This is a genomic window from Acetobacter senegalensis (assembly GCF_001580995.1).
In the GTDB taxonomy this organism is placed as follows: Bacteria; Pseudomonadota; Alphaproteobacteria; order Acetobacterales; family Acetobacteraceae; genus Acetobacter; species Acetobacter senegalensis.
The window spans coordinates 1-57,671 of sequence record NZ_LHZU01000137.1 but is presented as its reverse complement, the minus strand read 5'-3'; the positions used below and the strand labels follow the sequence as shown (position 1 = coordinate 57,671).

Here is a 57,671-nt window from a genome sequence, read left to right as displayed (position 1 = left end):
TCGCAATCGGGAAGCCGCCCCGCCCTGCCCGCAGAAACCGCTTGCGGATACGGGCGTTCAACACAGGCGCTTCATGACGGGGCACTGAGCCCACAATCAGGAGCGCGTCTGCCTCGTCAATTCCGACAATATCACTATTGAACAGATAGCCTTCACGGGCACTGGTATCATACCAGGCCCCATCCTGACGGCAGTCTATGTTGGATGACCCCAGTGCAGACATAAGATCTTTTAAAGCGCACAGGCTTTCTGCGTCACACAGATCACCCGCTACCGCGCCAATCCTGTCTCCAGACACACCATCCAGCCTGCGAGCCAGAGAGACAAAAGCATCCTGCCATGAGGCTGCATGAAGTTTGCCATGCACTCGCACCCACGGCTTATCAAGCCGCCGGCGCTTCAGGCCATCAACTGAAAAACGGGCTTTGTCTGACAGCCATTCTTCATTCACTTCATCATTCACACGGGGCACGATGCGCATCACTTCGCCGCCGCGCGCCTGAACCTGAATGTTGGTACCCAGCGCATCCAGCACATCAATGCTGTCCGTCTTTTTGTATTCCCAGGACCGTGCATGAAACGCCGTGGGTTTGGCTGTCAGCGCACCAACAGGACAGATATCAATCAGATTGCCTGAAAGCTCGGATGTCAGGGCCTTTTCCACATAAGTGGTAATTTCCGCGTTTTCACCGCGTGACACCATGCCAAGTTCAGGAGTGCCCGCCACTTCCGTTGTGAAACGAACGCACCGTGTGCATTGAATGCAGCGCGTCATTACCGTTTTCACCAACGGACCGAGGTTCTTGTCCGTTACCGCACGCTTGTCTTCATGGTAGCGGGAGATACCGGTGCCGTAACCATAAGCTTGGTCCTGCAAATCACATTCACCACCCTGATCACAGATCGGGCAATCAAGCGGATGATTGATCAGCAGGAATTCCATTACGGCCCGACGGGCGCGGCGCACCACATCCGTATCCGTCAGAATTTCCATGCCTTCCGAAACCGGAAAACCACAGGATGCAACTGGCTTTGGCGCACGTACAACCTGCACCAGGCACATACGGCAGTTACCTGCTACGGAAAGGCGTTCATGATAGCAGAAGCGGGGAATTTCCTTCCCTGCGGCTTCACACGCCTGAAGAGCGGAAGAACCGGGAGCAACATCAACCGGCGTTCCATCAACAATAACCCTCACCATGGCTTTTACTCCGCTGCCACTGGCACGCCGTGCGCGGGCACCTGCACCAGACCGGTTCCGCCAAGTGCGGCTTTGTACTGACGAATACGGGCTTCCATTTCAGGGCGGAAATGACGGATCAACCCTTGAATAGGCCATGCCGCCGCATCACCCAGCGCGCAGATGGTGTGCCCTTCAACCTGCCGCGTGACCTGTTCAAGCAGATCAATTTCTTCAAGCTCGGCACGCCCCTGCACCATCCGGTCCATCATGCGCATCATCCACCCGGTACCTTCGCGGCACGGTGTGCACTGTCCGCAGCTTTCATGTTTGAAAAAGCGGGAGAAGCGGGCAATGGCCTCAATAATGTCTGTCGATTTATCCATGACAATCATGCACGCTGTCCCCAAACCAGAGCGCTCAGCGCGTAAACTGTCATAATCCATCAACACTGTTTCGCAGATGGATTTCGGCAGGACCGGAACGGAGCAGCCACCAGGAATAACGGCCAGCAGGTTATCCCAGCCGCCCCGTACGCCACCGCCATGCTTTTCGATAATGTCCTTCAGCGGAACGCCAAGTTCTTCTTCAAACACACAGGGCGTATTCACATGACCGGAAATTGCCATGAGTTTGCTACCCGCATTATTGGGCCGCCCAAGCCCGGCAAACCAGCTTGCCCCACGCCGCATGATCGTAGAGGCAACTGAAATGCTTTCCACGTTGTTCACCGTGGTCGGGCAGCCATACAACCCTACCCCGGCAGGGAAAGGCGGTTTCATACGCGGCTGGCCTTTTTTGCCTTCCAGGCTTTCCAGCAGGGCTGTTTCTTCCCCGCAGATATAAGCCCCTGCGCCACGATGAATGTAGAAATCAAAATCCCATCCGGTCCCGGCTGCATTTTTTCCAAGCAACCCGGCCGCGTAAGCTTCATCGACTGCATACTGGAGATGTTCGGCTTCACGAAAGAACTCGCCGCGAATGTAGATATAAGCAGCATGGGCCCCCATGGCGAACGAAGCGATCAGCGCACTTTCAATCAGCTTATGCGGCTCATGCCGCATGACTTCGCGGTCCTTGCATGTGCCCGGTTCGGATTCATCGCCGTTAATCACCAGATAATGTGGCCGACCATCTGACTGCTTGGGCATGAAGGACCATTTCAGCCCGGTGGGGAAGCCTGCCCCACCGCGCCCGCGCAGACCGGACGCTTTCATTTCCGCCACAACACCATCCCGCCCCTTGGCGAGGATCGCTGCCGTATTATCCCAGTCTCCGCGCTTGCGGGCTCCCTCCAGCTTCCAATCATCCTGACCATAAAGATTGGTGAAGATCCGGTCTTTGTCCTGCAACATGGCCGTCTCTCCTATTGGTTTTCAGACGCCGCTTCCGGCGTTACAAGCAGGGTCTTGCGTCCCCCTTCGGGGGCGGACCCGCACCGGTTTACGGTCGGTCCTGCCGGAGGTCTTTCTCCTGCACGGAGCGCTGCAATCAGGGCTTCCGTGCGTGGACCATCCATATCTTCATAAAAATCATCATCCACCTGCAGAATGGGAGCGTTGGCGCATGCTCCCAGACATTCAACCTGTGTCAAGGTGAACAGACCATCTTCGCTTGTCTCACCAAAGCCACCGACGCCGGCTGCTTTTTTGCAGGCATGCACAACATCATCTGAACCGCGAAGCCAGCAGGATGTCGTCGTGCAAACCTGAAGATGATACCGCCCGATCGGGCGCGTGTTGAACATGGTATAAAAGGATGCGACCTCGTACACACGGATGGGCGCCATGTCCAACCGCCGCGCAATTTCATCCATGGCGGCAACAGGCACCCATGCACTCCCCGTTTCCCGCCCCATCTGCCGCTGGGCAATATAAAGCATGGGCATGACGGCACTGGCCTTACGCGCTTCCGGATATTTGACGAGCACTTTTGCGATTTCCGCTTCAGATGCTGCATCAAATGAAAATTTGTCCGGCTGCTCTGCCGGTTTCCATGGGGTGTTCAACGGTCCACCTCCCCAAACACAAGATCAAGAGAGCCAATGACCGCCACCATATCTGCCAGCATAGCCCGGCGTGACAGTTCATCTATGGCCTGCAAATGGGAAAAACCCGTAGGCCGTATTTTGCAGCGATACGGGCGGTTGCTGCCGTCTGCCACAAGATACACGCCAAATTCACCCTTCGGACTTTCAACGGCTGTATAAGTGGCTCCCGGCGGCACATGATACCCTTCACTGAACAGCTTGAAGTGATGGATCAGTGCTTCCATGGACCGCTTCATGTCTGCACGCCGTGGCGGCGTAAACTTTGGGTCCTGCACTTTCACATCTCCGGGCTGAATCTGCGCCAGGCACTGTTCGATAATCTTCACACTCTCGCGCATTTCTTCCATGCGTACGAGATACCGATCATAACAGTCGCCCTGCCGGGTAACAGGCACCTTGAAGTCAACTTTGTGGTAATTGTCATACGGCTGACTGCGCCGAAGATCCCACGGCACACCGGAAGCCCGAAGGCACGGGCCACTGAACCCCCATGCCAGAGCCTGCTCGGTTGTGAAAATGCCAATGCCAACCGTACGCTGTTTCCAGATACGGTTTTCCGTCAGCAGACCTTCAAGATCATCAATCCACGCCGGAAATTCCTTGGCCCACGCGCCAATCCGATCTTCCAATTCAGCTGGAATATCGCGCGCCACACCGCCAGGGCGAAAATAGTTGGCATGAAACCGCGCGCCAGACGCTGCTTCATAAAATTCCAACAGTTTTTCCCGTTCCTCATATCCCCACAATGCGGGCGTTACCGCTCCGCAGTCCAACCCCATGGCGGTAATATTGAGGATATGATTTAAAATACGGGTAATTTCCGCAAACATAACCCGCAGCCATTTAGCCCGTTCGGGAATGTCTATGCCCAGAAGCTTTTCCGTGGCCAGTGCAAACGCCTGCTCCTCACACATGGGAGAAACATAATCCAGCCGGTCAAAATACGGCAGCGCTTTATGATAGGTTTTGTATTCTATCAGCTTTTCCGTGCCACGATGTAAAAGGCCGATATGTGGCACGGCCCGCGCCACAACCTCGCCTTCCATTTCCAGCACAAGACGCAACACACCATGAGCTGATGGATGCTGAGGCCCGAAATTCAGGGCATGGGAATCAATTTCAACCGTTCGCCGCTCAGTTTCCTGAAGCTTCTGTTCAGGCAAAAGGCTTTCAGGAATATCGTTTTTCAGGAATGTTTCTTCAACATCCACGGCACGGGGCTGTTTCATGTCGGTCATCCGCGGGACCTCTTGATACCTTGCCTGACTTCATGCGCCTTTTCGTCTCCAGGCAAGGTCAACATCCCTTCCCACGGAGAAACAAAATCAAAATCCCGAAAATCCTGTGTCAGGGAAACAGGTTCTTTTACAACCTTGCGCAGCTCAACATCGTATCGGACTTCTTCGTAACCCGTCAGGGGGAAATCCTTGCGCAACGGGAAGCCTTCAAAACCGATGTCAGTCAAAATCCGGCGCAAATCCGGCTGTCCGGAAAAGAGAACGCCAAACAGATCATAGCATTCACGTTCCCACCACGTGGCGCACGGCCAGAGGTGATGCACGGACGGAACCGGCGTTGTCTCATCTGTTGTGACAATCACGCGGATGCGGTGGTTATGGGAGACGGAAAGAAGGTTATAGACGACCTCAAACCGCTCTTCCCTTCCCGGGAAATCAACACCGCACAGATCCATCAATTGTTCAAAACGATACCGAGGATCATCACGAAGCAACGTCATGAGGGGGAGAAGCTGGTCACGCACCGTACGCACCACCAGTTCGCCCTTTTCAACCGCGGCCGAATGAATGCCAGGCAGAGACGTGGCAAGCGTAAACGCCATGGAGCCCACTTGCCCCTGCAGACGGTTCTGCTGTGGATTAACAGGAAGCTCAGCCACGAAGAATGGTCCCCGTGCGGCGAATTTTCTTCTGCAAAAGCATGATGCCGTAAATCAACGCTTCTGCAGTGGGCGGACAGCCGGGCACGTACACATCAACCGGCACAATGCGGTCGCAGCCGCGCACCACGGAATAGGAATAGTGGTAATACCCCCCACCATTGGCGCAGGAGCCCATGGAGATAACCCAGCGGGGTTCTGCCATCTGCTCATACAAACGGCGCAGCACAGGGGCCATCTTGTTGGTCAGCGTGCCTGCAACAATCATGACATCAGACTGACGCGGAGAACCGCGGGGAATAATCCCCATACGGTCCAGATCGTATCGGGGCATGTACGCATGGATCATTTCCACGGCGCAGCATGCCAAGCCGAAAGACATGGGCCATAGACTCCCTGTGCGTCCCCAGTTCACCAACTTGTCCAGATTGGCGACCACAAAGCCTTTCTCGGCAATGGCGCCTGTAATACCGCGCACAACGGCATCCTGCTCCGGCCCCGGCGGCAGAGCCTCTCTGTTCCAGAGAACAGCATCTTCTTGTGAATTCGTAGACATAGGCGCTTTCCCCTTAATCCCAGTCCAGCGCGCCTTTGCGCCACTCATACAGAAAACCGATCCCCAGCACGCTCAGGAACCCCAGCATGGAAAGAAAGCCGAACAACCCTATGCGGGAGAGACTGACTGCCCACGGGAACAGGAATGCGACTTCAAGATCGAAAATAATGAAGAGGATAGCCACCAGATAAAACCGCACATCAAAGCGGCGGCGGGCATCATCAAATGCCTCAAAACCACATTCATATGCTGTTGTTTTTTCAGGATAAGGCTTCTGGTGTCCACTTATCAGCGCCATACCCAGCATCGCAGCGGCAATGACCACGGAGAGGGCACCGAATATAAGAACTGGCGCGTAATCACCAAGGACAGATTGCATCGGGGGGCTCCTGCACGAGAAAGGTCGCGTAAACCAAACATCATGCAGACAACCTACCCCCAAGCGTGGCGAACAACCATGGCTACAGGCAGCCTGCCACGGCCACTTTCACGTGATTACTTGGGACGACCGGTTCTTACAGGAGAAAACCGGTGTTTTTTCTTTTATCAGAAAATCGAGAGCGCTTAGCGCTCTGGGAAACCATTTTACCTGAAAGTATAATGGTTTGGTGGGCGATGAGGGGATCGAACCCCCGACCATCTCGGTGTAAACGAGACGCTCTACCGCTGAGCTAATCGCCCGCCGCTTATGTGTCACAAATAAAAACGGGCGGCAACCCCCTTTTTGGGATTTGCCGCCCGAAAGCCGAAAAACTATTTCCCGCAGGGATTTAGCTTACGGCGTCCTTCAGTGCCTTGCCCGGTTTGAAACGGACAGAGGTAGAAGCCGGAATGTCGATTTCTTCACCCGTGCGCGGGTTACGACCCTTAGCCGCCTTACGTGTTGCGGTTACAAACGTACCGAACCCAACCAGACGAACTTCCTGCTTACGAGACAGAGCCTTCTCGATAGCACCGAATACGGCGTCGACCACTTCTCCAGCCTTAGCCTTGGGCAGAGCAGCCTCGTCGGCCACTGCCGCCACGAGTTCCTGCTTGTTAAGCGGCTTCTCCATATTACGCCTTTCTCAATAATATATAACTTTGGTGGAGCGGCGGGCGGCATTGCGTCCGCCTCTCCGCTTCCCGCTCGCACTATGAAGCCGTTTTTTGCCACGTCAACCGACCAACAGCAAACTTCGGCTTCAGAGCGTTTTTTATATCAGTGCGGCAGCACGGAAACGTGGGCCGCCCCTTCCGCTCCCGGAACGGCTTCCGGCACTTCTTCCCAATGGATTGGCTGCGGCTGCCGCACCAGCGCACGCGCCAGCACTTCATCCACATGCGAAACGGGTACGATTTCCAGATCTTTCTTCACAGATTCAGGAATTTCCGCCAGATCCTTTTCATTATCCTTGGGGATAAAGACCGTGCGAATACCGGCCCGCACTGCTGCCAGCAGCTTCTCTTTCAGGCCACCAATGGGCAGCACACGCCCGCGCAACGTGATCTCGCCTGTCATGGCAACATCCCGCCGGATCGGAATACCAGTCAGCACACTCACCAGAGATGTCGCCATGGCAACGCCCGCAGAAGGCCCATCTTTCGGAGTCGCGCCTTCGGGAACGTGCACGTGGAAGCTCCGCTTATCAAACAGAGTCGGCGCCACACCAAAGGTGGTTGCCCGGCTCCGCACGTAGGAAAACGCAGCAGAGACGCTTTCCTTCATGACGTCACCCAGCTTGCCAGTTTCCACAATGCCGCCTTTACCCGGCACCATGACACTTTCAATGGTCAGAATTTCTCCGCCCACTTCGGTCCATGCCAACCCGGTGACAATGCCCACCATATCTTCCGCTTCGGTCTCGCCGTAACGGAAGCGCTTCACGCCAGCCAGTTTTTCGAGGTTGCGGACGGTAATGGCCACTTTCTTGGCTTTGCCGGTCACAATCTCTTTCACAACCTTACGCGCCAGATTGGCAATCTCGCGCTCAAGACTACGTACGCCCGCTTCACGCGTGTAATAACGGATCAGATCCCGCAGGGCGTCATCACTGATGGACCATTCATCCGGCTTGAGGTTATGGGCCTCACCCTGCTTGGCAATCAGATGACGGCGGCTGATTTCCACCTTCTCATCTTCCGTGTAGCCAGACAGACGGATGATCTCCATCCGGTCCAGCAGCGGCTGCGGCATGTTGAGGCTATTCGCCGTCGTGACAAACATCACATCGGACAGATCATAATCTACTTCCAGATAATGATCAGCGAATGTGCTGTTCTGTTCCGGGTCCAGCACTTCCAACAATGCCGAAGCCGGATCACCACGCCAATCCGCGCCCAGCTTGTCAATTTCATCCAGCAGGAAGAGCGGGTTGGACACCTTCGCCTTCTTCATGCCCTGAATGATCTTGCCTGGCATGGAACCGATATACGTGCGGCGATGCCCGCGAATTTCGGCTTCATCCCGCACGCCACCCAGCGACATCCGCACGTAATGGCGACCTGTTGCCTTGGCAATAGACCGAGCCAGAGACGTTTTACCAACACCCGGCGGCCCCACCAGACACAGGATCGGGCCTTTCAGTTTCTGGGAACGGCTCTGCACCGCCAGATATTCAAGGATACGCTCCTTGACCTTATCCAGCGCGTAGTGATCGGTATCCAGAATTTTTTCCGCTTCTGCCAGATCATGACGGACCTTGGTCCGCTTCTTCCACGGAATACCCAGCAGCCAATCCAGATAATTACGCACCACGGTCGACTCGGCTGACATGGCGCTCATGCCACGCAGCTTTTTGAGTTCCGCTACCGCCTTTTCCCGCGCTTCTTTTGAAAGCTTGGTTTTAGCGATGCGCTCCTCAATCTCGGTGGTTTCGTCCTTACCGTCTTCGCCTTCACCCAGTTCTTTCTGAATGGCTTTCAGTTGCTCGTTCAGATAGTACTCGCGCTGGGTTTTCTCCATCTGGCGCTTTACGCGGTTGCGAATTTTCTTCTCAACCTGCAGCACACCGATTTCCGCCTCAATGTGGGCAAAAACCTTTTCAAGCTGAAGCATGACAGAAGGAGCTTCAAGAATTTCCTGTTTTTCGGAAATCTTGAGGTTCAGGTGACTCGCCACCGTATCCACCAGCTTGGACAGATCCGTAATCTGGTTCAGGGAAACCAGGACTTCAGACGCAATTTTCTTATTGAGTTTTATATACTGCTCAAACTGCGAAATAATGGAACGGCCAAGCGCTTCGGCATCCGGGCCAACCGCAGCAGTTTCCACCACATCTTCAATTTCAGCTTCAAAATGTCCGTCAACATCGTGCAGCGCTTTTACCTTGGCGCGACGGACACCTTCCACCAACACCTTGACGGTGCCATCCGGCAATTTCAGCAACTGCAGAATGGTGGATACCGTGCCAAAACGGTAAACGTCATCAATGCCCGGATCATCCTGTGCGGCATCTTTCTGCGCAATCAGCAGGATCTGCCGGTCATCACGCGTAACGGATTCAAGTGCCTTGACGGATTTTTCACGACCGACAAACAACGGCACGATCATATGCGGGAAGACAACAATATCACGCAGCGGCAGAACGGCCACGCGGTTCTCGCTTTGCGGTTTCTGCTGAACAGCCGTTCCCTCTTCTGCGGGGGAAACGTTCGCTGGCACAACAGATTCAGGAGTTGCCGCCTGCGTTTTGGCTGGTGACTTCCGTTTACGTTTTACTGGTGGTTTTTCATTATCAGCCATAACCATGACCTCCTTCAAGGACGATCCAGGCCGGACACCCGCCCTGCGGCATGCCCCTGGGCCCGTAGAGACACCAAACAGTCCCTGCCTCTACTATGTCGTTACGAATGTCCCATTTCACAATGGGTTAACCAGAAAAGAGAGGCGACAGACCTTTCCGATCCGCCGCCCCTATAATGTCTTACCCCGTTTTTCAGGCTGATTGCTCAGCCGGGATCTCTTTCCGTTTGCCGTAGACGTAAACCGGACTGGTTTTTTCCTCCGCCACATCACGGTTCACAACCACTTCTTCCACATTGTCCAGACCTGGAAGGTCAAACATTGTGGACATCAGGATGCTCTCCATAATGGAGCGTAGCCCACGGGCACCGGTCTTGCGTTTGATGGCGCGGTCCGCAATGGCTTTCAGTGCATCATCCGTAAAGGAAAGCTGCACATCTTCCATCTGGAACAGGCGCTGATACTGCTTAACCAGCGCATTCTTGGGTTCTGTCAGAATACGGATCAACGCCGCTTCATCCAGATCACCCAGAGTAGCCAGCACTGGCAGACGACCAATAAATTCGGGGATCAACCCGAATTTCATCAGATCTTCCGGCTCTACATCGTGCAGGATTTCTCCCATCCGACGATCATCCGGAGAACGAACATCGGCGCCGAAGCCAATCCCCGTACCCTTACCGCGAGCGGCAATAATTTTGTCCAACCCGGCGAAAGCACCACCGCAGATGAACAGCATATTGGTGGTATCCACCTGCAGGAATTCCTGCTGCGGATGCTTACGGCCACCCTGCGGCGGAACAGATGCCACAGTCCCTTCCATCAGTTTCAGCAGAGCCTGCTGAACACCTTCCCCACTTACGTCACGTGTGATGGAAGGATTGTCTGACTTGCGTGAGATTTTATCGATCTCGTCAATGTAAACGATGCCACGCTGCGCCCGTTCCACATTATAATCAGAAGCCTGCAACAGTTTGAGGATGATGTTTTCAACATCTTCCCCCACATATCCGGCTTCTGTCAGCGTGGTGGCGTCCGCCATGGTGAACGGAACATCCAGAATACGCGCCAAAGTCTGCGCCAGCAGGGTCTTACCAGAGCCTGTCGGGCCAATCAGCAGGATGTTGGACTTTGCAATCTCGACATCATTGTTCTTGGCTGACTGGGTCAGACGTTTGTAATGGTTATGCACGGCAACAGAGAGAACCTTCTTGGCCTCAAACTGCCCGATCACATAATCATCAAGAACTTTGCAGATCTCTTTGGGCGTGGGCACGCCTTCACGCGATTTGACAAGCGTGGTCTTGTGCTCTTCACGGATGATATCCATGCAGAGTTCTACGCATTCATCGCAGATGAAAACGGTTGGACCAGCAATAAGCTTCCGCACTTCATGCTGCGATTTGCCGCAGAATGAGCAGTAAAGCGTATTTTTGGAATCACCGGACTTCGCGTTCATGAGCCCACTCCCTCGATCATCCCAGGCCTCAGACTCCCGAGAGCCGTATTCCAGACTTTATCTGCCTTCCTTACGACAGACCACCCCCGCACTGTAACGGGGGTGTTGGTGTTCACCAGATTAAGGATGGTCTTTATCCTTCTTTCCAGTTTCTTCTGCTGCCTTGTGATGACTGATTACCTTGTCAACAATACCGAAAGACTGTGCTTCCTCGGCAGACATATAGCTATCACGTTCCAGCTTCTGCTCGATATCCTCAAGCGTCTGGCCGGTATGTTCGCGATAGATCTCATTCAGGCGCTGACGGATAATAAGGATTTCCTTGGCCTGAATTTCAATATCGCTGGCCTGTCCCTGTGCACCGCCAGAAGGCTGATGCACCATGACGCGAGCATTAGGCAGCGCATAACGGTGCCCCTTCTCGCCCCCAGCCAGCAATAAAGACCCCATGGAAGCTGCCTGACCGATGCACACGGTGCTAACGGGGCTGCGGATGTACTGCATGGTGTCATAAATTGCCAAGCCAGCAGACACAACGCCGCCAGGGCTGTTGATATAGAAGGAGATTTCCTTCGTGGGGTTCACACTTTCAAGATAGAGAAGCTGTGCGGAAATAAGAGAGGCCACCTGATCATAGACAGGGCCTGTCAGAAAAATAATCCGCTCCTGAAGCAGGCGGGAATAGATATCGAATGCCCGCTCCCCCCGTGAGGTCTGCTCGACCACCATGGGCACCAAAGCGTTGCTGAAAATCTCAACGGGATCACGATCCCTCATGTTAGTCATTCCCGTAAAAAACCTGCACCAGCCCTTGCCTCCTTCCATCAAAACCCAGGAAGTCGGTTCAGGCACTCTCACTCAAGATAGAGATAAAGTGGCAAGATGCCACCCCGGAAAAGAAAAACAGTCTGAAAAAGAGTGTCCCGCCAGTTCACACTGGCGGGACAGAAAGGTCTCAGATATCAGCCGGAGGAATGTCCGACAGCTCTTCTGGAGTAACTTCCTTATCCTCCACTTTCGCGAGTTCAATCAGATAATCGACAACCTTGTTCTCGAAAATCGGACCGCGAAGGGATTCTATGGCCTGCGGATTGTTCTGGAAGAACTGGAACACCTGCTGTTCCTGCCCCTGGTAACGCATGGCTTCTGCCCGCATTGCCCGTGCCAGTTCATCCTGCGTGACGGTAATGGCGTTCTTACGGCCAATTTCTGCCAGAAGCAGACCCAGCTTCACCCGGCGTTCCGCAATCTTGCGATAGTCGGAACGAAGGGTTTCTTCGTCCTTATCTTTATCTTCGTCGTCAAGCTCACCGGCCTTGCGGTCTGCATCAACGCGCTGCCAGATCTGGTTGAATTCCGCATCAACCATTCCCTCCGGAGCGGGGAAATCGGTTTTTGCAGCCAGAGCGTCCAGCAGTTCACGTTTGATACGCAGACGGGAAAGCTGATCGTACTCGCCTTCAACCTGCTTACGCACCAGATCACGAAGCTGTTCGAGCGTTTCAAAGCCCAGCTTCTTGGCCAGTTCATCATCAATCGGCGCATCAACAGCTTTTTTCAGCTCACGCACCTTGATGTCGAACGTCGCTTCCTTGCCAGCAAGTTCTTCAGCGCCGTAATTTTCCGGGAAGGTCACGGTGATGACTTTTTCTTCACCGGGCTTCATGCCTTCAATCTGCTCGGCAAAACCGGGGATAAAGCCTTCACCACCGATTTCAACGTTCACATCTTCAGCCGTGCCACCGTCAAAGGGCACACCGTCACGCTTACCAACAAAATCAACGCTGACAACATCACCCTTTACTGCGGGGCGATCTTCCTCAAGCGTTTCAAACGTGCGCTGACGCTTGGCGATGTCTGCCACGATCTTGTCAATGGCTTCATCGCTGGCGGTCGCCTTCAGGCGCGTCAAGCTGAGATCGGAGAGATCCGGAACCGTGATGTCAGGCAGGATCTCGGTTTCCACCTTGAATTCCAGGTCCTTGTCAGCATCTTCCTGACCGGAAACCAGATCAACCTGCGGCTGACCAGCCGGGCGCAGGCCACGCTCATCCAGCGTGGTGCGGAGCGCTTCAGACACAGCCTGTTCAAGCACTTCAGCGCGAACGCCTTCACCATAACGCTGGCGCGCAATGGAGACGGGAACCTTACCCGGACGGAAGCCCGGAAGCTTCAGGCTGGCGGCCACTTCCTTAAGACGAGCATCCTGCTTCGTCTTAAGATCCGCTGCCGGAATCGTAATGGTAAAACCACGCTTCAGCCCTTCGGAAAGGGTCTCGGTAACCTGCATCGGCCAGGCCTTCCTTTCGGTACAAACTTAAACACCCCGCATCGTGCCGAAAGGCTGCTGCGGAAGCTGCTGCGAAACAGGACGGGGGCACCAAATAATTGGTACGGGTGGAGGGACTTGAACCCCCACGGCTTGCGCCACCAGAACCTAAATCTGGCGTGTCTACCAATTCCACCACACCCGCACGGTCAAAACCCCGTCGTGAGTTGCGAGCACTTAGCCCAGAGCGTGGCTCACGGCAAGATGCCCGATGCATATCTCTTGTCCTGAGACTGCAATCTGGTCGCTTTTTCCCGCGCAGGGCCCAGATAACGGTCCAGATCCTCGGCTATGGGCCATGTTCCTGCCTCCAAACCGGCTTCTCCATGCAGCCAGACACCCGCACAGGCAGCGTCCCACGCGGGCATGCCTGCCGCCAGCAAGGCGGCAATCACCCCAGAAAGCGTATCACCGGAGCCCGCCGTTCCCAACGCCGGACTCGCGTGATCATTGATCACCAGACGACCATCCGGGGCAGCCACAAGGGTTGACGCCCCCTTCAGGACAACAACCGCATTAAGCCGCTGCGCGGCCGCTCGCACGGCTGCTGAAGGATTATCTCCGGGGGCGCCAAACAGTTTTGTGAACTCTCCGATATGCGGCGTAATGACTGCAACACCACGCAGCATCTCAGGCTTGCCCGCAAAAGCAGAAAGCGCACCCGCGTCGGCCAGAACAGTTTTTTTCGCCCCGAGCAATACAGGCAGGGCTTTGCTTACTTCCTGCTCTGTCAGCCCCGGCCCACAAACCCAGACAGCGCGCCGCTTATCTTCCAGAAGTTCCGGCAAGGGGCCATCATCCACCACCAGCCCCGGTGCCCCGAGCCTGTAAGCCGGTGCGCCAGGTCCTGCGGCAACCCGCACCAGCCCTGCACCTGCCGCCCGTGCCCCACCCGCACATAAGCGTGCTGCTCCAGGCATGGTCTCACCCGCACAGATACTGACCACCCCGCGGCTATATTTATGGCTTTCCGGCCCCGGAACCGGCAGAGTCCACAAACTTGGAGCGTTCTGCCACGCCTGTGGCGCGACCTGATCAAGCGCGGAAGCAGGCATACCGATGTCAGCCAGCACCAGCCGCCCCATATGGGCACGCCCAGGATACATCAGATGCCCCGGCTTGAAGCGCACGAAGGTAACGGTCATCTGCGCGTAGGGGGCATGGCCTCGCACCTGCCCCGTTTCACCATCAATACCGGAGGGGATATCCACCGCCACCACTTTGCGCGCGGCAGCCAGCACTTCCGCAGGGAGGCCAGTCACATCCCGGCTCAACCCCGCACCAAACACCGCATCTATAACCAGATCTGCGCGCTGCGCTTCCTCTGCGGTAAACGGCACCCGTATCCCGCCAAAAAGCGCGGAAGCCTGACCGGCGGGCGAGTCTGCATGTGGGGACGACATCTCAGCCACAGTTACTGGCCACCCTGCATCATAAAGATAACGAGCGGCCACATAACCATCGCCCCCGTTATTGCCGGGCCCGCACAGCACCAAGACCCTGCACGGCTTAAAAAAACGCCGCACGGCACGCGCAACGGCACGCCCTGCGGCGTCCATCAACACGGCCACCGGCACGGAAGCAGACGCCAGGCGGTCAATCTGTCCCATCTCTTCGGGGGTATAAAGAGCGAGAGAGGAATGAGAAGTGAACGCCATAAAGCCCTCCTGTGCGGCATGAACGGGAAGCCAAAGCCGGAATACTGACTTGCACCTCGGCCACCCCCTTGGCAATCAGGCTCCCAGTTGCACGCCCATGACCATTCGCTGGCCTTGAGGCATAGTGCGTTTTGAAAGCCATCTTTCATTTTCTGTGAGCGGAGTCTGCATGCCTCATTCCATTCTGTGGAGCCTAATTCTCGCACTCCACATCATCAGCATTGTCGTATGGGTTGGCGGTGCTGCTTACGCGACCATCATTCTGCGCCCCAGCCTGAACCTGCTGGACACCACGCAGCGCAATTCCGTGCATCTGCAAACGCTTGGCCGCTTCTTCCGCATGCTGATGCATGTCATCCCTACCGTGCTGATTACGGGGTGGTTGATGATCATTCATGAAGGCGGGTTTGCCAACGCACCATGGACCACCAACGCCATGCAACTGATGGGCCTGATCATGGCTGGCCTGTTTGTTCGGTTGCAGATGGGGCCTTACCAGAAAGTACGCCGGGCCATCCGCCCCCAGCCCGCCACCTTCGACTCGATCCGCAATCAGATTCTGATCATCATGGCGCTTGGGCTTCTGACTATCCTGGTCGCGTCACTGGGCCACCCGTTCCTGTAAAAACAGGTAGAACTTCAGGAAAACTTGATTCTCTTACGGAATCCCTTTATCGGAGCATGCGCCTGACCGGCTTCAGTTTGTAACCGTCCACCACACAGGGGGCGGGCAAGAACCAAGGGCCAGTCGGTCCATGCTAAGTAAACGACTGAAGCATCCCCGAGAGCATATTGACAGCAAAAACACCCGCCCGCCCCCGCAGAACAACGACACGCAGCCGCAAGACGGTGACTGCGGCAGCCTCTGACGTACCCGCAGAAACCGGGGCTGATGTCTCTGAAACCGCCGCGGAAGCGCCCGTGGAGGCTGAACCTGTCAAAAAAACCGTCCGCCGACGCCGCACGACAAAGACCAAGGCAGCAGCGGCAGAGGTGAGCGAAACCGACGCTCTTGGCGCAGCCGAACCCGTTGCCACTGAAGCAGAGGCGACCGGTGAATCGGCGGCTAAACCCGCAGAGCCCAAGCCGCGCCGCACACGCCGCAAAACAACGACAACCCGTTCAACTCGGGCGAAAAAAGCCCCTGCTGCTGAACCAGCTCCAGAAGAGCCCGTTCAGAGTGAATTGTTGGCCGAGCCTGATGTTCCGGTTGTAGCTGCCGAACCTGTGGTAGCTGAGCCCACAATTGTGGCGGAAATAGCGCCATCTGAGGCTGAGGCTGAGGCTGAGGCTGAGGCTGAGGCTGAGGCTGAGGCTGAGGCTGACAAAAAAACGACTTTTGCTGATCTGGAACTCTCCCAGCCTATCCTGCAGGCCATTGCAGATATGGGATACACGCATCCCACCCCCATTCAGGAACAGGCGATCCCCGCCATTCTGATGGCGAGGGACGTACTGGGTGTCGCGCAGACAGGCACCGGGAAAACGGCATCCTTCACGCTGCCGATGCTTGAAATCCTCTCCGACTCGAGAGCCCGCGCCCGCATGCCGCGCTCCCTGATTCTGGAGCCCACCCGCGAACTGGCCCTGCAGGTTGCAGAAAATTTTGTTCAGTACGGCAAATATCTTAAGCTGACCCATGCGCTGCTAATTGGCGGTGAAAGCATGGCGGATCAGAAAGAAGTACTGAACCGTGGCGTGGATGTTCTGATTGCAACGCCGGGCCGCCTGCTTGACCTGTTTGAGCGTGGTGGCCTTCTACTGAACCAGACACGGATTCTGGTGATTGATGAAGCCGACCGCATGCTGGACATGGGCTTCATTCCCGACATTGAGAAAATTGTGGGGCTGCTGCCTGCCAATAGGCAGACGCTGTTCTTCTCCGCCACCATGGCACCGGCCATTCGGCAGTTGGCTGATGCGTTCCTGCATACGCCAAAAGAGATAACGGTTTCCCGCGCCTCTTCTGTTGCCACGACCATTGAAGCTGGTCTGGTGATTGTGGATGAATACAACAAGCGTGAAACCCTGCGCCGCCTGCTGCGTGACCCGGGAATGCAGAACGCTATTGTGTTCTGTAACCGCAAGCGGGATGTGGATGTTCTGACGCGGTCGCTCACCAAACATGGTTTTGCCGTGGGCGCTCTGCATGGGGATCTGCCCCAGTCCGTACGCTTTGCAACGCTGGAAAAATTCAAAAGTGGCGAACTGAAGGTTCTGGTCTGCTCCGATGTTGCGGCACGCGGCATTGACATTGGTGGCCTGTCCCACGTGTTCAACTTTGATCTGCCGTTCCATGCGGAAGATTACGTGCACCGTATTGGCCGCACCGGACGCGCCGGGCGGGAAGGCCACGCCTACAGCTTAGCCACGCCCTATGACAAAGCTCTGGCTGAAGCCATTGAAACCCTGACAGGCAAACCGATTCCGCGCCTTGAACTGGACGGAATTGAACAGTTGGAATGGTCTGAGGAAAAACGTCCTCCCCGCAATAACACCCGGCGGGACAAAGACCGGCAGGGCCGTGAAGGTCGGGCAGAAAGCCAGTCTGGCAACCGGAACCGCAATCGGGCTCCCGCGGCGCGTGACGCCGCTCCGGAACAGGAACGGGCCAGCAACCGGCCAACTCCTCCCGCAGAACAGGCTCCGCGCGCCAATACCCCCAAACCACAGCGGGAACGCCGTGTGCGTGATGAAGCGCCCCCCATGCCTGCCGGTGAAGTGGTCGGCTTTGGTAAGGATGTGCCATCTTTCATGCTTCTGCCACGCCGTACCACCGTGCTGGCTGATCTGCCAGCACCGACGGGTGATGTCTCTGTCACCGAGGAAGAAGCTGTAAAGCTGCATTAACTCGTGACCCAATCAACAGCGGCTCATGATGAGCCTACAACCCTTGATGTCTCCATTCGGTCTCTGGGGGCTCAGGGGGATGGGGTTGCCTCTCTGCCCGATGGCAGCGCGGTGCATGTACCCTATACCCTGCCAGGAGAACTGGTTCGTCTGACGCAGGATAAGGGGGGTCGCTGGACACTCAAAGAAATCCTGACGCAGTCTCCTGACCGTGTTGACCCACCTTGCTCTCTTTTTGGCAATTGTGGAGGGTGTACACTTCAGCATATGGCACTTCCTGCTTTGCTGGCATGGAAGAGTGAGCGTGTTCACGCCGCGCTAAAAAAAGCCGGCTTCCAGACGCTTCCCACAGCAGAACAGCATCAGGTGAAATCCCATTCCCGACGGCGGGCTGATCTGGCCATCCGCCGGAATGGGAAGGATATTCTTCTGGGCCTTCATACGCGCAGTAGCCACGCCGTGGTGGATTTGACCGAGTGCTCCGTGCTGCATCCAACAGTGGTGAGCGCCCTTCCCGCTTTCCGTCAGGTGCTGCGTAGCCTTGAGGGCTTGCGGCAGGCCGGAGATCTGCACATCAATCTTCTGGAATCGGGGATGGACGTGCTTCTCGCCACTGATGGGCCGCTTTCTACAGGCGATCGAACCCGGCTGGCGGCATTTGCCGATTCGCTTTCCATCCCCCGCATCAGTTGGCGGTCCGTATCCAGCAATGCGGAACCTGAAAACGTGGCCCAACGCGGTAGCGTGCGCCACAGCTTTGGCTCAGCAACGGTTGCTCCTCCTGCCGGTGCCTTTCTACAGGCCACCGCAGAGAGTGAGGCATGGATTCAGGAGAGCGTAATAGCGGCTCTCCCCAAAAAATTGGGTAAACGCGATACTCTTATTGAGCTGTATGCAGGGTGTGGAACGCTCAGCTTTCCCTTAGCCAGCCGTGCACGCGTCCTCGCCTATGAAGGGCACGCAGCCGCAGCCTCATGCCTGCAAGCGGCCACAGGCAGCACACGCGTAACTGCGGAATGTCGGGATCTGAACCGGCGGCCCATCATGGGGAAAACGCTCAACACGGCCGCCGCCGTTGTGCTGGACCCACCCCACGCTGGCGCCAAATTGCAAATGACGCAAATTGCCGCAGGCAAGCCCAAATCCGTTGTCTATGTAAGCTGTAACCCGGCCGCACTGGCAAAAGATGCAACAGCGCTATTTTCTGCTGGCTACAGCCTGAGCAGCATCAGTGTGATTGATCAGTTTTTATGGTCAGCCGAGGTGGAGGCCGTATGCGGCTTCACACATGAAAGCTCTCGCCGCAGCCGCAGCGGCCTTTCTCGTTCGGGTTGATAAACACAAACCCTTCTTCAAAGTCCGACTGCTGAAAATCCATTTCCGACCCGATCAGGAACAGGGTCGCCTTGCGATCTACCAGCAGGGTGACGTCCTTGTCCTTGATCACTTCATCCCCAGCAGTTGGCGCATCCACAAATTCCATATCGTAGGCTTTGCCTGAGCACCCTTTGGTGGTGACGGAAATGCGAAGCAACTGGCCCGCATGGGCTGTTTTGTACAGGTGGGTAAGTTGCCGTGCCGCTGCATCGCTCAGACGCATGAGCGGAGGCAGAGCCCTTTTGGCAGGTGACGCAACTGTGGTCTGAGACATCGTTCCGTCCTTTCCTGTTCAGAACATATTCAAGGCGAGACGGGCTTCATCACTCATGCGTGACATGTCCCATGGTGGGTCCCACACCACCTCAACATCGGCTGAGGTCACGCCGGGAACCTTCTCCACCGCTTCCTTTACCTGCACTGGCAGTTCCTGCGCGCTGGGGCAGTTTGGAGCGGTAAGTGTCATTTCAATTTTCACGCGGCCATCGTCATACAGATCAATGGCGTAAATCAGCCCAAGTTCATAAATGTTCACCGGAATTTCCGGATCATGCACCGTGGCGATTGCTTCGATAACGGCGTCTTCAGATGCTGCGCCCTCCGGAGAGCTGGCAGCTTCAGGGGCCACGCCATCCGGGGTCCAGCTTTCTACACGTGGCTTTTCAGCCTCATCCGGCTGCCGGTCTTCATCCAGCACCTCCTGAGAAACTGAATCCACGGCATGATTTGTTTCCAGCACGTCAGGAGCATGCAGCTTTTCAGACGTCGACATGAGAAAGCGCCTCCTTTAAAGCGACCCACGGTAGTTCCGCACACCGGATACGAGCCCGATGCGCACGCAGCGGAGCAAAGGCTTCAAGCTGCTCCAGAGCGGGCGTTTCTGCGGTTGCACTTGTTGCAGGCTGACCATCCTTCTCCACCAGCATGGCGGAAAACTGACGCCCAACCCCTTCAGCCTGAGCAATGTTCAGGCCCGTTATCCGCTCGGCCATCAGATCCGCTGCCGCCAGACAGATGGCGCAACCGCGGGTGTGATGCCGAACCAGACTGATATGGTCCTGATCAAGCTGAAGTTCCACCCGCGTTTTATCTCCGCAGAGCGGATTTTTGCCTTCCCCGATCTTTTCGGGGTTTTCCAGCCGTCCGGCAAAAAGAGGTTTGCGAGCGCGCTGAACAATCAGGCGATCATAGAGCGCGCCGCTATCCACCGGCATGGTCACACAAAAAAGTTCCTGATCCGCACCAGCGTATCCGCCAGCACGTCAATTTCTTCCTGCACGGTATAGATGCCAAAACTGGCCCGTGCGGTGGCGGTCAAACCAAGGCGGCGCATTAACGGCTCCGCACAATGGTGCCCTGCACGCACTGCAACACCGTTCCTGTCGAGCAGGGTGGCGATATCATGCGGGTGAACATCATCCATGGTGAAAGAGATAACGCCGCCACGGTCCTTTGGTGCGCCAATTACTTTTAGGCCCGGTACATCAGCCAGTCGGGTCAGGGCATAGGAGGTCAACGCGGCCTCGTGAGCCGTAATGGCTTCCATGCCGACTTTTTCAACCCAGGAAATAGCCGCCCCAAGGCCAATGGCCTCGATAATGGCAGGCGTACCCGCCTCAAACTTGTGCGGCACATGCGCCCAGGTGGAGCGCTCGAACGTGACCGTGGAGATCATGTCTCCCCCGCCCATGAACGGCGGCATGGCATCCAGCAGGGCCTTGCGTGCCCACAAAATGCCAATACCCGTGGGCCCATAGAGTTTATGGCCGGTGAAGGTATAGAAATCAGCGCCTAGAGCCTGAACGTCCGTTTTGCGATGGACCACAAACTGGCTGCCATCAAAAAGGACCTGCGCCCCGGCGGCATGCGCCATATCGGCGATCTGACGCGCCGGTGTCACGCCGCCCAGTACGTTGGACATATGGGTAATGGCCACAAGAGCGACCTGCCCATCGGACAGAATGTCCTGCAACGCATCAAGATCCAGATCGCCCTCATCCGTAATGGGGGCAATGCGGAGCTCTATGCCAGCGCGGTCCCGCAGCATCTGCCATGGCACCAGATTGGCGTGATGTTCCATTTCGGAAATCACAACAGCCTGACCAGGCTTGAGCAGCGCACCGAAGGAATACGCCACCAGATTGATGGCTTCAGTGCTGTTGCGCGTAAAAACAATTTCTTCACGAGACGGCGCGTTCAAAAATGCCGCCACCTGATCCCGCACGCCTTCATACGCTTCGGTCGTGCGTTCGCTCATCCAATGCAGACCGCGATGGATGTTGGCATACTGGGTCCGCATGGTGTCAGCCATGCAGTCAATAACTGCGTTTGGCTTCTGGGCCGAGGCGGCACTATCAAGAAACACCAGCGGCCGATCATGCACTTTCTGCGCAAGGATAGGAAACTGCTGGCGGATGGCAGCACTATCAAACTGATGCACCGGCCCTTTTTCCAAAATCGCAGACATTGTTATTCCTCTCCCGTTACCGGAAAGCGAATTTCCATAATGTGCGCCGCCAAGGTCTGTGCCACAGCATCCGGAATCAGAGCCAGAGCTTCCGCCAGAAAGGCGTGAATCAGGATCTGCCGAGCTTCTGCTTCGGGCACGCCGCGGCTGCGCAGATAGAACATCTGTTCGTCATCCAGCGCGCCAACGGTGGCCCCATGGCTGCATTTGACATCATCAGCGTAAATTTCCAGCTCCGGCTTGGCATCAATCTCGGCCTGCTCGGAAAGCAGAAGCGCCTGATTCATCTGATAGCCATCGGTCTTCTGGGCAATACGCTCAACCAGCACTTTCCCCTGAAACACACCGCGAGACTGTCCATCCAGCACATTCCGCACCGTCTGACGGGAGCGGCAATCAGGCGCTGCATGGGTAATGACACTCGTCACATCCCCCACCTGACGCCCCAGCAAGCGCTGCGCGCCATTCACATGCACTTCCGCATGGGGGGCGTTCAGCCGGGCATGGACTTCGTGCCGGGAAAGAGCTGCACCCAGCCCCAGAACAAAACTGTCGTAAGAGCCTCGTTCTTCAATCTGGGCATACAACGTTGCCAGACAGGCGGCATCGTCACTTTCGGTCTGGATTGTGACATGATTCAGCGTGGCATTTGCCGCAACCGAAAGTTCCATGACCGGATTGTGCAGATAACGCCCCTGCCCACCCTGAACACAGATAAGAGACAGGCGCGCACCTTCTTCAATTGTCACGCTATGGCGCGGGTGGAAAGAAACGGGCTCATCAGCCAACCCCAGCGAGACCAGAAGCACCCGGCCCGCATCCACCCCCGCCGCGACCGTGATTTCAGCACCATCCGTCGCCAAGGCCGCATTCAGGGCTGTCAGTGCATCCCGATCCGGGCTGGATAAGGTTCCAAACGCTTCCGTCTTGCCGAAGAAAGACAGACCCACATTCTGGGGCGGAACGGACAGATCAGGTGCGTAACGCCCATTCACAAAGACCAGCCGTGGAAGATCAGCACCTTCTCCCGCTGTCAGGCCCAGCCGATCAAGTTCGGCACGGGCCTTTGCCGCATCAAACTCTTCTGACGGAGCAACAAGCGGGGTTTCATTCAGAAAACGCAGGCTGGTGTATTTCCATGCCTCAACACGGCGATCAGGCAGACCGCTCCTGTGCAGAGTGCCCAAAGCAGCTTTCCGTGCCGGATCTGTTATCGCGTCAAGACGCGCCTTGAACGGCACAAGGGTTGCTGAGGGCTGTTTGATAATTGCGTTCACGCCGCCTCCGCAAGAAACCGGGTATAGCCTTCACTATCAATCTGCTTGGCCAGTTCAGGACCACCAGAATGGATAATCCGCCCTTTGGCCATCACGTGAATGCGGTCTGGCACCAGATAATCCAGCAAGCGCTGATGGTGGGTAATAACCAGTGCAGAAAAATCCGGGGAACGCAGGCGGTTCACACCTTCTGCCACGATACGCAGGGCGTCCACGTCCAGCCCGCTATCTGTTTCATCCAGAATGGCGAAAGATGGCTGCAAAAGAGTCATCTGCAAGACTTCATTGCGCTTCTTTTCACCACCGGAGAAGCCGACATTCACGTTCCGCTTCAACATGTCCGGCGCCATGGAAAGAGCCTTTGCCGCCTCACGCGCCGTTTTCAGGAACGCGACGGCATCCAGCTCTTCCTGCCCGCGAGCACGACGCACGGCGTTAACCGCAGTCCGAAGGAAGTTGGCGTTATTCACGCCTGGCAGTTCGATGGGAGACTGAAACGCCAGGAACAGACCGGCTGCAGCCCGCTCTTCGGGCTCCATTTCCAGCAGATCCTTGCCTTGGAAAGTCACGCTGCCCGCAGTCACCTCATAATCTTCACGGCCAGCAAGCACGTAGGAGAGCGTGGACTTGCCGGAGCCATTCGGCCCCATGATGGCATGGACCTCACCCGGCGGGATGCTCAGATCCACACCGCGCAGAATTTCCTTTTCCTGCCCGTCAGCATCAATCCGGGCACACAGACCGGAAATATCCAAAAACTGGGTCATGTCTTGCCCCTCCTTACCCTACGCTGCCTTCAAGGCTGATCTGCAACAATTTCTGAGCTTCAACCGCAAATTCCATGGGCAGCTCTTTCAGCACATCCCGGCAGAACCCGTTCACAATCAGCCCGACTGCATCTTCTTCCGACAAGCCACGCTGACGGCAGTAGAAAAGCTGATCTTCCGAGATCTTGGAGGTTGTTGCTTCGTGTTCGATACGCGCGCCCATGTTGCGGTTTTCAATATAAGGCACGGTGTGCGCACCACAGCGGTCACCAATCAGAAGGCTGTCACACTGCGTGAAATTGCGCGCACCATACGCCTTGGGCAATACCCGCACCAATCCGCGATATGTGCTGTCAGACTGCCCGGCACTGATGGTCTTGGCGATGATGGTCGAGCGCGTATTGCGCCCGATATGGATCATCTTGGTGCCCGTATCAGCCTGCTGATGGTTGTTTGTAACCGCAACTGAATAGAACTCACCCACGGACCCTTCCCCCTGCAGAATGCAGGACGGGTATTTCCATGTGATAGCGGAACCTGTTTCAACCTGTGTCCAGGAAATCTTGGAGCGCGCACCACGGCATGCTCCACGTTTGGTCACAAAGTTATAAATGCCGCCCCGGCCATTTTCATCGCCCGGATACCAGTTCTGCACCGTGGAATATTTGATGGAGGCATCTTCCATGGCCACCAGTTCCACCACGGCTGCGTGAAGCTGGTTCTCGTCACGCATGGGGGCTGTACAGCCTTCCAGGTAAGAGACGGATGCCCCATCTTCCACCACAATCAGCGTGCGTTCAAACTGCCCGGTGTTACGGGCATTGATCCGGAAGTAGGTGGAAAGCTCCATCGGGCACCGCACCCCTTTGGGCACGTACACAAAAGAGCCATCCGTAAACACGGCGGAGTTCAGGGCTGCATAGAAATTGTCCCCGGCGGGAACCACGGTGCCCAGGTATTTACGCACAAGATCCGGGTGCTCTTTCACGGCCTCGGAAATGGGGCAGAAAATCACACCGGCTTCTTCAAGCGTTTTGCGGAAGGTGGTGACCACGGAAACACTGTCAAACACGGCGTCCACCGCCACAGGCGGGCGGGCCGTTTCACCTTCCGGCAATTCCACACCGGCCAGAAGTGCCTGTTCATGCAGCGGAATGCCCAGTTTTTCGTAGGTCCGCAGCAGTTCCGGATCAACTTCTTCTAACGATTTGGGGCCGGGCTTCTTCCGGGGTGCGGCGTAGTAATGCGCATCCTGATAATCAATGGGAGGATACGCGACCTTGGCCCATTTGGGCTCTTCCATCTGCTGCCACGCGCTAAAGGCCGCAAGCCGCCACTCCAGCAACCATTCCGGTTCTTCCTTGCGGGCGGAGATCAGGCGGATGGTGTCTTCATTCAGGCCCTTGGGGGCGAGATCCATATCAATGTCGGTCTCGAACCCCCATTTATAGGAGGACTGCCCCAGTTTTTCGACTGCTTCACGCGTTTCGGTTACTGCTGGCATAACTCAAGCCCCCTCACGTTCTGCATTGGCGCAGGTCTGCACATTCGGTTTCAGGAACGTAGAACCGCACCCGCTTTTCTGACGCATCGTTTCCAACGAAATGGCCTCCAGAGTGTCCCGAATGGCTTGGTTGATGGTGTCCCATGTCCCGCACATCCCGCAGGACACGCCGGTATCACATTCTCCACCATCCACACACGCGGTGAGCGCAATCTTGCCATCCACTGCGGCAATGACACTGGCCACGGAAATCTCGGACAGCGGACGCGCCAGCCGATAACCGCCTTTTGCCCCCCGCTGGGACAAAACAAATTTGTGGGCCGATAAAACCTTGAGCACCTTGGCCACAGTTGGTTCCGGCACGCCGGTTTCAGCCGCCAGCGCAGGAGAGGTTACAACGCCATCCTGCTCACCAAGGTTCACAAGTATAACGACCGCATAGTCAGCCAGCCGGGAAAGTTTCAGCATTATCCTGCATCACCTGATTGGAGACCTGTCAGGTCCTGTTTCAGACACATGGAGCCAAGGACACCAAACGTCAACCCAAAACGAACGCATATATCCAAGGCGCGCGAACGTGATGAGCCATCCATGCCTCTATTGTGCATTCAGCCCGAACAGCAGGCGCAGAACGGCAAACAGCAGCGCTCCCACCCCGAATCCGACCAACGTTCCATTGAAGCGCACGTATTGAAGGTCCTTGCCCACGCGCAGCTCCAGCTTTTCCGCAATCTGCACGGCATCCCAGCCAGCCACCACACGCGCGATGAAGTCTGCCATGCGCTCCCTTACAAAAGGGAGCGTCTTGAAGGTGGCTTTGGCAACGCCATCCATAATACGTTTGCGCAGCACCGGATCATGCCGCGCCTGCGTGGCCATGCGGGACAGAGCCTCCTCAACAATGGAGGCAATACGGCCATTGGGGTCTTCCACATCGGCTTCCACCAGTCTGCGGAACCGCTGCCATATATCAGCCCACCAGACCACTACACTCTCGTGCGACAGAACCCCCAGAACAGCCTGAGAAATTTCCTTCCCGCGCTCCGGGTCTGTTTCAATACGGTCAATCTGCCCACGCACCCAGGTAGTAAAGCCCTCACGCAGCGTAGAGTTCTGGGGGTCTACCCGCTCCAGTTCCTTGCTGGCCGCCATCAGCACACGGGTCGCAATGGAGCCGCCAATGGCCCACCCGAGAATACGTCCTCCCTGCTCCCGCACCCTGTCTTCAATCATGGTGCGCAAAGCGCCTTCCTTTGCCTGCAAACCATCCTTGATCTGCCCCAGCAGATAAGACAGCACTTCCTGATGCCGATCATCATCCACCAGACTGCGCAGAGCCTTGGCCACAATGGGAGCCAGATTGCTGCCGCCCAGCAGACGGGGAAACACCTTGCCAATGGCCCCACTGGCACGGCCATCTTCCAGCCGGTCCAGCATCTGCGGCATGGAAGAAAGCAGTGACCGCGTTATAGTCTCCCTTACCGCCGGATCATCCAGCATGTTCGCCAGAAAGCTGGGCACATCCACCTGCCCCAGCACGTTGGAGACTTCTTTTTCTGTAAAGACCTGCCCGGAGACAAAGCGCCCCAACGCCCGGCCAAGCCGTTCCTTCTGGGCCGGCAGAATCGCGGTATGCGGAATAGGCAGCCCCATGGGGTGCCGAAACAGCGCCACAACGGCAAACCAGTCCGCCAGACCACCAACCACGCCTGCCCGCGCCCCGGCACGCAGCATTTCCAGCCAGACTCCATCCGCCACCCATCCGGCAGCAGGCGCGGCATAACCGACAACTGTGAGCCCACCCATGAAAACCAGCAGCCCTGTTGCGGCACGCTGGTACCGTTTCAGGGTTTTTCGGGCGGCAAGATCGGTATCACTCTCAGGGTATGACGTCATGACAATCTGGATAGCACTCCCTCTCCCACACCCCAAGAGTGTGTGAGGCGGTTGCGGGCAATGAGCAGACATGAAAATGTAAGCAGGTCGGTTGCCTCATAAATAAATTCAAACAGTGGACGGCCTCATGGACTACAGCACTCTTCCGCCTGCCCTTGCCTCTCTCCTGACAACCATACGGAACGACGCGGAGGATGCCTCCAACCCGGTAATGGCCATGGCGCACATGGTGGGAATGGCGCTTGAAGACGGCAGATTGGCCCATGATGACATTGCTGAACTGGTTCGCACCTTGCGGGACGCCGCATTTCTACGCCGGGCAGGCCGCCTGCACCGCTACGTGGGCGGAGCGGGTCAGGAAGCCACACATCAGCGGCTGAAAGACTGTGTGGATACGCTTCTGACAAACCTGCCAGCCAACACCCTGGAAGCCTTTACCCAGGCAGTCTCCCCAACCCGGTTTGCGGCGGTCTTTACCGCCCACCCCACATTCGCCGTCAATAATGATGTGTATGCGGCTTTGGCTCAATGTGCCTCCCAACCCGTTCTGCCAGACAAAGCCCCTTATTTTGAAACACACCGGCGAAGCGCGCCGCCTACTCTTAATGAAGAATTTGACCTGGCGACCCAGGCCATTGCCCGCGCGCGGGATGCCATTGATCTCCTGAGCGCCGAACTTCTTTCCGCTGCACAGCAGCGCTGGCCCGAAAGCTGGCACACACTCGCCCCGCAACCCATTATTGCAACCAGTTGGGTTGGTTACGATACGGATGGCCGCACGGACATTGGCTGGTGGGACACGTTGCGCCTGCGCTTGCGTATGAAATTGTTCCAACTTGAACGGCTGGAACAGCAAATAAATGCAAGCGGAGCCTCTGTGCCGGTTCTTCAGGATCGCCTGAAACACGCTATCAGCACCGTCAAACAGCAGATTGAAGCGACACCAACCTGCCCCGACCCTCAGGCCGTTGCCCGGTTTGCAGATCTGTTGGTCAACCATCACGCAACGGCCCTGCGAAGCGCTTCAGAACTGGCAACAGACCTACAGGACGCCATTGCTGCCGCAGAACCACAGGCTCAATTGCCTCTGGCCGTCGCCCGTGCGGGTTTTCTGGCGCATGGTCTGGCACTGGCGCACACACATGTGCGCCTGAACGCCACGCAGATTCATAATTTTGTGCGCCAGAAACTGAATCTTCGTGATGATCCCGGCAACCCGGCACATCGTAGGGCGCTGTTAAACCGTGTCAATGAAGCCCTGACACAGGTTACGCCAGTGGCAGTGGATTTCGGTGCACTCCTGTCCGACCCGGCCACGGCTGGCCGCCTGATGATGACCATTGCCCAGATCATCAAGCATATCGACGCCGATACCCCAGTGCGTTTTCTGATTGCCGAAACAGAAACGGGTTACACCCTGCTGGCTGCGCTCTGGGCGGCCACGTATTTTGGCGTTGCCGACAAGATTGAAATTTCCCCGCTGTTTGAAACAGAGGATGCGTTAGCCAACGGTGAACGCATTGTAGAGGAAGTGCTGCGTTCTCCCTCCTGGCGAGACTATATACGCCGCACGGGACGCATGTGCTTCCAGTTCGGGTATTCTGATTCTGGCCGTTATATTGGTCAGCTTGCCGCAACCAATCTGATCGAGCGGTTACGCCTGAAGATCCATGAACAGCTTGTTTTATGGGACCTGACAGATATCACTGTTGTTTTCTTTGATACGCACGGGGAAAGCATTGGCCGTGGCGCGCATCCCTTCCGGATGGCGGACAGACTGCATTATCTCTCTCCACCCTTTGTACGGGAGAAATTTTCTGAAACCGGCATTGTCTGCCGAGAAGAAACTGCGTTTCAGGGTGGAGATGGCTACCTGCTGTTCGGCACACCAGAGCTTGCTGGCGCAACTATTGCCTCCATTGCGGAAAATCTTTTCACGCCCTTCAGCTCAGCAAGTGACCCGGTTTACGAACAGCCAGATTTCTCCGCCGATTTCTTTTCCAGCATTTCGGAGGGCATGACCACTCTGGTAGGGGACCCCGGATACGCTGCCCTTCTGGGCGCTTTCGGGCCAGCCCTGATTGATCGCACGGGCTCCCGCCCGCCAGCGCGACAGAGCGCAGAGGCTGCCACGGGCTCCCGCCTTACCCATCCAAGCCAACTGCGCGCCATACCGAACAACGCCATCCTGCAACAGTTGGGGTGGTGCGCGAACACCTTGCAGGGGCTTGGGTCCGCTGCCCGCAGGCACCCCGACACATTTGAAACATTCAATACATCCAGCCCGCGTTTTCATAGAGCGCTTGATTTTGCACAGCACGCGCTTGCCAGTTCTGATGACCGGGTACTGAAATGTGTCATCCAGTTGCTGGACCCCGGTTTCTGGCTGGACCGCGCGACCGCTGAACCTTCAAAAACGCGACGGGCCGCTTTCCTTTCCCTTATGCGGGATCTGGAAAAACTTGATTTTTCAGCAGATCTGCAAGCCATGTTCCGCCGTATCCAGGCTGATCACCTCGCACTGCGTGAAGCGTGGGAAGATGCTCCGCATGGTTCAAACCGCCTGCGGGTTCTTCATGCTGTGCGCATTGCTCTGATTGAACGGATCTGGTTGCTGGCCTGCCGCATTCCCTTCTTCATGCCCCGCAGTGGTTTTAATCGGGATGTGATGATGCAGCAGATCCTGTGTCTGGAAATCCCGGCCGTTCTGAAAGAAATGGACCATATCTTCCCCTCTGGCACGGCAGCGTCAGACCTTGATTTTCATGAACCACGCGGCCCGCGCGAAGAAAGCATCTATATTAACGAACATCGGGATATTTTCATTCCCATGCGTCAGATTTTCGAACTTGTTCGGGAAATCAGTGTTGCCGTCATGCATGATATCGGCGCTTTTGGCTGAACCTGACACGCCCCCGAACCTATTTTCACCTTAACAAAAAAGCCCCTGAAAAATTCAGGGGCTTTTTTCATGCAAGGATGACCTTAAGAGCTTAACGACCGCCCAGAAAACTTTCTACGGATAGAGAGAACAGAAGAGGATTCTGCAACAGTGCAAAGTGGCTGGTAGCGGGCAGGATAGCCAGACCTGCATTTTCAATTGCGGATGCAATCTGTTCGACCTGCATCCGTGCCACCAGTTCATCATGGTCTGCCGCCACGGCCCATAACGGAGCCGTAACCCGCACAAGGTCAGCATTGCTCCACTCAGGAGCCTGCCGATGCAGGTTCCGCATATCGTCACGTAAATCTGAAAAACTGCCAGAACGGGACAAACGCTTATATTCGGTTTTTGCTCGCGTCATGAAGGATTTGATTGTCGGTGCATTCTCGCCAGAAGCCAACAACCCATCGGGCGTTGTGCGGGGGGCAAATGCAAAAACCCGTGAAACTGTGCCAGGATGTCTCATGGCCACATTCATGGCCTGCACCGCACCATCGCCCCACCCCACAAAGGCCGCATTGCGCAGGCGCAAATATGCCATCAAGGTGACCACATCATCTGCAAGAAGATCATAGCTTAACGGCAAGGTTCCCATGGTGCTGCGCCCATGGCCACGTGCGTCCATCACCACAACACGGCATCGCGCCCTCAACAGAGCACGCGCAAGGTCACTCATGTAATCAGAGTTCGCCAAACCATCATGCAGCAGGATAACCGGAACGCCCTGCCCGGCAGAGGCAAAATAGATCTGCGCTCGTCCCTGCCCCGGCACAAACCCCGTATCCACCTGCTGACCACCAGCCTCGCTCTCCAAGGGCGTTGGGGTTGGGGGCAAGGCGTGCCAGTCATACACACCATTGATCGGCGGCAACCTGTCTGGAGAAGAGGATGCCAAAGGGAGAGACATCTGCTGCGCAAAGGCACGCTGCCCAGCCAGCATACCCACCGCCCCAGCGCCTGCGGCCACAAATCGGCACAATGCCTGTCTGCGGTCGAAAAGACGGATGTTTTCCTCGCTCTGGCGTTGCCTGCCTGGCAGAGCAGGGAATGACCTGCTCTTATCCTCTCCTGCCCGATATGCTGACCGGTCTTTTTTTTCCGCCACTTTCTACCTCTCTTGCCGACAGGCTCTTCTGTTCAAGATTAAGCGACCTTCCGCGCTGAGGGCCAGTGTCTTTTCGGGCCCCGTGTCTTTTTTACGAACACTTCCTCCGGCCCCTCGGCATACCAGATGCCTTGACTGCCCTCTGACCGGAACCAGTCAGCCAAACACAGCGTTTGCCTTGTCATATAGATGCAAAACTGGGAGAGACCTCCCTTTTACGGATATATTTCAACTTTTTGTCTTTTTTCCCGGCCGCGCGCCAGCAAGGAGCCCCGACTATGACTGAAACACCCCCTCAGCCACGCAGAAAATCGCATCCCGTGCTGATAGGGTTTGGCTCCTTCTTCCTCGCTATTCTCCTGCTGATACTGTTCTGGTCATGGGACTGGTTCGTGCCACTGGTGAATTCCCGCGCGACAGCAATGCTCCATCGCAAGACCACCATTGAACATCTGCATGTCGCCCTTGGGCGCGTCACAACTGTACGGGTGGAAAACCTCCGCATTGAACAGCCCAAGACCTTTGCAGACGAGAAAAACCCGTTTGCGGAAGCTAAAGAGCTTGCCGTTTCAGTCGATGTCTGGTCCTACCTGTGGCATCGTGCGCTCCATATTCCGCTCATAGCGCTGACTGAACCGAAAGCGGACATTCAAGCCCGCAAGAACGGTGAGAATAACTACACATTCACTGAAGACGGCAAACCCGCGCCACAGGATGAGAAAAGTTCTGACAAAACCAGCACTCTTCCTGACATCACTGAACTGCGCATCTCAGATGGGGCGGCACATGTGCGGCATGATCCCCTTCAGGCAGACATGCAGATGGGGGTCGAGACCACTCCGCCGGACGAGAAAAGCCGGGGCACTCTTCGCATTTCAGGCAAGGGGCGTTATGCCCAACAACCCATTACAGCACGCTTTGTAGGTGGGGCTGTTCTCTCCTTTGTTGCCGATAAAGAACCCTACCCGGTTGATCTGTTTGTCCAGAACGGTCCCACCACGGCGACGCTGAAAGGGAATGTTGTCCACCCGCTTACATTGGCCGGTGCGCAGCTTAAGCTGCATTTTGCAGGCCCCGATATGTCTTTGCTTTATCCGCTGACGGGCGTTCCCATTCCCCGCACGCCGCCTTACACCATTTCAGGCATGCTGGATTACGCACGCGAACACATTGTGTTCAAAGACTTTGAAGGCAAGATGGGCACCAGTGACATTGGCGGCACCATTGAGGTCAACCCTCATGAAAAACCTTTGTCTGTTCAGGCTAATCTCCACTCCAAACAGGTAAACCTTGTTGATCTGGGCGGCTTTATTGGAGCCAAACCGAACAAGACAAAAGCCGAAGAAAAAGCGGAGGCCAAAAGCAATACGGTATTGCCCGACACGCCCATCAACATTCCCAAGCTGAATGCCGTGAACGCGCATGTTACGTATCGTGGCGCCCATATTGAAAACCAGAGGCTGCCCCTTGATAATATTGATGCCGAATTTTTTGTCACGGATGGCGCAATTGATCTCAAACGCCTGAATTTTGCCGTCGGACAAGGTACGCTCGCCAGTTCCGCCACACTGAAACCGGACGGCAAATTGTTTGATACCACTGCGCGGATTGATTTTGCCCGGATTGACCTGTCCCGCATCATGCAGGCCACCGCAGATTCAAAAGCACAAGGTATTATTGGTGGCCACATGACCCTTAAGGCCAAAGGTAATTCCATTGCTTCCCTTATGGCGGCAGGGAATGGTGGCCTGACACTGGTTCTGGATCAGGGGGGCGATATTACCGCCATTTTGCCAAATGTCCTGGGTCTGCAACTGGCCAATGCTGTGCTCAGTGCGCTGGGTCTGCCTTCCCATACGGATATCCGCTGCTTTATTGCGGATATGCCGCTTAAAAACGGCATTGTTTCAACCAACACCCTACTGCTTGAAACGGGTGAAGCCCGTACGCTCGGTAAAGGCACCATCAATTTCCGCACAAACAAGCTGGATTATGCGCTGACTACGCGCTCCCAGGGGCCGACAGTTGCCTCCCTTCCCGGCGCATTTCACATTACAGGGCCGATCAAATCCCCGACCGTTCTTCCCGGTGCTGAAATTCTGGGCCGGGCGGCCGCGGCGACCGGACTGGGGTTTGTCTTCCCCCCGCTCGCACTGCTCCCGACAATTCAGATTGGCGTAGGGGATAAATCTCTCTGCAGCCGGGCTGTTCAGGAGGTCAACAATAACCCGGCGGCTGGCATTGCGCCGGGAGCACTCTCTCATGCACGCGGTTCCACTGGAAAACAAAGTGTGTCGTCTGCCAAAACACGCCCGACTGGCGGCAAGAAATCCGCATCGCCACAAAGCAAAAAGAGCGGGCAGAAACAGATGGCACCAGCCGAAGTCCGGGCGGCATGGGACGCAAAACTCAAGAACAAGAAATAAAGAACACTGATACATGCAGGGCCATCGACTTTAAAAGCCGATGGCCCTGCATGCGTGCTTCAGCTTTCGTCTCTGACGGGAAAACCTTAATCAGCGCCACTCTTTATCAAATCGCTATAACTACCCTGCGAAAACCATAAGGCGCAGAACGGCTTGGAACTGTTTTCGGCACGCACCTGACGGGCACGCGTCGCAACCAGAAAAGAGGGAAAATTTTCTGAAAGAGGCAAAAGGATGCGCAAAAGCATTTGAGACAATAATCGCTCAAAAGACCATCCATTCAGGCGAAAAAAGCACCGCCTGAGATATTGCTGCTCCTACGAACACTCATCAGGGTCTTTTTGGAAATTCGTTTCCCAAAACTGAGCGCCCTATTGGCCCCCAGACCCTGCACGCAAAAATAGTGGTTTTCCGACGTTGCTTCTCAAGTATGGGAGCTTTCAGCATATTATGCTTGGCATCACAGAGATTTTCCAAAGCCCCCTAACGCCACACCAACGTAAGATGCTGTTTGTGAAAATAATGGAGAATTCCTTCCACCCACCATGGAGCCGTTTTCAGATCAAATTCACCGGTCATAAGACAGTCTGAATTGGTTATGTGGCCGGTGGGCGGCATATAGAGCGTCATCGCCGAACCGGGCGCGTGACCGGACTGCCATGTATCCGCCCGATCCGCAATGATCTGCTGCCGCATCTGCCAATCTGCCCGGATATCCGGCAACCTGTAAGCCAGAAGGCAGACCAGAGCAGCCACTAACGCTCCATATGCGACTGCGCGCCTCTCAAAAGAGGCCGCTACAGCACCGCCCAATGTCACAAGAACCAGAAAATAAGTGGCCTCACGCAGGTTGTGGTGGCGTGTGCAACATAATGTGCCGAACTCGTAATAACCCAGCACGAGAGTACTATAAGCCCCCCCTAACAGAGCGCCGCTCCATAACCAGCAGGCGCGGTTGCGGGGACACAACCGTTTCTGTCCCACCGCAAAAACCAGCAGCAATGCAATAACCACGAGAGAAGCTACAAACGGCAGGCCGGGAATATGCAGGCTTTCAATAAGGAGGCTACGCCCACCTTTCAGCAGACTAGGCACCCAATGCCCGCCTGACCCACTGGTTTGGTCAAATATCTCAGTTTTGGTGCCGAGCCGGTGGGTGATGTTGGTCAACACGACAAACATAGCCGCCAGAAAAGGCAAGCACATGGCCCGTCCATAATGGGACCTGCGCACCCCATACAGAATCACACAGGCACCTGTATAAAGCAGCACGGTCAACGCGCCGGCTTCCTGGCTCCAGGCTGCAACAACAAGCAGGAATACCATCAGCCACCGATGTCTGGTTGCATCTGCCCTATGCACAAGGCTTGCCGATGCCAAAGCTGCCCAGCAAGGCATATAACTGGCTGCCCCCATGGGCCAGTAAAACATTTCAGCCTGCCCGCATAGCAGCAGGGAAACGGCCAGAAGAACACACGCCACAAACCCGGCTTTTTCCTGATGGGTCACTCTGCCTACCCACCAGAGAAGAGCCAGCGCACTCCCCCACACCACAACCAGGAACGGCGCGACAAGTGGCGTTCCATGCCCGTCAGCCAGCCAGAGGTAACTAGCGCTTACCAGTTCACCGACGGGCCGAGGGCTCCAGGATGTTATCCGACCAAGAACACCAGCCAGCCCCTGTTCACGCAGCATGACCCCATAACCGTATTCGTCCCCCTGCCACCGGGCCAAGGGCATCAGTCCGGCATACAGCGCGATCACCAAAAGGACGCTGAGCCAGGCAAAGAGGAAGAGGATTTTTTGAGGAACGGCAAATCTCACGATCAGGAACGCCCTGTTCTTACAGTCAGGAGAAAACGGCTGGAGGACAGATACAAAAAAAGCCGCCCCGGATGGAGCGGCTTTTCTGAAACTCTGTCACCAGAAAGAAGATTACTTGGACTGAGCCATGATTTCTTCTGCCACGTTGCGCGGCACTGGATCGTAGTGGTGGAACTGCATGGTAAAGGATGCACGACCCTTCGTCATGGAACGCAGGTGAGAAATGTAACCGAACATTTCTTTCAGCGGCACATGAGCACGCACCATAACTGTGGAACCAGACGTTTCCTGGCTCTGGATCATGCCACGACGACGGTTGATATCACCCACCACGTCACCAACGTGATCGTTCGGGGTGGTTACTTCCACATCCATGATCGGTTCAAGAATAACCGGACCAGCCTGCTTCATACCTTCACGGAAGCAAGCCTTTGCCGCGATTTCGAACGCCAGAGCGGACGAGTCAACGTCATGGTACTTACCGTCAAGCAGCGTGAACTTGAAGTCCACCGTCTGGAAGCCTGCCAGAACACCCGTGGAAGACTGAACGCGAATACCTTTTTCAACCGCAGGAATGTATTCCTTCGGCACGGTGCCGCCGACAACCTTGTTTTCAAACTGGATGTCTTCGTTCCGTTCAAGCGGTTCGAAAGCAATCTTCACTTCAGCGAACTGACCGGAACCACCAGACTGCTTCTTGTGGGTATAGGTTTCAGTATGCGGCTTGGTGATGGTTTCACGATACGCCACCTGCGGCGCACCAACGTTTGCATCCACACCATATTCACGACGCAGACGGTCGATGATGATGTCGAGGTGCAGTTCACCCATACCGGACAGAATGGTCTGACCCGTTTCCTGATCGGTCTTCAACTGCAGGGAAGGATCTTCACCAGCCAGCTTCTGCAGGGCCAGCGTCATCTTTTCCACAGCGTCCTTGGTTTTCGGTTCAACAGAGATGTCGATAACCGGAACCGGGAAGGTCATGCGTTCAAGAACAACCGGATCTGCCGGATCAGCCAGCGTATCACCCGTCTGGCTGTCTTTCAGGCCAACAAACGCAGCAATATCACCAGCGTGAACTTCAGTCAGTTCTTCACGCTTGTCAGCATGCATCTGATAGATACGGCCGATACGTTCCTTGTGGCCTTTTGTGGTGTTCAGCACGGTATCACCCGTTTTCAGAACGCCACGATAGACGCGCACAAAGGTCAGTGTGCCGTATTTGTCGTTGATGATCTTGAACGCAAGACCAGCAAACTTGCCATCGGGGTCAACCGGGATGATGGGCTGGGCGTTTTCGTTTTCTTCTTCACCTTCCGGCGGAGCGCAACGAATGCCTTCAACATCATCAGGAGCCGGCAGGTAATCGATAATGGCGTCAAGAAGCGGCTGAACGCCTTTGTTCTTGAAGGCCGTGCCACACAGAACCGGACGGAATTCGCCGGAGATGGCACCCTTCTTGATGCAGCGCTTCAGCGTTTCAACAGAAACATCGCCGTTTTCGAAGTACTCTTCCATAGCCTTGTCATCGACAGCCAGAGCGGTGTCGAGCAGGTTCTGGCGGGCTTCAGCAGCCTTTTCCTTCAGATCAGCCGGAATTTCCTCATCATGGAACTTCGCGCCCAGTTCACCGCCTTCCCAGACGATGGCCTTCATTTCAACAAGGTCCACAACGCCGAGGAACTGGTCTTCCGCACCAATCGGCAACTGCAGCGGGATAGCAACGATATCCAGCTTTTCTTTCAGCGTGTCGAATGCACGGTAGAAGTCTGCACCGGTACGGTCCAGCTTGTTGATGAAGATGATGCGCGGCACCTTGTAGCGGTCAGCCAGACGCCAGTTGGTTTCAGACTGCGGCTGAACACCGGCCACACCTTCAATGATGAACACGGCACCATCGAGCACGCGCAGCGAACGGTTCACTTCGATGTTGAAGTCGATGTGTCCGGGGGTATCGATGATGTTGATGCGGTGGTCGTTCCACACACAGGTCACGGCAGCGGAGGTAATCGTGATACCGCGTTCACGTTCCTGGGCCATGTAGTCAGTGGTGGTGTTACCTTCGTGTACTTCACCAATCTTGTGAGACACGCCGGTGTAGTAAAGGATACGTTCAGTCGTGGTTGTCTTGCCCGCGTCAATATGCGCGGTGATCCCGATATTGCGGATCTTTGACAGTTCGGATTTGGCGGACACGAAAACCTCCAGAAAACAGGTCAGGCGCGATGGAATTTCCTTCGCGCCTGTGGCCGCCGAACACCGTGCTGGCACCTGAGAAACCCAGATAGCCCGGCTGCCGGAAACCGGCCGATAGACGTAAGGCGCTGACACCCTGCCAGACGCCTGAACCACAGAAACCGGGCCGGTCAGATCATGACAGGTCCGGAAACTGCAGAATTAGGCAGAACCCCTGAATCAGGCGCCAGCAGCAGCCTGCTTTTTGGCCTGAACGCGCAGCACGCGGCGTTTGATCACCTGTGCTTCTTCCGGCAGCTTGCGGTTAGGCGTGCTGGTCAGGAAGGCGTCAAGGCCACCATTGTGCTCAATGGTGCGCAGGCCGCGGGTGCTGACACGCATACGCACAGCAGTGCCCAGCGTTTCAGAGGTCAGGGACGCTTCCTGCAGGTTAGGCAGGAAACGACGACGGGATTTGTTGTTGGCATGGCTGACGTTATTGCCGGTCAGCACGCCTTTGCCGGTAATCTGGCAGCGACGGGACATTGTCTCATCCTTGTCTAATAGAAACAGAGGGCCGAGACAGATTTTGCCCGGCGACCACATTCAGGATTGGCGCGGCTTATGGCTGAGCCACGGCCTTCCGTCAAGGGTTGACCTCAGGCTTTCTCGCTTTCAGGGCCGTTTTCTCCGGCCATGGAAGCATGAACATCCCCTGAGCGCACACTCTGAGCGGCTGAATCAAGAATGCGCAGAATGGTATCTTTGTCCATGCTGCGCGCAAGCAAACCCAGCGAACCACCCAGCAAGGCTGAGGCAATAGCCAGCGGAGGCTGCTTTTCCTTGATCAGGTGCTCAACCGCACTTTCAATGACCACAGCGCACCGGGCCAGATCATCAGGCACTTCGGGAGCATTACCTGACGCGGGTGTATTTCCTGCTGTATCCGTCATGAAATCTTCATCCTTTTCTTTCCTAGCAAGGATACGCCGAGCCTTCCCGCCGCCTTGCGATTCGTCTCCATGCGGGCCATCTCCCTAGCGGGACACAGCCTCTGCCAGACGCTCTGTAACACCTTCCGCACCCTGAGCAGCCCACATGGCTGCATAGTGCCCTCCTGCGGCAAGCAGGGCCTCATGCGTGCCACGTTCAAGCACACGCCCCTGCCCCATCACCAGAATCTCATCCGCGTCCACAATGGTGGACAGTCGGTGAGCAATCACAAGTGTGGTGCGCCGTGCGGAGACGGTTTTTAGAGCAACCTGAATCTCTTGTTCGGTATGTGTGTCCAACGCGCTTGTGGCCTCGTCAAGCACAAGAACGCGTGGGTCTTTCAAAATCGTCCGGGCAATGGCCACACGCTGCTTTTCACCGCCAGAAAGCTTCAACCCACGCTCGCCCACCTGCGTATTATACCCCTCAGGCAGGGACATGATGAAATCGTGAATCTGGGCCAGCCGCGCGGCCTGCTCCACCGCGCTCGGGCTTGCATCAAGGCGACCATAGGCAATGTTGTAGCCTATGGTCTCGTTAAACAGGACGGTATCCTGCGGCACCACACCAATGGCCGCGCGCAGATCCGCCTGCCGGTAGGCCCGGACATCATGACCGTCCACCATCACCGCGCCGGACCAGACATCATAAAACCGGAACAGCAAGCGGCTGATGGTTGATTTACCAGCCCCTGTGGAACCCACAATCGCCAGCTTCTTGCCGGGTTGGGCCACAAAACTGACCCCGTGCAGAATCTCGCGTTCTGGGCCGTATCCAAAACGCACATCCCGGAATTCCACTTCCGCGGCGTCCGAATCCTGAAGGTGCGCGGCAATGGGCAGCGGATGAAGAGGATCAGCGACCTCCACATCTTCTTCCACCAGCCCGAACATGTGCTCCAGATCAACCATGGCCGTGCGTATGGCTGAATAGACAGACCCCAGAAAATTCAGTGGCCCATAAAGCTGCAGCAGATAGGTGTTCACCATCACGAACTGCCCCACGCTGATTCGCCCGGCTTCCACATCCCGTCCCGCCAGCAGCATGATAAGCGTGAGGGCAACCGCAATAATCGCGGCCTGCCCAAAGTTCAGCAGGCCAAGGGAATACTGGGTCTTGCGGGCCGCCTGCTCATAACGGGCCTGTGCGTTATCATACCGTTTTGCCTCATGGGCCTCGTTGCCAAAATACTTGACGGTTTCATAATTCAGCAGGCTGTCCAGCGCCTTGCCGGTTGCTTCATTATTCGTTTCATTCATCTCGCGGCGGATGCCCAGACGCCATGCGGTGAACTTCACCGTAAAGCCGATATAAGCGGCGATCATCACCCCGATCAGTACCACATAGCGCCAGTCAAACACCCGCCAGATCACCACAGCCACCAACAGGGCCTGCAAGATGGTGGGAGAAAGAGACATGCCCATGCGCAACAGGGTTTCCACCCCTTCCGTGCCGCGCTCAATGGCACGGGTCACGCCACCGGTGCGGCGGTCAAGATGGAAGCGCAGGGAGAGCTTGTGCATATGCTCAAAGCTGCGGAAGGCGGCCTGTCGTGCCACGCGGAAGCGCACAGGGGCAAAAAGGGAATCGCGCAGGTTGGTCAGGGCGGCCGAAACCAGCCTGACCAACCCGTATCCGATAATCAGGGCAACAGGCGCCAAGGCCAGACTCTGCGGATGGGAAAGCCGGTCCACCACCTTGCTGTAGGCCAGAGGCACGGCAAGGGTCGCCAGTTCCCCCCCCACCATGACCAGCAGGACCAGAATGACGCGCCACCGCAGGCTCCGGTTTTCACGGGGCCAGAGATACGGCAAGAGACGAGAGAGCGTGACGGAAGCCGACTGTTCTGGCGGCCCGGAAATACGACGTTGACGTGGTGACATAAGCCGGATGTGACATGCCTTCCGTATTTTGCAACCCCGCTGCACCTTGCCACTGCCGCGCGCAGACCAGATATAAAGTTGCGTAATCCTCTTTTTTCTTCACCAGCACGACAGGATTCTGAATGCCGTCCGACGATATGCCTTTTCTTCGTCATCTCAGGCTGTGCAACACCGCCGTCGTGCCCGGAGACCGTTTTCCTTTCTCGCTTGGTGGCAAACCGGCTGGCTGGATCGATCCGGCCATCGCCGATCGGCTTGAGCAGGAAGGTCTCGGCTCCCGCACCAAGGGATTTGCCCTTGCCAACCCGGCGGAATTGGAAGCGCTGGGAGAAAAACTGGCTCAGGAAGGGTTTTACCGATCACATCATGAACTGTTTGATGTGATGACTGATCTGGGCCAGCCTGTGATTGCCCGTATTGACCGGGGGGCCCTGCCACTGTTCGGTTTGGTGGCAATCGGTGTGCATATGAACGGGCTGGTCCGTAAATCGGACGGACTTTATCTGTGGACAGGCCGCCGTGCCCGCAACAAGCGGCTGGACCCCGGCAAGCTGGACCATCTGGTGGCAGGCGGGGTACCGGCGGGCCATTCCCCTGCTGAGGCTTTGCTGAAAGAAGCTGCTGAAGAAGCGAGCATTGGCCCGGAACTGGCCGCACACGCCAAAGAAGTGGGGCGGATTCTCTACGCTCTCAACCGCCCTGAAGGGCTGCGGCGCGATATCCTGTATTGCTATGATCTGTTTCTGCCGGAAAGTTTTGTACCCGTTGCGGCTGACGGAGAAGTGGAATCCTTCAGCCTGATGAAGCTGGAAGACGTGTTCGCACTGGTACGGGACACCGACGAGTTCAAATTCAACGTGAACCTCGTGCTGATTGATCTATTCCTACGCCATGGACTGATTGACCCGCACTCCGCCGAGGGCCGTGCCTTGCAGAACGGGCTGGCGCGTGGCCTCTCCCCGGCGAGTCCAGGCAAAGAGCACGTCACTGTGCCAGCCTGAAACGGCAGCCAAACCTCATGAAAAAGGGCAGTGCACTCATCCGGGTGCTACTGCCCTTTTTTATACAGTCTTATGCTACCACTCAGGCGGACAGGCGCGCGTCCAGCAGCGCCTTGGCTTCTGCTTCGGCCGCTTTCATGCAGGACAGCAAACGGTCACGGATTTCGTCCAGCCGCTTCTTGTCTGTAATTTTGAGCCCGAACAGATCTTTCACATAGAAAACGTCAACAGCCCGCACGCCATAAGTGGTAATATGGGCTGAGGCGATCTGAAGGTTTTCCTCGCTCATGGCCGCTGTAACGTCATGCAGCAGGCCGGGGCGGTCCCGCCCGTTAATCTCAATCACGGTGTACGTATTGGATGCACCGTTATCGATCACCACACGCGGCGGCACGTGGATGGCCCGCATCCGCAGCGGCATATGGCCAAACCCGGCCCGGGCAATTTCCGTCCCGATATCAAGCTGACCGCTCAGGGCCTGTTCAATAAGGGAAGACAGACGCGCAAGCCGATGCGTTTCCTCATACGCACTGCCCGCCGTATCCTGAATCCAGAAGGTATCCAGTGCCATGCCGTGCATCATGGTATGAATACGCGCATCCACAATGGACGCGCCGGCCAACGCCAATGCCCCAGCAATTTTTGAAAACAGGCCGGGAACGTCAATGGTATAGACGGTCACTTCCGTCACCCCACGCGCAGGCAGAGGCAGCACCTCAACCGTCAGCGGCGCATCCTTGGCATCAGCCTCGCGGATCAGACGGGCATGGCGTTTGTGTGTCTCATGATCAAAGGAGAGCCAGTAACCGGCATAGCCCAGATCAAGAAAGCGGTTGATGTCACTTTCCGGCACACCGTCTTCGGCCAGAATTTCAGCCGTTATTTCCTTGGCATGGCGTACGCGCACATCGCGCTCGGTTGTGGCCAGACCGCCCGCCAGCACTTCTGCCACGCGCACATAAAGCTCCCGCAGCAGAGTGGCTTTCCACGCATTCCACACGCGGGAGCTTACCGCGCGCATATCCACAATGGTCAGCAGCAACAGCAGGCGCAGCCGTTCCGGTGACTGCACGATATCCGCAACGTCCAGAATGGTTTTGGGGTCATCAATATCGCGCTGGAACGCAGTATGGCTCAGCAGCAGATGATGCAGTACAAGCCAGGAAACCGTTTCCGTTTCCTCGCCGGACATCCCCAGCCGAGGGCAGAGATCGGCGGCTATTTCCGAACCAATCTCCGAATGATCGCCACCCCGGCCCTTGGCAATGTCATGCAGCAGCACGGCCATATACAGCGCCCGGCGGGAATGCAGCCCCTTTACCAACTCATACGCAACCGGAATTTCATCCGCCATGCGGCCTGAGGCCACTTCATCCATGATGCGGACGGCCTCTATCGTGTGCTCATCCACGGTAAACACATGATAGGTATCAAACTGCATCTGGCCCACAATACGGGCCCAGTCCGGGATAAGACGGCCAAAAATGCCGGTTTCATTCAGGATATGAAGCCAGTGCGCATGACCGGGTGGTGTATGCTGTTCGTAAGAAGGAACAGCCGCGGCAGCACCCTCTCCCTCCGGCACGGCAGCTTCCTTCCGGCGACGCGGGGGTTCGAGAGAAGTTGTTTCCCCGCACAGCAAATCCAGAAAAATACGCGCCGCTTCCGGGTCATCACGCAACGCAACAGCCCGACGCTCCCAGCGGATCAACTGATGCCGGGCCAGCGGATGCAGCGGTCTGCGCCGCAGGCGCGCCCAGTCCAGCAACTGCATCATTTTGATGGGTTCCTGATCGAACGAGATGCCCCGTTCGGGCAGAATTTGCCCATCCAGCAACGTAAAGCCTGCTTCCCGCATGGCCTCATCCGGCTTGGCAGCGGTAGCTACCGGTCCTTGCGCCTGCCGCAGCACAGCAGGTTCCAGCACATGGGTCAGCCGCATGACTTCACGCGCCGTCAGGAAGTAATGGCGCATGAAGCGCTCAACGCCGTTCTGGCGGCCATGGCGCGTATAGCCCATGCGCGCGCCGATAACGGGTTGCATGTCAAAGGTCAGCCGTTCTTCCGCACGACCGGCCACATAGTGAAGATGCAACCGCACCGTCCACAGGAAATCCCACGAGCGACGCGCACGGGCGGCTTCCTGCTCGGTCAGAATCCCCATCCAGATAAAGTCCGGGGCCAGCAGGTCTGTCACATGGCGCGTGCCAAACGTGTTGCGGCACATCCAGTACAGCGTTTGCAAATCCCGCAGGCCACCGCGCCCTTCCTTGATATTGGGCTCAACCAGATAGGGGCTATCTCCAAACCGGCGGTGTCGTTCCAGCCGCTCACGCCGTTTATCCTGAATAAATCCTGCCGGTCCTGCTTCCACACACGCGACAATGTAGCGGGCTTCAAACATGGCAAAGAGCGCGGCATCACCCGCCAGCAGGCGCGCATCCAGCAAGGCGGTACGCACCGTGGTATCCTTGCGCGCTTCTTCAATGCATTCGCTGATGGTGCGCGTGGCGTGCCCGACTTTTACGCCCAGATCCCACAGAAAATAGAGAACATATTCCACCAGCCGGTGGGCAGTTTCCACATTGTCTTCTTCTGTCAGAAACAGCAGATCAATATCGCTAAACGGGGCAAGGAGCCCACGACCATACCCGCCCGTAGCCGCTACCACCAAACGCCCAGCAGGCCGGTATCCCGCGCCAATCTCCTCAAGCCCATCGGCCTGTCCGGTGGCTCTTAAAGCCAGATCCACAATGCTGCGCAGCATCACATCCGTAAAGGCGGCAATCAGCTTGGCAGCACCTGTGCCCTTGAGCACATGCTGCTCAAACCGGCTGCGAACATCTGCCTGATACCGGCCAAGATACCGCCGAAAAATGGCGACAGCCTCATCTCGCGGGGGAATGGCCGCCTCTTCCGGTGTGGCGTCCCTTAATTCCCGGGCAAGGCAAGCCGCCAGCCCCTCCGGGGTCAGGAGAGCGAGTGCGGTGACATCGGGCTGCCCGAAGGCAGCTGGTGCGGGGGAAGTCGACATTGCGGTCGGATTCTGCTCCTGAGGACAGTCTTTTTTATGGAAGTCCAAATTACCCCTGAACGGGACTGCCTTCTTCCTGAACGGCCTGTTTATGAAGCTCGTACAGAATATCTAGCGCCGCACGCGGTGTAAGGGTATCCGGATCTACCTCTGACAAACGCTTTCTTAACGTATTTTCTTCTTCATGCGGTAATATCTTCTGCGTGTCGAACAAGGGTAGCGGTTTGGGGCCTGTGGCATGCTCGCGTTCCAGCTCCTTCAGCAGTCGTCCGGCACGGTCCACAACGGATGCAGGCACACCCGCCAACCGCGCCACATGCACACCCCAGCTTTTTTTTGCTGATCCCACAAGGACTTCGTGCAGAAAAACGATCTGCCCGCGCCATTCCCGCACCGCCATGGTGTGCGGAGCCAAACGTGGCAGGGTATCCACAAGATCGGCCAGTTCGTGGAAATGCGTTGCAAAAATTGCACGGCAGCGCACAGTTGAATGCAGAGCCTCCAGCACGGACCACGCAATGGCCAGTCCATCCAGCGTGGCTGTGCCGCGCCCGATCTCATCCACCACCACAAGAGACCTGGGCCCGGCCTGATTGAGAATGGCGGCTGTTTCCGTCATTTCCACCATGAAGGTGGAGCGGCCCCGCGCCAGATCATCCGATGCCCCAACACGAGAGAAAAGCTGGTCCACCACGCCGATAGTGGCTTTTTCCGCCGCCACAGGAAAACCGCCCTGTGCCAGAATCACCGCAAGGGCTGTCTGCCGCAAAAAGGTGGATTTACCGGCCATGTTCGGCCCGGTCAGCAACATCACGCGACGATTGGGAGAAAGATCACAGCCGTTGGGCGTGAAGCGCGTGCCTTTGGGCAGAGCGGATTCCACGACCGGATGACGGCAGGCCTGAAGATCAAACGCGGTATCATCTGTTACATCGGGGCGGCACCAGCTTCCGCCAGCCGCCAGCATGGCGCAGGATTGCTGTACGTCCAGCACGGCAAGCGCCTTAGCCAGCACAGGCAGCGTCTGTTCTGCCAGAACAGCATCCACCAATGCGTTAAAAACTGCTTTTTCCCGCGCTGCAGCACGTTCTGCCGCTTCAGCGATACGCGCGTCCAGCCCTGCCAGTTCTTCGGTGGAAAAACGGGCATTGCTGGCCGTACCTTGCCGGAACATCAGATCTTCCCGGTCTTTCATGCGGCTGCTTGCCCCTACGGGTACCTCAATCACATAACCCAACTGGGCATGATGTTTGATCTTCAGACTGGCAACGCCATAACGGCTGGCATATTCGGTCTGTAACCCGGCCACAACACGGCGGGAATTGTCACGCAGACCACGGTAACCATCCAGCTCTCCATCATAGCCCGCTGCAATCACGCCGCCATCATCCAACCGGGCCGGGAGATCTTCCGCCAACGCCCGAACAAGCTCGGCCTCCAGTTTCTGCGCACCGCCAAGGCTTGCTGCTGCTTTCGACAGATAGGGCGGCAGGCGAGAAACATCACCCAAGGCTGCTGCGGCTGCCCGCGCAGCGTGCAGGGCATCCCGAATGGCAGAAAGATCACGCGGTTGCCCGCGCCCCAGAGACAGCCGCCCTAAGGCACGCGCAACATCCGGTGCTTTTTTCAGGGCCTCCCGCAACGCTGTGCGGCAACTGGTGGAGTCCCGCAGCCAACACCAACCGTCCTGACGGGCTGCAATACGAACAACATCGGTCAGGGGAGCCGAAAGCCATTCTGCCATCAGCCGCGCACCTGCGGCGGTTACGGTCTGGTTCACTGCGGAAAACAGCGTGTGTTCCATCCCGCCATCCCGCGCGCGCAGCAGATCAAGGCTGGCGCGGGTGGCCGGATCTATGCCCAGAATACCGCCATCCGTCTGCGGTGTAGGGTGCGTCAACCGGGGCAGCTTTCCGGCCTGACTGCGCTGCACATAATCCACGGCCACAGCAGCGGCCATGGCTTCCTCATCCGAAAATGTGCCAAACGCATCTACGCTGGCGACATCAAATGCGGACGCCAGCCGTTGGCGGGCAGCTTCTACCCCCGGCACCAGAACCTCCGGTGCACGACAGGCGTCAAAATCTCCCAGCGCCAGATCGGCTGGGGCCAGAATTTCCGCCGGGTCCAACCGCCCGAGCAGACCTGCAAGGGAAGCCTGCGTTACACTTGCCGTTTCAAACAAACCTGTGGACACATCAATCCACGCAGCCCCAAGCGACGTATCCGCCTGCACTTTCTGAGCTTTTTCCGCGCCCTTGCCTTTGCGGCCTCGGCCTGTGGAGGCCGGACCTTCCACCAGCGCCAGCAGCAGATTGGAACGACCGGGTTCCAGCAGTTCATCTTCCGTCAACGTGCCGGGGGTGACAACCCGCACTACAGCACGCGCCAATGGGCCTTTGGCCGCGCCTTTCCCCTTGCGCGGCGCCTCCGTCTGTTCGGCCACAGCCACACGGAAGCCCCGGCGAATCAGGCGCGCCAGATAGGCCGGAGCCGCTGCAACCGGCACACCACACATGGAGATTGGCTCACCAGCATGGGTGCCACGTGCTGTCAGCGCGATATCCAACGCTGCGGCTGCGGCTGTCGCATCGTCAAAAAACAGTTCGTAAAAATCGCCCATGCGAAAAAACAGCAGGGCTTCAGGATTTTCCGCCTTCAGCGCAAACCATTGCGCCATGGCGGGGGTGGCGCCCTCAGGAGAATAACGTTTCATCCCATTATCATAAGGGCGTCTTCTGGCGGAGCAACCGCCTTCCTGCACTCTCGCGCACAAGAGCGCGCAAGGCATGAGTCACCGCCTCTACCGGCTCAGCCCAGGGTGCGGCGCCCTCCCCCGGTTCCGGCTGCGTGAAAACCCGAAGACTCGGATACCAGAGATTGTGAGGTTCGCCCTCAGCATCCCTCCGGCTTGACCCTTCCTCCCACCGCCAGTCTCCACCAAAACGGTTAAGCAGCCATACGGGTTTTCCTATCATGCCAGCCAGATGAGCGATAACCGTATCAACCGTAATCACGACATCCAGCCCGGCTATCACGCGGGCCGTAACCAGCATGTCTCCCTCCGGCAAAGGTGTTACGGGAAAATCTGGAAGCGCCCCCTGTTTCTGGAGAGACTGAAAACTCAGCCCTTCCACGTGCGCCAGAGGAGCAAGCACATCCGGCGTAAGTGAACGACGACGATCAAAACGGTAATTGGGGTTACCTGACCAACACAGACCAACCTTAAAAGGTGTTTCGTCATCGCTGTGGGTACCTGTGTCTGCCCAAATCTCAGGATCGCACACATTCTGCCATGGCAGAGGCGCATCAAGCCCCAGCACATGAGGCAGGCTCAGCAGCGAACACGCAGCAATCGCGCCAAGACCCTGCGCTTTTGCTCTAACGGGCAACACTGTCACTTTCGGGTGCTGCCCATATGCCGTTGCGGCCACCAGAGTCTGTAACCCGTCCGGCACAGCCAGAATGACGGGAGCACGCGCGGCAGCCGGGAGGACATAACGCAGAAACTGGAGTGTATCGCCCAGCCCCTGTTCGGCATAAATCAGCACCGGAGCCTGCTGCGGTTGGCCATCCCACGCTGGCAGATTTTCCGTCCTGCCCGCAGGCAATATCAGCTTGCGCGCTTCAAAACGCAGCCACCCTTCATGAAAGCGCCCTTCCGCCAGCAGAAGCGTGCCCAGATTGAACACCGCCCGCGCCCTATCCTGCTCTGAGGTTGCCGAGGCCATACCGTTCCGGAACAGTTCTTCTGCTTCATCGCGCCTGCCCAGATCAGCCAGAACGGTGCCGTAATTCACAGCCAACCGCACATCCTCGGGCCGCAGTTTGTGAGCGGCCTTCAGTTCTTCCGCGGCCTGTGGCAGTGCCCCCAGCGCCATGAGCACCAACCCCAGATTGCCGCGCGTTTCTGCAGAGTCTGGCCTGAGCGCAATTGCCTCCTCCAGCACGGAACGAGCTGTCTCAAACGCCCCGGTGGAGAAGAGAGCAGCCCCGTAATTGGCAAGTGCGGCAGCATCATGCGGTAGTGCGGCGGCAACGGCGGCAAAATAAGGCTCCGCTTCCGCCATGCGGCCCGCGCGCTCCAGCAACAGGGCATGCTGGTTTTGTGTGAAAGTATCCTGCGGCGCGAGTGCTACGGCTTTTTCCGAGACGCTCACTGCCTCCCCGGTCTGCCCATGCCGGGCCAGAAAGGCTGCAAGCTCCAGATGCCTTACGGCATCCAGGGGCCGAAGCCGCAAGGCATTGCGCAAAGCCTGCCCGGCATCGTCCACGCGCCCCTGTGCTTCCAGAACCTCCGCCATGGCCTGATGCGCACGGGGGTCTCGCGGCGTGCCCAATACAGCAACATGCACAGCCGCACGGGCCGCTTCCTGATGCCCCAGCGCCAGCAACGCCAGCCCCAAAGTAATATAAAAATGCGGCTCGGGACTGATCTGGATAGCCCGCCCAGCAAGCCCAACGGCAGACTGGTTTTCTCCCCCTGCCCGCGCAACGCAAGCCATGGCATGCCATGCTTCGGCATCTGTGCTGTTTTCACGCAGCAGGCCACGCAGCATCTCGGCCGCTTTCTCCGCATTGCCCATACCTAGCAAAGCCAGAGCAGCAGAAACGGAGGGTTCTGTAGTGGTCTGGGAGCGAGAGGGCATAAGCAGTGGGGCTCCTTGGTAACTATGCAGCGCGCAACGCACCTGCCGCGTTTTTGGTCGGTTTGTCCCGTTCAGGTCATTCCGTCCGGCAGGTTCCTGATTTATGATCCGGTCCCATGAATAAAGCCTATCAGAGCCTTGAACGCCACTTTGCCCGTCTTTCCTCCCTGAGCGATGCCCTTGGCATCCTGTGCTGGGACAAGGAAGTGATGATGCCCCACGGCACGGCAGACCGCCGTGCGGATAATCTGGCCATTCTGGAAGGATTGCGTCACGAAATCCTGACAGCACCGGAAATGGCCGACCTTCTGGCCGAGGCCGACGCTGGTGAGGACCCATGGCAACGCGCCAATCTGGCCGAAATGCGCCGCGTTCATACCCACGCCACGGCCCTGCCGGGCGATCTGGTGGAAGCCTGCACCCAAGCCACAACGCGGAGTGAGATGGCGTGGCGCGAAGCCCGGCAGAACAGTGACTTTGCCGGTTTTCTGCCGCATCTGACCGAAGTGCTGAACCTCACCCGACAAGTAGGAGAGGCCAAGGGGGCTGCTCTGGGCCTTTCCCCCTACGATGCCTTGCTGGATTCGTTTGATCCCGGCACGCGGCAGACAGATATTGACCCCATTTTTGCCCGCCTGCGCACGGAACTGCCCGGCCTGATTGCCGCGGTGCTGGAAAAACAGGCTTCCTTGCCTGCCAGCATTCCCCTTGAAGGTCCGTTCCCCATTGCACGGCAGGAGGCTCTCGGGCGCAGACTGATGCAGCAGCTTGGGTTTGACATGACCCGTGGGCGGCTAGACGTGAGTGCACACCCCTTCTGCGGAGGGGCCACCCACGATGTCCGCCTGACCACCCGGTATGAAGAAGAAGACTTCATTCCAGCCATGATGGGTGTGCTGCATGAAACCGGGCACGCCATGTATGAACAGGGCCTGCCGCAGAACTGGCTCTCGCAACCTGTAGGGCAGGCCGCTGGCATGACCGTGCATGAAAGCCAGTCCCTGATGGTTGAAATGCAGGTCTGCCGATCCCGCGCGTTTGTTGAGTGGGTTGCCCCTCTGTTGCGTCAGACTTTTGAGGTGGCAGAAAGCACCCCAGCATGGCAGCCAGACAATCTGCACCGTCTGCTGACCCACGTTCAGCCGGGCCTGATCCGGGTGGACGCGGATGAAGTGACCTACCCGGCCCATATTCTCATCCGCTATGACCTCGAAAAAGCGATGATAAAGGGAGATCTTGCGCTGCGTGATCTGCCTGCCGCTTTCAATGACGGAATCCACAGTCTCTTGGGCCTGAGTGTGCCCGATGACCGGCGAGGTTGTTTGCAGGATATCCACTGGCCCGAGGGGCTGTTTGGTTACTTCCCCTGTTATGCTCTTGGCGCTCTGGCATCCGCACAGTTGCGCACGGCCGCGTATCAGCAGGATGCCAGTCTGGCTCCTGCCATCGCGCAGGGTAATTTTGCGCCGCTGATGCAATGGCTGCGTACCAATGTCCACAGCCGCGCCAGCAGTGCGTCCATGCCGGAGATCATCCGGGCAGCAACGGGTGGCCCACTCAGCGCGGATGCCTATCTGGCACATGTGCGCCGCCGCTATCTGGATCGTGCACCAGACGCCTGAGTCTCTGCGTCTCCAGCCGCTTCTTCGCTCCGCTCCCGTGCGCCATGCGAAGAATGCGGTTGTGGGAGACATCAAAACAGGCTGAGACTACGCTCATGCTTCTGCCGACACGCCATAAGGCGCTCCCTGATCTCTGCTCCGTTCAGCCCTCATCCCGCACGGCAGGCCGTGTCGTTCTGGCTGCCCTCGCCACCGTCAGCCTCACGCTGTTGCAGCCGGCACGTCCGGCTCTTGCTGTGCATATGCCCAAAGTGCCGGAGCTTCCTGCCTCCGCGCTGGAACCGTTCACGCAATCTGACAAACAGGTTTGGGATGCCGTGGTCATGTTGCCGGATGGCCGTGCGCTGCTGGAAGCCCCAATCTGGGTAGGCAATACCGGACCGCAGTTGTCCGTGCGCTCTGCAGATGGCAGTTTTGCGCCTTATCCTGATGCCGCATGGAACGCGGAAGACGGCGATGCCAGCAAACGCATTGTCTCCATTGCGGGCATGACCCTTCTGGCAGATGGCACCTTATGGGTGCTGGATAGTGGCGTGCCCAATCATAAAGCCGCTGCTGTTGCCCCGGCCAAACTGATCCAGATTGATACCAGACAGAATACCGTGGTGCGTGTTGTGCCCATTGAAGCCTCAGCCCTGCACAAGGACAGCGTTCTCTCAGGCGTGGCCGTGCACGAAAACACGGCCTATGTGGCCGATTCTGGCGTTGCGGGTGTGCTGGTGATTGACCTTCCCTCCGGCTCCGCCCACCGTTTTCTGGATCGGCATCCCGCCATCAGCGCGACACGCCCCATCGTGACGCCCGATGGCCCGGTTACCACGGCAAACGGAAATCTGCTGGCCATTGATTCCAGCATGATCGCCGTCAGCCCGGACGGAAAATGGATTGTGGTGCAACCCCCCGGTGGCTACCTCTCCAGAGTGGAAACAACCATTTTCACAGACCCGGATGTCACCCCTGCCGCCATGGAAGAAAGCGTGACGCAGTGGTATAAAACGCCGTCTCTGGGTGGCATGACCATCGGGCCGGACGGCACACTATACTGGTCAGATATCAGCACCGGCAGCATTCTCAGCTATACAATAGGCCGTATTCCACGGCGTTTGATAACCGACCCACGCCTGAAATGGCCCGCCACACCTGGTCTGGACACAACTGGCCATCTGTATGTTCCTGCCGCCCAACTGAACCACACGGCAGCCTTCCAGAACGGAAAACCCTCAGTCGAATGGCCGGTAACCGTTTACAAACTGACGCTGCCCACCACCCCGCCACCCACCTAAGCACAGCAGGTTTCACGCCTCCTGCCGTCTCGCGCTTCTCTCTGTTCAGACCTTACCCTGAGATCGGGAAGAGTGTGGCGTCATGCCAGCCCGCAAAAGGGTGACGCAAACAGTGCAGAAGCCTACTTCGCGCCACTCTTTATTCAGGGTATAACCCGCGCATGCGCTATATCTCGACCCGGGGGAAGGCTCCCGCTCTTTCGTTTTCCGATGTCCTGCTGGCAGGTCTGGCCGAAGATGGCGGCCTGTATCTACCGGAAACCTGGCCCTCATTCTCCCTGTCAGAATGGCAGGCCATGCGTGGGCTGCCCTACCCTGAACTGGCGGCCCGTGTTCTGGCCCCGTTTGTGGGGGACGATATTGATGAAGCCACCCTGCGCCGCCTGTGCGCACAGGCTTATGCCGGGTTTGACCATCCCGCCATTGTGCCACTGACACAGGTGGAAGATGGCCTGTTTGTGCAGGAACTGTTCCATGGCCCCACGCTGGCCTTCAAAGACATGGCCATGCAGGTGCTGGGCCAGTTGTTTGAACATGTGCTGACCCAGCGTGACAGCCACGTCACCATTGTGGGTGCAACGTCAGGGGATACCGGATCGGCTGCTATTGAAGCCTGCCGCGGACGCAAACGGCTTTCCGTGGTCATTCTGCACCCCAAGGGTCGTACCTCCGAGGTACAGCGCCGCCAGATGACCACCGTTCTGGACTCCAATATCACTAATCTGGCCGTTGAAGGCACGTTTGATGATTGTCAGGATCTGGTCAAAGCCTGCTTTGCTGATGCGCCTTTCCGGCAGGACATGCATCTTTCCGCCGTCAATTCCATCAACTGGGCCCGTATCGCCGCGCAGGTACCCTATTATGTGTATGCCGCCCTGAACTTCGGCGCGCCGGAACGGGAAGTCTCCTTTGCCGTGCCCACAGGGAACTTCGGCAACATTCTGGCCGCATGGACTGCCCGCAAAATGGGCCTGCCCGTGCGCCATCTGTGCGTAGGCTCCAACCGCAACGATATTCTGACCCGCTTCCTGAACGCGAATGACATGACCATGAAAGAGGTTGTTCCCAGCCTCTCGCCCTCCATGGACATTCAGGTTTCTTCCAACTTTGAGCGGCTGCTGTTTGAACTGCTGGGGCGTGATGCCGAAGCCTGTGCCCGGATCATGACCACCTTCCGCACCAGCGGGCACATGGACGTCCCGGCTGAAGCATGGAATACGGCGCGAGAACTCTTTTCCGGTCTGGCCCTTGACGATGCAGGGACGGAAACCGAAATCAGGACCCTGCACCAGCGTTCCAACTATCTGGCAGACCCGCACAGCGCCATTGGCATTGCCGCGGGCCGACGCTTCCGTGAACCAGGTGTTCCTATGGTGGCCATGGCAACCGCTCACCCGGCCAAATTCCCGGATGCCATGGTTGCGGCAACGGGGATTCATCCCGCCCTGCCCGTGCATCTGGAAGACCTTTTCTCGCGCGAGGAACGGTATCGCACCGTTCCGGCCACGCCAGATGCCGTAAAAGATGCGGTGCGCGCCGCTGTTCTGTCTAACGCTGCATAATTTCTTTCTTTTTCAGGCCGCCTCCCCGCGGCCTTTCCTTTCAGGACAAGAATGACTGACCCGATCAATCTGACCCGTCTGCCCTCCGGCCTGACCATTGTAACTGAACGAATGGAACGGGTGGAAACCGTTTCATTCGGGGCGTATGTGTCCACCGGCACGCGCGATGAAACGGCGGAAGAAAATGGTGTGTCCCACTTTCTGGAACACATGGCGTTCAAAGGCACCACAAGCCGCTCCGCCCTGCAGATTGCGGAAGAAATTGAAAATGTGGGCGGCCATATCAACGCCTACACCGCGCGGGAACAGACAGCCTTCTACGTCAAGCTGCTGAAGGAAAACATGGATCTGGGTGTTGATATCATTGGTGATATCCTTACCCACTCCACCTTTGATCCGACCGAGATCGAGCGGGAACGCGGCGTGATCCTTCAGGAAATCGGTCAGGCAAATGATACGCCGGATGATGTGGTGTTTGACCATTTTCAGGCTACAGCCTTCCCTGACCAGCCCATGGGGCGCCCCACGCTGGGTACGGAAGATCTGATCCAGTCCATGAGCCGTGATACGCTCATGTCCTACATGCGCACACATTATACGGCTGAAAACATGGTGGTGGCGGCTGCTGGCAACCTGCACCATGAAGACGTTGTAGAACGCGTGCAGCGCCATTTTGCAGACCTGCCGCTGACATCACAGATCCCAACCCCACCCTCGCTTTATGGTGGAGGCGAATTCCGTCAGGAAAAGGATCTGGATCAGGCCCATGTGGTTCTGGGCTTCCCGTCCGTAGGGTATAATGACCCGGATTATTACGCCACGCTGCTACTTTCCATGGTTCTGGGCGGCGGCATGTCCTCCCGCCTGTTTCAGGAAATCCGGGAAAAACGTGGGCTGGTTTATTCCGTCTATTCCTTCAGTGCCCCTTTCATTGATGGCGGCCTGTTCGGCATTTACGCGGGCACGGGTGAAAAACAATGTGCCGAGTTGGTGCCTGTAACCTTGGAAGAACTCCGCAAGGTCCAGCTTTCGGTCGGGCAGGATGAATTGCTCCGGGCACGGGCGCAGTTGAAAGCCTCCCTGCTGATGTCTCTGGAAAGCACAGGCAGCCGGTGTGAGCAGATTGCACGCCAGCTTCAGCTTTTTGGCCGTATCATCCCGGTTGCGGAAACCGTTGCACGGGTTGAAGCCGTAACCCCGGCTGATATCTGCCGCGTGGCTGGCCGTATCTTTACCCAGCAGCCCACCTTGGCCGCCCTTGGCCCGGTCAGCCATGTGCTGCCCCTGAACACCATTGCGGAGAAGCTTGCAGCATGAGCGCACAAACCCTCGAAAAGATCTCTGATCTTGTCCGCCGTGCGCGCACTGCCGGAGCCGATGCTGCCGATGCAGTCTTTGTCTCCAGCACCGCCATAGGCGCGGGGGTCCGTAACGGGGTTACGGAAGAACTGGAGCGATCAGAAACAACAGATCTGGGCCTGCGTGTCTTCACAGGCCGGAAATCTGCCATTGTTTCCACCACCACGCTTGATCCCAGCCGGTTTGATGGCTTGGTGGAACAGGCCCTTGCCATGGCCCGCGTGCTACCTGAAGACCGTTTTGCCGGTCTGGCACCGCATGCGCTTACCGGCACGCTTACCTCCAACACGCTGGACCTGACCGATACGGCCGAGCCAGATGCCAATGCTCTACTGGCCCGCGCCCGTGAGGGGGAAGAAGCTGCTCTGGCCGTCAATGGCGTGACCAACAGCGCTGGTAGCAGTGCATCCTGGGGGCGCACGGACATCGCGCTTGTCACCTCGCAAGATTTTGCTGGCACTTATGCCCGCACCCGCCATTCCACCTCTGTCTGCGTACTGGCGGGCAAAGGTGAGACCATGCAGCGCGATTACGATTATCACGGCACGGTGCATCTGGCTGATCTGGACAACGCTGCTGTTCTGGGCCGCAGTGCCGGAGAAAAAGCGGTAGCTCGCGTTAATCCCGTCCGTCCCCGTACCGGCCGCTACCCAGTGGTGTTTCATCCGCGCGTGGCCAACAGTTTTCTTGGACATTTTATTGGTGCCATCAATGGTTCCTCCATCGCCCGTGGCACGTCTTTTCTGAAAGAAAAACTGGGCCAGCGCCTGTTTGCTGAAGGCGTCACCATAACGGATGATCCCACGCGTCACCGTGGGCTGCGCTCTCGTCCGTTTGACGGCGAAGCAATGCCAGTGGCGCCATTGGAACTGGTGCGTGACGGTGTGCTGCAAACGTGGATTCTGGATACGCGTAGCGCCCGCCATCTTGGCTTGGAAAGCAACGGACGCGCGGCACGTGGCACGTCTGGCCCGCCTTCCCCTTCGGCCACCAATCTGTCCTTCGGTCCCGGCACGCTCAGCCCGACAGAACTGATGGCGGATATCAAGGAAGGACTGTTCATTACCGAGATGATGGGCTCCTCCATCAATGGTCTGACGGGCGACTACAGCCGAGGCGCATCCGGCTTCATGATCCGTGATGGTCAAATTGCCGAATCCGCAGCCGAGTTCACTCTAGCCGGGAACCTGCTGGAAATTTTCGCGTCCCTTACTTTAGCGAACGATTTACAGTTCCGTTTTGGCACCGACGCCCCCACATTAAGGGTAGAAGCCCTGAGTATTGCCGGGGCGTGATGACCGTCTGGAGACACAAGACCTCGTGAAAAAGCGCACTCTCTCTTCCGCTCTTGCCGCCTTGATGACCGTGAGCCTGCTCAGTGGCCCACTGGCTTATCATGCTGATGCGCGGCCCGGACAAGGCGGCTCCATGGGCAGCCGCGGGAGCCGGACCTGGAGCGCTCCCCCGCCCACACGCACCACGCCTTACGGGGCTGCGCCGATGGATCGTTCCATTACGCCGCGCACACCCGGGCAAAGTGGATACGGGGCGCAGGCCCCTTATCAGCAAGGCATGTTCAATCAGGCCATGCGCCCACGCCACCCGTTCCTGACCGGCTTTGCTGGCGGGATGCTGGGCGCAGGTCTTTTCGGGCTGCTGTCCGGCCATGGATTTTTTGGCGGGGTTCACAGCTTTTTCGGGCTGATTGGTCTCATGCTCCAGATTGCTCTGGTTGTGTGGATCATCATGTGGCTGGTCCGGCGGTTCTCCGGCAATCGTATCACGAACAACACAGCTAACGGGCTGGGTCTTACACCGGGTGCAGCAGGGGCTGCGCCTCGCCCTACAGGGGCTATCGGCGCAGCGTCCTCGGCCCTGCCCATTACCACCAGTGACTATCAGGCCTTCCAGCAAACATTGCTGGATATCCAGACAGCATGGAACCAGCAGAATGTTCCGGCCATGCAGCAGATGGCCACCCCTGAAATGGTTTCCTACTTCAACCAGCAGCTTGCCGCACTTGCCGCACAGGGTGCACGCAACGTTGTTTCTGATGTTCACTTCATTCAGGGAGATCTGGCCGAAGCCTGGCAGGAAGGCGGCATGGATTATGCGACAGTCGCCATGCGGTACAGCCTGATTGACCTGACCACCAACGCGACAGGGCAAGTGATTGAAGGCAGTTCAACCGATCCGGTGACCATTACTGAACTCTGGACCTTCACGCGCCCCTCTCGCGGTGGACGCTGGCTGCTTTCCGGTATTCAGCAGACGCGCGGTTAAGGCACACCCTCTCTATCTCTCGGTTCCGCTCTTTGATTGCGCGAACCGAGAGACTTTTTTTGCCTCTTCTGAAGGCCTTCAATCCTGTGGCGGGATTCCTGATTTATGCTTGCTCTTGAAATTGTCACCCTGCTTTTAGCTGTCTCTGCCTCGGCCTTTAGCGTCTTTCTGCATTTCTGGAACAAACGGAAAGTGGCAGATCTGGAAGCAGATATTGCCAAGCTTCAGGAAAAAGGCATTCCCGTCCGGATGGAAAACGTTCTCAGCGCGGCGCGCGCCTCTTCCAGAAAAGAAAATAGCTGAAGGCGTTAGGCGTAAATTCGTACAGAATGGTGCTTATCAAGCCCCTGCCACGCACAATTTAGCGCAAAAAAGACCTATGTGAGGTTCTCTGGCACACGCAAGCATTGTGCTCACATAAGAACACTCCACGGAAAAATTTTGCCGCATCAATCAAGCAACCTCTGACCATACCCTACCTAGTGCCATACCTCTGGCACTGGCACTGGCACTGGCACTGGCACTGGCACTGGC

General features: G+C 57.0%; 44 protein-coding genes and 2 tRNA genes (1 of these 46 running past the window's edge). 13 read left to right on the top strand and 33 right to left on the bottom strand.

All coding sequences use genetic code 11. The features are described from left to right. The 15 genes from nuoG to AD948_RS11380 form a co-directional block, all read right to left on the bottom strand. Window positions 1–1,201, bottom strand: partial view of an NADH-quinone oxidoreductase subunit NuoG gene (gene nuoG / locus AD948_RS11450; RefSeq protein WP_061472084.1) — the 5' portion only. 881 nt of this gene lie to the left of the window's left edge; only the first 1,201 of its 2,082 coding nucleotides appear in the window; the start codon lies at window positions 1,199–1,201; its stop codon lies off the left edge, out of view. Window positions 1,202–1,206: 5 nt separating this feature from the next. Further along, window positions 1,207–2,535 (bottom strand): NADH-quinone oxidoreductase subunit NuoF, encoded by a 1,329-nt coding sequence (nuoF, locus tag AD948_RS11445; protein ID WP_061472083.1) that lies wholly within the window; start codon window positions 2,533–2,535, stop codon window positions 1,207–1,209. Window positions 2,536–2,546: 11 nt separating this feature from the next. Next, a complete protein-coding gene (locus AD948_RS11440) occupies window positions 2,547–3,188 on the bottom strand; it encodes a complex I 24 kDa subunit family protein (RefSeq protein WP_035380844.1) in 642 nt (213 codons plus the stop codon). Continuing rightward, the gene (locus AD948_RS11435; RefSeq protein ID WP_375600761.1) at window positions 3,185–4,459 is read right to left on the bottom strand and encodes an NADH-quinone oxidoreductase subunit D; all 1,275 of its coding nucleotides are present in this window, start codon (window positions 4,457–4,459) and stop codon (window positions 3,185–3,187) included. The genes AD948_RS11440 and AD948_RS11435 overlap by 4 nt, the downstream gene beginning before the upstream one ends. Window positions 4,460–4,464: 5 nt before the next feature. Beyond that, a complete protein-coding gene (locus AD948_RS11430; RefSeq protein WP_052051400.1) occupies window positions 4,465–5,127 on the bottom strand; it encodes an NADH-quinone oxidoreductase subunit C in 663 nt (220 codons plus the stop codon). Then, entirely contained in the window at window positions 5,120–5,683 is a 564-nt protein-coding gene (locus AD948_RS11425) for a NuoB/complex I 20 kDa subunit family protein (RefSeq protein WP_006559070.1), read from the bottom strand. Before AD948_RS11425 ends, AD948_RS11430 begins: the two co-directional genes overlap by 8 nt. A 13-nt stretch (window positions 5,684–5,696) precedes the next feature. Then, on the bottom strand, window positions 5,697–6,062 hold the full coding sequence (locus AD948_RS11420) for an NADH-quinone oxidoreductase subunit A (protein ID WP_006559069.1): 366 nt from the start codon (window positions 6,060–6,062) through the stop codon (window positions 5,697–5,699). A 227-nt stretch (window positions 6,063–6,289) separates the two neighbouring features. Continuing rightward, window positions 6,290–6,364: transfer RNA gene (locus AD948_RS11415), tRNA-Val, on the bottom strand. An 89-nt stretch (window positions 6,365–6,453) separates the two neighbouring features. Next, entirely contained in the window at window positions 6,454–6,738 is a 285-nt protein-coding gene (locus tag AD948_RS11410; protein WP_006559067.1) for an HU family DNA-binding protein, read from the bottom strand. A gap of 146 nt (window positions 6,739–6,884) precedes the next feature. Beyond that, entirely contained in the window at window positions 6,885–9,407 is a 2,523-nt protein-coding gene (gene lon / locus AD948_RS11405; protein ID WP_082782420.1) for an endopeptidase La, read from the bottom strand. 193 nt (window positions 9,408–9,600) lie between these two features. Then, entirely contained in the window at window positions 9,601–10,866 is a 1,266-nt protein-coding gene (gene clpX / locus AD948_RS11400) for an ATP-dependent Clp protease ATP-binding subunit ClpX (RefSeq protein WP_006559065.1), read from the bottom strand. Window positions 10,867–10,986: 120 nt separating this feature from the next. Continuing rightward, window positions 10,987–11,652, bottom strand: coding sequence for an ATP-dependent Clp endopeptidase proteolytic subunit ClpP (clpP, locus tag AD948_RS11395; protein WP_174766843.1), 666 nt, complete (start codon window positions 11,650–11,652; stop codon window positions 10,987–10,989). Window positions 11,653–11,821: 169 nt separating this feature from the next. Further along, a complete protein-coding gene (tig, locus tag AD948_RS11390) occupies window positions 11,822–13,156 on the bottom strand; it encodes a trigger factor (protein WP_006559063.1) in 1,335 nt (444 codons plus the stop codon). Window positions 13,157–13,255: 99 nt separating this feature from the next. Beyond that, a tRNA-Leu gene (locus AD948_RS11385) sits at window positions 13,256–13,340 on the bottom strand. 49 nt (window positions 13,341–13,389) lie between these two features. Further along, window positions 13,390–14,853: a bifunctional ADP-dependent NAD(P)H-hydrate dehydratase/NAD(P)H-hydrate epimerase gene (locus tag AD948_RS11380; RefSeq protein ID WP_061472081.1), complete on the bottom strand. Its 1,464-nt coding sequence runs from the start codon at window positions 14,851–14,853 to the stop codon at window positions 13,390–13,392. A gap of 169 nt (window positions 14,854–15,022) precedes the next feature. Here AD948_RS11380 and AD948_RS11375 point away from each other — a divergent pair, with 169 nt between their 5' ends. The 3 genes from AD948_RS11375 (at window position 15,023) to AD948_RS11365 (ending at window position 19,038) form a co-directional block, all read left to right on the top strand. Beyond that, entirely contained in the window at window positions 15,023–15,478 is a 456-nt protein-coding gene (locus AD948_RS11375; protein WP_061472103.1) for a CopD family protein, read from the top strand. Window positions 15,479–15,702: 224 nt separating this feature from the next. After that, window positions 15,703–17,703, top strand: a complete 2,001-nt coding sequence (locus AD948_RS11370; protein ID WP_456303764.1) for a DEAD/DEAH box helicase — start codon at window positions 15,703–15,705, stop codon at window positions 17,701–17,703. 3 nt (window positions 17,704–17,706) lie between these two features. Beyond that, window positions 17,707–19,038 (top strand): class I SAM-dependent RNA methyltransferase, encoded by a 1,332-nt coding sequence (locus tag AD948_RS11365; protein ID WP_408736068.1) that lies wholly within the window; start codon window positions 17,707–17,709, stop codon window positions 19,036–19,038. Here the strand turns inward: AD948_RS11365 and AD948_RS11360 are convergent. From AD948_RS11360 to AD948_RS11320, 9 genes are all read right to left on the bottom strand, one after another. Further along, window positions 18,986–19,354: a HesB/IscA family protein gene (locus AD948_RS11360; RefSeq protein WP_035380859.1), complete on the bottom strand. Its 369-nt coding sequence runs from the start codon at window positions 19,352–19,354 to the stop codon at window positions 18,986–18,988. The two genes, AD948_RS11365 and AD948_RS11360, sit on opposite strands and share 53 nt — an antisense overlap. Before the next feature lie 18 nt (window positions 19,355–19,372). Further along, window positions 19,373–19,852 (bottom strand): SUF system Fe-S cluster assembly protein, encoded by a 480-nt coding sequence (locus AD948_RS11355; RefSeq protein WP_006558279.1) that lies wholly within the window; start codon window positions 19,850–19,852, stop codon window positions 19,373–19,375. Next, window positions 19,839–20,294, bottom strand: coding sequence for a Fe-S cluster assembly sulfur transfer protein SufU (sufU, locus tag AD948_RS11350; protein ID WP_061472079.1), 456 nt, complete (start codon window positions 20,292–20,294; stop codon window positions 19,839–19,841). The genes AD948_RS11355 and sufU overlap by 14 nt, the downstream gene beginning before the upstream one ends. A gap of 2 nt (window positions 20,295–20,296) precedes the next feature. Next, on the bottom strand, window positions 20,297–21,547 hold the full coding sequence (locus AD948_RS11345; protein WP_006558281.1) for an aminotransferase class V-fold PLP-dependent enzyme: 1,251 nt from the start codon (window positions 21,545–21,547) through the stop codon (window positions 20,297–20,299). Between the two features lie 2 nt (window positions 21,548–21,549). Continuing rightward, window positions 21,550–22,824 carry a Fe-S cluster assembly protein SufD gene (gene sufD, locus AD948_RS11340; protein WP_061472078.1) on the bottom strand — a complete coding sequence of 425 codons (1,275 nt, stop codon included), beginning with the start codon at window positions 22,822–22,824 and terminating at the stop codon, window positions 21,550–21,552. Then, window positions 22,821–23,591 (bottom strand): Fe-S cluster assembly ATPase SufC, encoded by a 771-nt coding sequence (gene sufC, locus AD948_RS11335; RefSeq protein ID WP_006558283.1) that lies wholly within the window; start codon window positions 23,589–23,591, stop codon window positions 22,821–22,823. Before sufC ends, sufD begins: the two co-directional genes overlap by 4 nt. Before the next feature lie 13 nt (window positions 23,592–23,604). Next, entirely contained in the window at window positions 23,605–25,095 is a 1,491-nt protein-coding gene (gene sufB, locus AD948_RS11330; protein WP_006558284.1) for a Fe-S cluster assembly protein SufB, read from the bottom strand. A 3-nt stretch (window positions 25,096–25,098) separates the two neighbouring features. Next, window positions 25,099–25,563 carry an SUF system Fe-S cluster assembly regulator gene (locus AD948_RS11325; RefSeq protein ID WP_006558285.1) on the bottom strand — a complete coding sequence of 155 codons (465 nt, stop codon included), beginning with the start codon at window positions 25,561–25,563 and terminating at the stop codon, window positions 25,099–25,101. Between the two features lie 129 nt (window positions 25,564–25,692). Next, window positions 25,693–26,991, bottom strand: coding sequence for a DUF445 domain-containing protein (locus AD948_RS11320; RefSeq protein ID WP_061472077.1), 1,299 nt, complete (start codon window positions 26,989–26,991; stop codon window positions 25,693–25,695). Between the two features lie 127 nt (window positions 26,992–27,118). Here AD948_RS11320 and AD948_RS11315 point away from each other — a divergent pair, with 127 nt between their 5' ends. After that, window positions 27,119–29,893, top strand: coding sequence for a phosphoenolpyruvate carboxylase (locus tag AD948_RS11315; RefSeq protein WP_061472076.1), 2,775 nt, complete (start codon window positions 27,119–27,121; stop codon window positions 29,891–29,893). 91 nt (window positions 29,894–29,984) lie between these two features. Here AD948_RS11315 and AD948_RS11310 read toward each other — a convergent pair whose 3' ends face one another. Further along, window positions 29,985–30,902 (bottom strand): alpha/beta fold hydrolase, encoded by a 918-nt coding sequence (locus AD948_RS11310; protein ID WP_248846005.1) that lies wholly within the window; start codon window positions 30,900–30,902, stop codon window positions 29,985–29,987. Window positions 30,903–31,318: 416 nt separating this feature from the next. Between AD948_RS11310 and AD948_RS11305 the strand changes: the two genes are divergently transcribed. Continuing rightward, window positions 31,319–33,466: an AsmA family protein gene (locus AD948_RS11305; protein ID WP_061472074.1), complete on the top strand. Its 2,148-nt coding sequence runs from the start codon at window positions 31,319–31,321 to the stop codon at window positions 33,464–33,466. Window positions 33,467–33,949: 483 nt separating this feature from the next. Here the strand turns inward: AD948_RS11305 and AD948_RS11300 are convergent, their stop codons facing one another. From AD948_RS11300 to AD948_RS11280, 5 genes are all read right to left on the bottom strand, one after another. Then, on the bottom strand, window positions 33,950–35,290 hold the full coding sequence (locus AD948_RS11300; RefSeq protein ID WP_061472073.1) for a hypothetical protein: 1,341 nt from the start codon (window positions 35,288–35,290) through the stop codon (window positions 33,950–33,952). Between the two features lie 111 nt (window positions 35,291–35,401). Beyond that, on the bottom strand, window positions 35,402–37,489 hold the full coding sequence (gene fusA, locus AD948_RS11295; protein WP_039904049.1) for an elongation factor G: 2,088 nt from the start codon (window positions 37,487–37,489) through the stop codon (window positions 35,402–35,404). 219 nt (window positions 37,490–37,708) lie between these two features. Continuing rightward, the gene (rpmB, locus tag AD948_RS11290) at window positions 37,709–38,014 is read right to left on the bottom strand and encodes a 50S ribosomal protein L28 (RefSeq protein ID WP_006558293.1); all 306 of its coding nucleotides are present in this window, start codon (window positions 38,012–38,014) and stop codon (window positions 37,709–37,711) included. 113 nt (window positions 38,015–38,127) lie between these two features. Beyond that, window positions 38,128–38,421: a hypothetical protein gene (locus tag AD948_RS11285; protein WP_006558294.1), complete on the bottom strand. Its 294-nt coding sequence runs from the start codon at window positions 38,419–38,421 to the stop codon at window positions 38,128–38,130. A gap of 84 nt (window positions 38,422–38,505) precedes the next feature. Further along, entirely contained in the window at window positions 38,506–40,344 is a 1,839-nt protein-coding gene (locus tag AD948_RS11280) for an ABCB family ABC transporter ATP-binding protein/permease (RefSeq protein WP_156479009.1), read from the bottom strand. A gap of 122 nt (window positions 40,345–40,466) precedes the next feature. Here AD948_RS11280 and AD948_RS11275 point away from each other — a divergent pair, with 122 nt between their 5' ends. After that, window positions 40,467–41,345 carry an NUDIX hydrolase gene (locus AD948_RS11275; RefSeq protein ID WP_061472071.1) on the top strand — a complete coding sequence of 293 codons (879 nt, stop codon included), beginning with the start codon at window positions 40,467–40,469 and terminating at the stop codon, window positions 41,343–41,345. An 82-nt stretch (window positions 41,346–41,427) separates the two neighbouring features. Here AD948_RS11275 and AD948_RS11270 read toward each other — a convergent pair whose 3' ends face one another. The 3 genes from AD948_RS11270 to AD948_RS11260 are packed head-to-tail and all read right to left on the bottom strand — an operon-like array spanning window position 41,428 to window position 49,028. Further along, entirely contained in the window at window positions 41,428–44,379 is a 2,952-nt protein-coding gene (locus AD948_RS11270; protein ID WP_061472070.1) for a [protein-PII] uridylyltransferase, read from the bottom strand. 49 nt (window positions 44,380–44,428) lie between these two features. Further along, window positions 44,429–47,095, bottom strand: coding sequence for a DNA mismatch repair protein MutS (mutS, locus tag AD948_RS11265; RefSeq protein WP_061472069.1), 2,667 nt, complete (start codon window positions 47,093–47,095; stop codon window positions 44,429–44,431). A gap of 7 nt (window positions 47,096–47,102) precedes the next feature. Further along, a complete protein-coding gene (locus tag AD948_RS11260; protein ID WP_156479008.1) occupies window positions 47,103–49,028 on the bottom strand; it encodes a tetratricopeptide repeat protein in 1,926 nt (641 codons plus the stop codon). 116 nt (window positions 49,029–49,144) lie between these two features. Between AD948_RS11260 and AD948_RS11255 the strand changes: the two genes are divergently transcribed. From AD948_RS11255 to AD948_RS11225, 7 genes are all read left to right on the top strand, one after another. Next, entirely contained in the window at window positions 49,145–50,650 is a 1,506-nt protein-coding gene (locus AD948_RS11255) for a carboxypeptidase M32 (protein WP_061472067.1), read from the top strand. 95 nt (window positions 50,651–50,745) lie between these two features. After that, entirely contained in the window at window positions 50,746–51,933 is a 1,188-nt protein-coding gene (locus tag AD948_RS11250; protein ID WP_082782417.1) for an SMP-30/gluconolactonase/LRE family protein, read from the top strand. A gap of 161 nt (window positions 51,934–52,094) precedes the next feature. Further along, entirely contained in the window at window positions 52,095–53,495 is a 1,401-nt protein-coding gene (thrC, locus tag AD948_RS11245; protein ID WP_061472066.1) for a threonine synthase, read from the top strand. 51 nt (window positions 53,496–53,546) lie between these two features. Continuing rightward, entirely contained in the window at window positions 53,547–54,812 is a 1,266-nt protein-coding gene (locus AD948_RS11240) for a M16 family metallopeptidase (RefSeq protein ID WP_006559744.1), read from the top strand. Further along, window positions 54,809–56,149 carry a TldD/PmbA family protein gene (locus AD948_RS11235; RefSeq protein WP_061472065.1) on the top strand — a complete coding sequence of 447 codons (1,341 nt, stop codon included), beginning with the start codon at window positions 54,809–54,811 and terminating at the stop codon, window positions 56,147–56,149. Before AD948_RS11240 ends, AD948_RS11235 begins: the two co-directional genes overlap by 4 nt. Before the next feature lie 25 nt (window positions 56,150–56,174). Further along, window positions 56,175–57,137, top strand: a complete 963-nt coding sequence (locus AD948_RS11230) for a Tim44 domain-containing protein (RefSeq protein WP_006559742.1) — start codon at window positions 56,175–56,177, stop codon at window positions 57,135–57,137. Between the two features lie 105 nt (window positions 57,138–57,242). Continuing rightward, window positions 57,243–57,440 carry a hypothetical protein gene (locus AD948_RS11225; RefSeq protein WP_058988532.1) on the top strand — a complete coding sequence of 66 codons (198 nt, stop codon included), beginning with the start codon at window positions 57,243–57,245 and terminating at the stop codon, window positions 57,438–57,440. Window positions 57,441–57,671 lie beyond the last annotated feature (231 nt).

Coding starts and splice junctions, on each gene's coding strand:
- nuoF (WP_061472083.1), bottom strand. CDS start 2,535: ATGTTGCAGGACAAAGACCGGATCTTCACCAATCTTTATGGTCAGGAT.
- AD948_RS11435 (WP_375600761.1), bottom strand. CDS start 4,459: ATGAAACAGCCCCGTGCCGTGGATGTTGAAGAAACATTCCTGAAAAAC.
- AD948_RS11425 (WP_006559070.1), bottom strand. CDS start 5,683: ATGTCTACGAATTCACAAGAAGATGCTGTTCTCTGGAACAGAGAGGCT.
- AD948_RS11420 (WP_006559069.1), bottom strand. CDS start 6,062: ATGCAATCTGTCCTTGGTGATTACGCGCCAGTTCTTATATTCGGTGCC.
- AD948_RS11410 (WP_006559067.1), bottom strand. CDS start 6,738: ATGGAGAAGCCGCTTAACAAGCAGGAACTCGTGGCGGCAGTGGCCGAC.
- lon (WP_082782420.1), bottom strand. CDS start 9,407: ATGGCTGATAATGAAAAACCACCAGTAAAACGTAAACGGAAGTCACCA.
- clpX (WP_006559065.1), bottom strand. CDS start 10,866: ATGAACGCGAAGTCCGGTGATTCCAAAAATACGCTTTACTGCTCATTC.
- clpP (WP_174766843.1), bottom strand. CDS start 11,652: ATGACTAACATGAGGGATCGTGATCCCGTTGAGATTTTCAGCAACGCT.
- tig (WP_006559063.1), bottom strand. CDS start 13,156: ATGCAGGTTACCGAGACCCTTTCCGAAGGGCTGAAGCGTGGTTTTACC.
- AD948_RS11380 (WP_061472081.1), bottom strand. CDS start 14,853: ATGGCGTTCACTTCTCATTCCTCTCTCGCTCTTTATACCCCCGAAGAG.
- AD948_RS11375 (WP_061472103.1), top strand. CDS start 15,023: ATGCCTCATTCCATTCTGTGGAGCCTAATTCTCGCACTCCACATCATC.
- AD948_RS11360 (WP_035380859.1), bottom strand. CDS start 19,354: ATGTCTCAGACCACAGTTGCGTCACCTGCCAAAAGGGCTCTGCCTCCG.
- AD948_RS11355 (WP_006558279.1), bottom strand. CDS start 19,852: ATGTCGACGTCTGAAAAGCTGCATGCTCCTGACGTGCTGGAAACAAAT.
- sufU (WP_061472079.1), bottom strand. CDS start 20,294: ATGCCGGTGGATAGCGGCGCGCTCTATGATCGCCTGATTGTTCAGCGC.
- AD948_RS11345 (WP_006558281.1), bottom strand. CDS start 21,547: ATGTCTGCGATTTTGGAAAAAGGGCCGGTGCATCAGTTTGATAGTGCT.
- sufC (WP_006558283.1), bottom strand. CDS start 23,591: ATGACCCAGTTTTTGGATATTTCCGGTCTGTGTGCCCGGATTGATGCT.
- sufB (WP_006558284.1), bottom strand. CDS start 25,095: ATGCCAGCAGTAACCGAAACGCGTGAAGCAGTCGAAAAACTGGGGCAG.
- AD948_RS11325 (WP_006558285.1), bottom strand. CDS start 25,563: ATGCTGAAACTTTCCCGGCTGGCTGACTATGCGGTCGTTATACTTGTG.
- AD948_RS11320 (WP_061472077.1), bottom strand. CDS start 26,991: ATGACGTCATACCCTGAGAGTGATACCGATCTTGCCGCCCGAAAAACC.
- AD948_RS11315 (WP_061472076.1), top strand. CDS start 27,119: ATGGACTACAGCACTCTTCCGCCTGCCCTTGCCTCTCTCCTGACAACC.
- AD948_RS11305 (WP_061472074.1), top strand. CDS start 31,319: ATGACTGAAACACCCCCTCAGCCACGCAGAAAATCGCATCCCGTGCTG.
- rpmB (WP_006558293.1), bottom strand. CDS start 38,014: ATGTCCCGTCGCTGCCAGATTACCGGCAAAGGCGTGCTGACCGGCAAT.
- AD948_RS11285 (WP_006558294.1), bottom strand. CDS start 38,421: ATGACGGATACAGCAGGAAATACACCCGCGTCAGGTAATGCTCCCGAA.
- AD948_RS11280 (WP_156479009.1), bottom strand. CDS start 40,344: ATGTCACCACGTCAACGTCGTATTTCCGGGCCGCCAGAACAGTCGGCT.
- AD948_RS11275 (WP_061472071.1), top strand. CDS start 40,467: ATGCCGTCCGACGATATGCCTTTTCTTCGTCATCTCAGGCTGTGCAAC.
- AD948_RS11270 (WP_061472070.1), bottom strand. CDS start 44,379: ATGTCGACTTCCCCCGCACCAGCTGCCTTCGGGCAGCCCGATGTCACC.
- mutS (WP_061472069.1), bottom strand. CDS start 47,095: ATGAAACGTTATTCTCCTGAGGGCGCCACCCCCGCCATGGCGCAATGG.
- AD948_RS11260 (WP_156479008.1), bottom strand. CDS start 49,028: ATGCCCTCTCGCTCCCAGACCACTACAGAACCCTCCGTTTCTGCTGCT.
- AD948_RS11255 (WP_061472067.1), top strand. CDS start 49,145: ATGAATAAAGCCTATCAGAGCCTTGAACGCCACTTTGCCCGTCTTTCC.
- AD948_RS11250 (WP_082782417.1), top strand. CDS start 50,746: ATGCTTCTGCCGACACGCCATAAGGCGCTCCCTGATCTCTGCTCCGTT.
- thrC (WP_061472066.1), top strand. CDS start 52,095: ATGCGCTATATCTCGACCCGGGGGAAGGCTCCCGCTCTTTCGTTTTCC.
- AD948_RS11240 (WP_006559744.1), top strand. CDS start 53,547: ATGACTGACCCGATCAATCTGACCCGTCTGCCCTCCGGCCTGACCATT.
- AD948_RS11235 (WP_061472065.1), top strand. CDS start 54,809: ATGAGCGCACAAACCCTCGAAAAGATCTCTGATCTTGTCCGCCGTGCG.
- AD948_RS11225 (WP_058988532.1), top strand. CDS start 57,243: ATGCTTGCTCTTGAAATTGTCACCCTGCTTTTAGCTGTCTCTGCCTCG.